Annotated in this window: 57 protein-coding genes (2 of these 57 only partly in view); 23 read left to right on the top strand and 34 right to left on the bottom strand. The window is 59.3% G+C overall.

The features are described 5' to 3' along the window. Both ACR0AG_RS13345 and ACR0AG_RS13350 read right to left on the bottom strand, forming a co-directional pair. On the bottom strand, nt 1–198 hold the 5' portion of the coding sequence (locus tag ACR0AG_RS13345; RefSeq protein ID WP_480839617.1) for a bleomycin resistance protein. Its footprint begins 177 nt before the window's first position; the window shows 198 of its 375 coding nt (coding positions 1–198); its start codon is at nt 196–198; its stop codon lies off the left edge, out of view. A gap of 42 nt (nt 199–240) precedes the next feature. After that, entirely contained in the window at nt 241–1,086 is an 846-nt protein-coding gene (locus tag ACR0AG_RS13350) for a HalD/BesD family halogenase (protein WP_480839619.1), read from the bottom strand. A gap of 422 nt (nt 1,087–1,508) precedes the next feature. On the opposite strand from ACR0AG_RS13350, the gene ACR0AG_RS13355 reads away from it, so the two are divergent. The 4 genes from ACR0AG_RS13355 to ACR0AG_RS13370 all read left to right on the top strand — a co-directional run bounded on the left by ACR0AG_RS13355 (nt 1,509) and on the right by ACR0AG_RS13370 (nt 6,216). Next, nucleotides 1,509–3,260 carry an acetolactate synthase 3 large subunit gene (locus ACR0AG_RS13355; RefSeq protein ID WP_480839621.1) on the top strand — a complete coding sequence of 584 codons (1,752 nt, stop codon included), beginning with the start codon at nt 1,509–1,511 and terminating at the stop codon, nt 3,258–3,260. A 69-nt stretch (nt 3,261–3,329) separates the two neighbouring features. Beyond that, a complete protein-coding gene (locus ACR0AG_RS13360; RefSeq protein ID WP_480839623.1) occupies nt 3,330–4,583 on the top strand; it encodes a glycosyltransferase family 87 protein in 1,254 nt (417 codons plus the stop codon). Further along, nucleotides 4,583–5,143 (top strand): acetolactate synthase small subunit, encoded by a 561-nt coding sequence (gene ilvN / locus ACR0AG_RS13365; RefSeq protein WP_480839625.1) that lies wholly within the window; start codon nt 4,583–4,585, stop codon nt 5,141–5,143. The genes ACR0AG_RS13360 and ilvN overlap by 1 nt, the downstream gene beginning before the upstream one ends. Nucleotides 5,144–5,466: 323 nt before the next feature. Then, nucleotides 5,467–6,216 carry a helix-turn-helix domain-containing protein gene (locus tag ACR0AG_RS13370; RefSeq protein ID WP_480839627.1) on the top strand — a complete coding sequence of 250 codons (750 nt, stop codon included), beginning with the start codon at nt 5,467–5,469 and terminating at the stop codon, nt 6,214–6,216. A 5-nt stretch (nt 6,217–6,221) separates the two neighbouring features. On the opposite strand, the gene ACR0AG_RS13375 is transcribed toward ACR0AG_RS13370, so the two are convergent. Both ACR0AG_RS13375 and prfB read right to left on the bottom strand, forming a co-directional pair. Next, nucleotides 6,222–7,013 carry a DUF2189 domain-containing protein gene (locus ACR0AG_RS13375; protein WP_480839629.1) on the bottom strand — a complete coding sequence of 264 codons (792 nt, stop codon included), beginning with the start codon at nt 7,011–7,013 and terminating at the stop codon, nt 6,222–6,224. Between the two features lie 196 nt (nt 7,014–7,209). Continuing rightward, nucleotides 7,210–8,334: a peptide chain release factor 2 gene (prfB, locus tag ACR0AG_RS13380; RefSeq protein WP_480839631.1), complete on the bottom strand. Its 1,125-nt coding sequence runs from the start codon at nt 8,332–8,334 to the stop codon at nt 7,210–7,212. 77 nt (nt 8,335–8,411) lie between these two features. On the opposite strand from prfB, the gene ACR0AG_RS13385 reads away from it, so the two are divergent. After that, nucleotides 8,412–9,242: an aminoglycoside phosphotransferase family protein gene (locus tag ACR0AG_RS13385; RefSeq protein ID WP_480839633.1), complete on the top strand. Its 831-nt coding sequence runs from the start codon at nt 8,412–8,414 to the stop codon at nt 9,240–9,242. Here the strand turns inward: ACR0AG_RS13385 and ACR0AG_RS13390 are convergent. The 3 genes from ACR0AG_RS13390 to ACR0AG_RS13400 all read right to left on the bottom strand — a co-directional run bounded on the left by ACR0AG_RS13390 (nt 9,236) and on the right by ACR0AG_RS13400 (nt 14,270). After that, a complete protein-coding gene (locus ACR0AG_RS13390; RefSeq protein ID WP_480839635.1) occupies nt 9,236–11,725 on the bottom strand; it encodes a penicillin-binding protein 1A in 2,490 nt (829 codons plus the stop codon). The two genes, ACR0AG_RS13385 and ACR0AG_RS13390, sit on opposite strands and share 7 nt — an antisense overlap. 95 nt (nt 11,726–11,820) lie before the next feature. After that, nucleotides 11,821–13,041, bottom strand: coding sequence for an N-acetylmuramoyl-L-alanine amidase (locus ACR0AG_RS13395; protein WP_480839637.1), 1,221 nt, complete (start codon nt 13,039–13,041; stop codon nt 11,821–11,823). A 65-nt stretch (nt 13,042–13,106) separates the two neighbouring features. Further along, complete coding sequence (locus tag ACR0AG_RS13400; protein WP_480839642.1) at nt 13,107–14,270, bottom strand: pyridoxal phosphate-dependent aminotransferase; 1,164 nt, start codon at nt 14,268–14,270, stop codon at nt 13,107–13,109. On the opposite strand from ACR0AG_RS13400, the gene ACR0AG_RS13405 reads away from it, so the two are divergent. Both ACR0AG_RS13405 and ACR0AG_RS13410 read left to right on the top strand, forming a co-directional pair. Further along, nucleotides 14,269–15,651, top strand: coding sequence for a M48 family metalloprotease (locus ACR0AG_RS13405; RefSeq protein ID WP_480839644.1), 1,383 nt, complete (start codon nt 14,269–14,271; stop codon nt 15,649–15,651). The two genes, ACR0AG_RS13400 and ACR0AG_RS13405, sit on opposite strands and share 2 nt — an antisense overlap. Then, nucleotides 15,648–16,406, top strand: coding sequence for a DsbA family protein (locus tag ACR0AG_RS13410; RefSeq protein WP_480839646.1), 759 nt, complete (start codon nt 15,648–15,650; stop codon nt 16,404–16,406). Before ACR0AG_RS13405 ends, ACR0AG_RS13410 begins: the two co-directional genes overlap by 4 nt. Nucleotides 16,407–16,506: 100 nt before the next feature. Here ACR0AG_RS13410 and ACR0AG_RS13415 read toward each other — a convergent pair whose 3' ends face one another. Then, complete coding sequence (locus ACR0AG_RS13415; RefSeq protein WP_480839648.1) at nt 16,507–17,721, bottom strand: helix-turn-helix domain-containing protein; 1,215 nt, start codon at nt 17,719–17,721, stop codon at nt 16,507–16,509. 128 nt (nt 17,722–17,849) lie between these two features. Then, nucleotides 17,850–19,073 (bottom strand): 5-aminolevulinate synthase, encoded by a 1,224-nt coding sequence (gene hemA, locus ACR0AG_RS13420; RefSeq protein ID WP_480839650.1) that lies wholly within the window; start codon nt 19,071–19,073, stop codon nt 17,850–17,852. Between the two features lie 330 nt (nt 19,074–19,403). Between hemA and ACR0AG_RS13425 the strand changes: the two genes are divergently transcribed. Further along, nucleotides 19,404–20,789 carry a M20/M25/M40 family metallo-hydrolase gene (locus ACR0AG_RS13425; protein ID WP_480839652.1) on the top strand — a complete coding sequence of 462 codons (1,386 nt, stop codon included), beginning with the start codon at nt 19,404–19,406 and terminating at the stop codon, nt 20,787–20,789. A 123-nt stretch (nt 20,790–20,912) separates the two neighbouring features. On the opposite strand, the gene lpdA is transcribed toward ACR0AG_RS13425, so the two are convergent. Further along, nucleotides 20,913–22,307 (bottom strand): dihydrolipoyl dehydrogenase, encoded by a 1,395-nt coding sequence (gene lpdA, locus ACR0AG_RS13430; protein WP_480839654.1) that lies wholly within the window; start codon nt 22,305–22,307, stop codon nt 20,913–20,915. Between the two features lie 202 nt (nt 22,308–22,509). Between lpdA and ACR0AG_RS13435 the strand changes: the two genes are divergently transcribed. Then, a complete protein-coding gene (locus ACR0AG_RS13435) occupies nt 22,510–22,944 on the top strand; it encodes a hypothetical protein (RefSeq protein ID WP_480839656.1) in 435 nt (144 codons plus the stop codon). Here ACR0AG_RS13435 and ACR0AG_RS13440 read toward each other — a convergent pair. The 4 genes from ACR0AG_RS13440 to ACR0AG_RS13455 form a co-directional block, all read right to left on the bottom strand. Beyond that, a complete protein-coding gene (locus ACR0AG_RS13440; protein ID WP_480839658.1) occupies nt 22,941–23,519 on the bottom strand; it encodes a DUF924 family protein in 579 nt (192 codons plus the stop codon). The two genes, ACR0AG_RS13435 and ACR0AG_RS13440, sit on opposite strands and share 4 nt — an antisense overlap. Nucleotides 23,520–23,626: 107 nt before the next feature. Next, nucleotides 23,627–24,898, bottom strand: a complete 1,272-nt coding sequence (locus tag ACR0AG_RS13445) for an MFS transporter (RefSeq protein WP_480839660.1) — start codon at nt 24,896–24,898, stop codon at nt 23,627–23,629. Between the two features lie 105 nt (nt 24,899–25,003). Then, nucleotides 25,004–26,050 (bottom strand): tRNA preQ1(34) S-adenosylmethionine ribosyltransferase-isomerase QueA, encoded by a 1,047-nt coding sequence (gene queA, locus ACR0AG_RS13450; RefSeq protein ID WP_480839662.1) that lies wholly within the window; start codon nt 26,048–26,050, stop codon nt 25,004–25,006. Between the two features lie 44 nt (nt 26,051–26,094). After that, the gene (locus ACR0AG_RS13455) at nt 26,095–29,460 is read right to left on the bottom strand and encodes a YhdP family protein (RefSeq protein WP_480839664.1); all 3,366 of its coding nucleotides are present in this window, start codon (nt 29,458–29,460) and stop codon (nt 26,095–26,097) included. 81 nt (nt 29,461–29,541) lie between these two features. Between ACR0AG_RS13455 and ACR0AG_RS13460 the strand changes: the two genes are divergently transcribed. The 5 genes from ACR0AG_RS13460 to ACR0AG_RS13480 all read left to right on the top strand — a co-directional run bounded on the left by ACR0AG_RS13460 (nt 29,542) and on the right by ACR0AG_RS13480 (nt 33,502). After that, nucleotides 29,542–30,003: a peroxiredoxin gene (locus ACR0AG_RS13460; protein WP_480839666.1), complete on the top strand. Its 462-nt coding sequence runs from the start codon at nt 29,542–29,544 to the stop codon at nt 30,001–30,003. Nucleotides 30,004–30,082: 79 nt separating this feature from the next. Beyond that, nucleotides 30,083–30,907, top strand: coding sequence for a ferritin-like domain-containing protein (locus tag ACR0AG_RS13465; protein ID WP_480839861.1), 825 nt, complete (start codon nt 30,083–30,085; stop codon nt 30,905–30,907). Nucleotides 30,908–31,075: 168 nt separating this feature from the next. Then, nucleotides 31,076–32,401, top strand: coding sequence for a DUF5930 domain-containing protein (locus ACR0AG_RS13470; RefSeq protein WP_480839667.1), 1,326 nt, complete (start codon nt 31,076–31,078; stop codon nt 32,399–32,401). After that, nucleotides 32,391–32,891, top strand: a complete 501-nt coding sequence (locus tag ACR0AG_RS13475; RefSeq protein WP_480839670.1) for a bactofilin family protein — start codon at nt 32,391–32,393, stop codon at nt 32,889–32,891. The genes ACR0AG_RS13470 and ACR0AG_RS13475 overlap by 11 nt, the downstream gene beginning before the upstream one ends. A 149-nt stretch (nt 32,892–33,040) precedes the next feature. Then, nucleotides 33,041–33,502: a hypothetical protein gene (locus ACR0AG_RS13480; RefSeq protein WP_480839672.1), complete on the top strand. Its 462-nt coding sequence runs from the start codon at nt 33,041–33,043 to the stop codon at nt 33,500–33,502. 177 nt (nt 33,503–33,679) lie between these two features. Here ACR0AG_RS13480 and ACR0AG_RS13485 read toward each other — a convergent pair whose 3' ends face one another. Continuing rightward, entirely contained in the window at nt 33,680–34,465 is a 786-nt protein-coding gene (locus tag ACR0AG_RS13485; RefSeq protein WP_480839674.1) for a methyltransferase domain-containing protein, read from the bottom strand. A gap of 125 nt (nt 34,466–34,590) precedes the next feature. Between ACR0AG_RS13485 and aqpZ the strand changes: the two genes are divergently transcribed. Continuing rightward, nucleotides 34,591–35,280 (top strand): aquaporin Z, encoded by a 690-nt coding sequence (aqpZ, locus tag ACR0AG_RS13490; protein ID WP_480839676.1) that lies wholly within the window; start codon nt 34,591–34,593, stop codon nt 35,278–35,280. A gap of 45 nt (nt 35,281–35,325) precedes the next feature. Here aqpZ and ACR0AG_RS13495 read toward each other — a convergent pair whose 3' ends face one another. Further along, complete coding sequence (locus ACR0AG_RS13495; RefSeq protein WP_480839678.1) at nt 35,326–35,874, bottom strand: peptidylprolyl isomerase; 549 nt, start codon at nt 35,872–35,874, stop codon at nt 35,326–35,328. Next, the gene (locus ACR0AG_RS13500; RefSeq protein WP_170329201.1) at nt 35,867–36,373 is read right to left on the bottom strand and encodes a peptidylprolyl isomerase; all 507 of its coding nucleotides are present in this window, start codon (nt 36,371–36,373) and stop codon (nt 35,867–35,869) included. The genes ACR0AG_RS13495 and ACR0AG_RS13500 overlap by 8 nt, the downstream gene beginning before the upstream one ends. 130 nt (nt 36,374–36,503) lie before the next feature. Here ACR0AG_RS13500 and ACR0AG_RS13505 point away from each other — a divergent pair, with 130 nt between their 5' ends. From ACR0AG_RS13505 to ACR0AG_RS13535, 7 genes are all read left to right on the top strand, one after another. Beyond that, complete coding sequence (locus tag ACR0AG_RS13505) at nt 36,504–37,694, top strand: phosphoglycerate kinase (RefSeq protein WP_480839863.1); 1,191 nt, start codon at nt 36,504–36,506, stop codon at nt 37,692–37,694. A 111-nt stretch (nt 37,695–37,805) separates the two neighbouring features. Next, nucleotides 37,806–38,105: an FtsB family cell division protein gene (locus tag ACR0AG_RS13510; protein WP_480839681.1), complete on the top strand. Its 300-nt coding sequence runs from the start codon at nt 37,806–37,808 to the stop codon at nt 38,103–38,105. Between the two features lie 154 nt (nt 38,106–38,259). Beyond that, nucleotides 38,260–39,249: a pyruvate dehydrogenase (acetyl-transferring) E1 component subunit alpha gene (gene pdhA, locus ACR0AG_RS13515; protein WP_480839683.1), complete on the top strand. Its 990-nt coding sequence runs from the start codon at nt 38,260–38,262 to the stop codon at nt 39,247–39,249. A 15-nt stretch (nt 39,250–39,264) separates the two neighbouring features. After that, entirely contained in the window at nt 39,265–40,635 is a 1,371-nt protein-coding gene (locus tag ACR0AG_RS13520; protein WP_480839685.1) for a pyruvate dehydrogenase complex E1 component subunit beta, read from the top strand. After that, nucleotides 40,635–40,895, top strand: coding sequence for a hypothetical protein (locus ACR0AG_RS13525; RefSeq protein WP_480839687.1), 261 nt, complete (start codon nt 40,635–40,637; stop codon nt 40,893–40,895). Before ACR0AG_RS13520 ends, ACR0AG_RS13525 begins: the two co-directional genes overlap by 1 nt. 1 nt (nt 40,896) lies before the next feature. After that, nucleotides 40,897–42,198 carry a pyruvate dehydrogenase complex dihydrolipoamide acetyltransferase gene (locus tag ACR0AG_RS13530; protein ID WP_480839689.1) on the top strand — a complete coding sequence of 434 codons (1,302 nt, stop codon included), beginning with the start codon at nt 40,897–40,899 and terminating at the stop codon, nt 42,196–42,198. A gap of 123 nt (nt 42,199–42,321) precedes the next feature. Next, nucleotides 42,322–42,591 carry a hypothetical protein gene (locus ACR0AG_RS13535; RefSeq protein ID WP_480839691.1) on the top strand — a complete coding sequence of 90 codons (270 nt, stop codon included), beginning with the start codon at nt 42,322–42,324 and terminating at the stop codon, nt 42,589–42,591. A gap of 15 nt (nt 42,592–42,606) precedes the next feature. Here ACR0AG_RS13535 and cysE read toward each other — a convergent pair whose 3' ends face one another. Then, nucleotides 42,607–43,416, bottom strand: a complete 810-nt coding sequence (cysE, locus tag ACR0AG_RS13540) for a serine O-acetyltransferase (protein ID WP_480839693.1) — start codon at nt 43,414–43,416, stop codon at nt 42,607–42,609. 86 nt (nt 43,417–43,502) lie between these two features. Between cysE and ACR0AG_RS13545 the strand changes: the two genes are divergently transcribed. After that, nucleotides 43,503–43,841: a TraR/DksA family transcriptional regulator gene (locus ACR0AG_RS13545; protein ID WP_480839695.1), complete on the top strand. Its 339-nt coding sequence runs from the start codon at nt 43,503–43,505 to the stop codon at nt 43,839–43,841. Here ACR0AG_RS13545 and ACR0AG_RS13550 read toward each other — a convergent pair. The 16 genes from ACR0AG_RS13550 to ACR0AG_RS13625 form a co-directional block, all read right to left on the bottom strand. Then, the gene (locus tag ACR0AG_RS13550; protein ID WP_480839697.1) at nt 43,833–44,117 is read right to left on the bottom strand and encodes a DUF7742 family protein; all 285 of its coding nucleotides are present in this window, start codon (nt 44,115–44,117) and stop codon (nt 43,833–43,835) included. The two genes, ACR0AG_RS13545 and ACR0AG_RS13550, sit on opposite strands and share 9 nt — an antisense overlap. 6 nt (nt 44,118–44,123) lie before the next feature. Continuing rightward, nucleotides 44,124–48,092 (bottom strand): baseplate multidomain protein megatron, encoded by a 3,969-nt coding sequence (locus tag ACR0AG_RS13555; RefSeq protein WP_480839699.1) that lies wholly within the window; start codon nt 48,090–48,092, stop codon nt 44,124–44,126. Beyond that, nucleotides 48,092–48,529, bottom strand: coding sequence for a C40 family peptidase (locus tag ACR0AG_RS13560; RefSeq protein ID WP_480839701.1), 438 nt, complete (start codon nt 48,527–48,529; stop codon nt 48,092–48,094). The genes ACR0AG_RS13555 and ACR0AG_RS13560 overlap by 1 nt, the downstream gene beginning before the upstream one ends. Then, nucleotides 48,526–49,413, bottom strand: coding sequence for a DUF2163 domain-containing protein (locus ACR0AG_RS13565; protein ID WP_480839703.1), 888 nt, complete (start codon nt 49,411–49,413; stop codon nt 48,526–48,528). The genes ACR0AG_RS13560 and ACR0AG_RS13565 overlap by 4 nt, the downstream gene beginning before the upstream one ends. Further along, complete coding sequence (locus ACR0AG_RS13570; protein WP_480839705.1) at nt 49,413–50,045, bottom strand: phage distal tail protein, Rcc01695 family; 633 nt, start codon at nt 50,043–50,045, stop codon at nt 49,413–49,415. Before ACR0AG_RS13570 ends, ACR0AG_RS13565 begins: the two co-directional genes overlap by 1 nt. A gap of 15 nt (nt 50,046–50,060) precedes the next feature. Beyond that, nucleotides 50,061–50,723 carry a phage tail tape measure protein gene (locus ACR0AG_RS13575; RefSeq protein WP_480839707.1) on the bottom strand — a complete coding sequence of 221 codons (663 nt, stop codon included), beginning with the start codon at nt 50,721–50,723 and terminating at the stop codon, nt 50,061–50,063. Beyond that, nucleotides 50,710–50,919 carry a rcc01693 family protein gene (locus ACR0AG_RS13580; RefSeq protein WP_480839709.1) on the bottom strand — a complete coding sequence of 70 codons (210 nt, stop codon included), beginning with the start codon at nt 50,917–50,919 and terminating at the stop codon, nt 50,710–50,712. The genes ACR0AG_RS13575 and ACR0AG_RS13580 overlap by 14 nt, the downstream gene beginning before the upstream one ends. Continuing rightward, nucleotides 50,916–51,236, bottom strand: coding sequence for a gene transfer agent family protein (locus tag ACR0AG_RS13585; protein WP_480839711.1), 321 nt, complete (start codon nt 51,234–51,236; stop codon nt 50,916–50,918). The genes ACR0AG_RS13580 and ACR0AG_RS13585 overlap by 4 nt, the downstream gene beginning before the upstream one ends. Next, nucleotides 51,236–51,649: a phage major tail protein, TP901-1 family gene (locus ACR0AG_RS13590; protein WP_480839713.1), complete on the bottom strand. Its 414-nt coding sequence runs from the start codon at nt 51,647–51,649 to the stop codon at nt 51,236–51,238. The genes ACR0AG_RS13585 and ACR0AG_RS13590 overlap by 1 nt, the downstream gene beginning before the upstream one ends. A gap of 20 nt (nt 51,650–51,669) precedes the next feature. Beyond that, the gene (locus ACR0AG_RS13595; RefSeq protein WP_480839715.1) at nt 51,670–52,083 is read right to left on the bottom strand and encodes a DUF3168 domain-containing protein; all 414 of its coding nucleotides are present in this window, start codon (nt 52,081–52,083) and stop codon (nt 51,670–51,672) included. Continuing rightward, nucleotides 52,080–52,418, bottom strand: a complete 339-nt coding sequence (locus tag ACR0AG_RS13600; protein ID WP_480839717.1) for a phage head closure protein — start codon at nt 52,416–52,418, stop codon at nt 52,080–52,082. Before ACR0AG_RS13600 ends, ACR0AG_RS13595 begins: the two co-directional genes overlap by 4 nt. Continuing rightward, a complete protein-coding gene (locus tag ACR0AG_RS13605) occupies nt 52,415–53,014 on the bottom strand; it encodes a head-tail connector protein (protein ID WP_480839719.1) in 600 nt (199 codons plus the stop codon). Before ACR0AG_RS13605 ends, ACR0AG_RS13600 begins: the two co-directional genes overlap by 4 nt. Before the next feature lie 172 nt (nt 53,015–53,186). Then, nucleotides 53,187–54,365 (bottom strand): phage major capsid protein, encoded by a 1,179-nt coding sequence (locus ACR0AG_RS13610; RefSeq protein WP_480839723.1) that lies wholly within the window; start codon nt 54,363–54,365, stop codon nt 53,187–53,189. 35 nt (nt 54,366–54,400) lie between these two features. Further along, complete coding sequence (locus ACR0AG_RS13615; protein ID WP_480839726.1) at nt 54,401–54,946, bottom strand: HK97 family phage prohead protease; 546 nt, start codon at nt 54,944–54,946, stop codon at nt 54,401–54,403. A 26-nt stretch (nt 54,947–54,972) separates the two neighbouring features. Further along, the gene (locus tag ACR0AG_RS13620; protein WP_480839729.1) at nt 54,973–55,191 is read right to left on the bottom strand and encodes a GTA head formation protein, RCAP_rcc01685 family; all 219 of its coding nucleotides are present in this window, start codon (nt 55,189–55,191) and stop codon (nt 54,973–54,975) included. Then, a protein-coding gene (locus ACR0AG_RS13625) for a phage portal protein (RefSeq protein WP_480839731.1) crosses the window boundary here: on the bottom strand, nt 55,184–56,254 show its 3' portion. Its footprint extends 90 nt past the window's final position; the window shows 1,071 of its 1,161 coding nt (coding positions 91–1,161); its start codon lies beyond the right edge, outside the window; it ends in the stop codon at nt 55,184–55,186. The genes ACR0AG_RS13620 and ACR0AG_RS13625 overlap by 8 nt, the downstream gene beginning before the upstream one ends.

Consider the following 56,254-nt stretch of genomic DNA (forward strand, 5'->3'; position numbering starts at 1 on the left):
CTGTTCTTCCCCCAAAGGTCGCCCATCTTGCCGGGGCGGACATTCCAGCAGACGTATGGCAACCTTGCCAAGGGTCAGGAAAGCGTAATTGTCCTGTCTGAACCCGCAGGCAAAGCCCAAACGGTCACAATAGAAATCAATCTGCTTTTGCAGGGAGCTGCAAAGGACAAACGGGGTTAGATGTAGAATTTGCGCCATAAATCTCTCCTGAAATGCCGCCCCACGTTAACCCGTTTGACCCTAGTCCAACAGAGCGTCCTTTCGATTGCCTTCCCGTTCATAGTGATGAGGCAGAACCCGACCATAGAGCTGCCGCGTGCGCTCGACCCCGCCGCACATGCCCTCGGCCTCGACAAAGGAAAAAATCCCGACATAGCGTTTGCGCGCACCCTCGATCGGTGCAACCCGGTGCAATGAATACCGGCCCTTGAAAATCTGCAGGTCCCCGGGCTGCAAATCCAGTTGGTGTACCGTCTCCATGTTGCCCCCAAGAACCGAGGCTACAGCATCAAAATTCTCTTCCTGCGGGGTACGCAGGTTGGGGACATACTGGAACGCTCCGCCTTGCTCGCCGTTCTGAATGGCCAAGGTGACGGTGAAATTGTTGGTGTCGAAATGCCAGGGAAAGCCCTGCCCTTCTTCGACCACATTCACGATCACATCCGCCAGCGGATCATCGTAGCGAAAGAACTTTTCCGGGCTTTCCCTCAGCGCGTCGCGCACAAAGGGCAAAAACGCAGGATGTTCGTAAATGCGGCGCAACGGGCCAGATTTGGCAAAGTTGTCCGCGGGGACAAACGCATTTGAGCGGTCATAAAACCGCCTGACCGGGTGCCCGACGGCAAAATTGGGGTCATCGCGGGTGAAATACGCGTTGGTCCTGTTGAAGGACCGATAGGCCTTGGGGGCTGCGGCGTCAGCCTCTGCCAGCAAATGTTCAAGCCCCTGTTCATGCACAAAACCGGACAAGACCGCGCAGCCTTCCTGGTCGAGATCGCGATGCAGATCGCTGATCATCTGCGCATAGGCCCGTGAATCCGGGCAATCGATCGGATAACGCCCCAGATCGACAAGATCGTGCAACATGATCTGCCTCCTGTGTTGTTTCGCAACTAGGCCAAGCCTGCCGCAGTGCAAACCCCGCGTCATGCCAATTTCAGACATCGGCCTGACGCTTTCAGACCTGCGATGGCGCCTCGAACCGGGGATCGGCGGCTGATTTTATTAGAAATTTTCGTCATGTGGCATTTTGCGCAACAAAATGTCCAAAAAAACGTGTTTCAGGTTACGAAATTCTTTCAATTGCCTGTTGACGCCCCTTTCCCCCGACCATAATGTCCCCGACAACGCAAAAAGGAGCCTCTGGCGATGAGAACGCTAGTTGTAATCGTAGGAAACACGCGCATGGGCCGGTAACGGTAAACCATAATCGAACCCATGCGCCTCCGAAAATCGGGGGCTTTTTTTATGCGGAATGCAAGACACATGTCGCGAACGGAGCAAAGCAGATGACACGTGAGATGACCGGCGCAAAGATGGTGGTTCAGGCCCTCAAGGATCAGGGCGTGGACACGGTATTCGGATACCCCGGCGGCGCTGTGCTACCGATCTATGATGAGATCTTTCTGCAAAACGACATTCGCCACATTCTGGTGCGCCACGAACAGGGTGCCGTTCACGCCGCCGAAGGATATGCGCGCTCGACCGGGAAACCAGGCGTTGCACTGGTGACATCCGGCCCTGGTGCCACCAACGCGGTGACCGGCCTGACCGATGCGCTGCTGGATTCGATCCCGATCATCGTTCTGACCGGGCAGGTTCCCACCTTCATGATCGGTTCGGATGCGTTTCAAGAGGCCGACACCGTTGGCATCACTCGCCCCTGCACCAAGCATAACTGGCTGGTAAAGGACACGGATTCGCTGTCAACAACCCTGCACGAGGCATTCCATGTCGCCACCTCGGGTCGTCCCGGCCCCGTTCTGGTCGACATTCCGAAGGACGTGCAATTTGCAAGCGGTGAATACCACGTGCCAAAACCTTCGACATCGCATTATCAGCCGGTTCTGAAAGGCGATCTGGAAGAAATAACCGAACTGGTTGCCGCAATCGAGACAGCCAAGAAACCTGTCTTCTACACCGGCGGCGGTGTGATCAATTCGGGCCCTGCCGCCAGCCAGTTGTTGCGCGAACTGGTGGATGCGACTGGATTTCCGATCACTTCGACCCTGATGGGGCTGGGTGCCTACCCCGCCTCTGGCGAGCATTGGCTGGGCATGTTGGGCATGCATGGTCTGTATGAGGCCAATATGGCGATGCATGGCTGCGATCTGATGATCAATATCGGTGCCCGATTTGATGACCGGATCACCGGCCGGATCGATGCGTTTTCGCCAGACTCGGTCAAGGCGCATATCGATATCGACCCGTCCTCGATCAACAAGGTCATTCGTGTCGATATCCCTATCGTGGGTGACGTCGCCCATGTGTTGGAAGACATCCTGAAAATCTGGAAGTCACGCGGGCGTAAAACCGACGCGGCCTCGGTCGCCCAGTGGCGTAACCAGATCGATGAGTGGCGCAAGGTGAACTGTCTGGCCTATACAGCCGGTGAAAAGACCATCAAGCCGCAGCACGCCCTGCAACGGCTTGAAGAACTGACGAAAAATCACGATCGCTACATCGCTACCGAGGTCGGCCAGCACCAGATGTGGGCCGCTCAGTATCTGGGGTTCGAAGATCCCAACCGTTGGATGACATCGGGTGGTCTGGGCACGATGGGGTATGGCTTTCCCGCCTCGATCGGGGTGCAGATGGCTCATCCCGACGCGTTGGTTATCAATGTGGCCGGCGAAGCCTCGTGGCTGATGAACATGCAGGAAATGGGCACGGCAACTCAGTATCGCTTGCCGGTGAAACAGTTCATCCTGAACAACGAACGCCTCGGTATGGTCCGGCAGTGGCAGGAATTGCTGCATGGCGAACGCTATTCGCATTCCTGGTCTGAGGCCCTGCCCGATTTCGTCAAACTCGCCGAAGCGTTTGGCGCCAAGGGCATCATCTGTTCCGATCCTGCCGATCTGGATGACGCGATCATGGAGATGATCAACTATGACGGCCCGGTTATTTTCGACTGCCTGGTTGAGAAGCATGAAAACTGCTTCCCCATGATCCCGTCGGGCAAGGCGCATAACGAGATGCTTCTGGGCGAGGCCGAGACGCAGGGCGTGATCGATTCAAAAGGGTCGGTTCTGGTCTGATCGCCTTAACCACCCCTTAAAATAGCCACAAAGGCAGCCTATCCACCGCTTGCAAAGAAAGGAGAAGTCATGACGCGCGATCTAACGCAACAGGCTACGGCTGATGCGCGCCTGCAGGTCTTCGATTGCAAGCGCGGGTGGCAGGTGGCCGTTTTGGTTCCGGCCTTCTTTCTGGCTCTTATTGTCATCTGGCTGGACCGCAGTTGGATCGCCATCATGGAGAACGGCAAGACGGCGGTCGCCATCGACTTCACCGTGTTCTGGGCTGCGGCAAAGCTGGCCTATATGGGGGATCCGATTTCGGCCTTCGATCCGGATAACCTGGCCGCCATTCACGGCGTGCATGGCGATGTCTGGATGCCGTGGCTCTATCCGCCGGGCTTTATGATCGTCATCCTGCCATTGGGTGCGTTTTCGTTCCACGTGGCTTGGATCATCTTTCTTTCCCTATCCGTGCTGGCCATGCTGGCTGCCATCCGCCCCTTTGCAGGTGGTGTAAAGCCGGTCTGGATCGGCTTTGCCCTTGCTCCGGCGATTTTTCCCGCCCTGACGATTGGGCAAAACAGCCTGCTATGGGTCGCCTGCTTGCTGGCGGCGCTGGCATCCTTACGTGCCGACAGGCCGATCATGGCGGGCGTTCTTATCGGCATCCTGACGCTGAAACCGCAATTGGGCATACTGATCCCCTTTGCGCTTCTGGCTTGTGGCGCTTGGCGGACCATAGCGGCGGCGACAATCACAACAATTCTGCTGATCCTGATTTCGACCCTGATCATGGGCGTCGACTACTGGGTCGCCATGAAAGAGCTGGCCGCACATCATGCCGAACTGATCCGCGCGTCGGTTCCAAAGCATCACCTGATGACAAGCCCCCATTCCCTTCTGGCCGGGCTGGGCACGCCTGAACCTGTTGCACTGACTATTCAATGGTGCCTGACCGCGCTGGCCGCTGGTGTTGTAGCCCTTGCCTGGCGCAGCCCTAACGTCTGCTTCGATCTACGCGCCGCAACTCTGTTTCTGGCCATCACAATCTCAGTCCCGTATTTCTGGCATTACGAAAGCGTTCTGCTGGCGCCTGCGGCCTTGTTCCTGATCCGGGCCGGGGTTTTGACGTCGAACCGCTATGGTTACGTTCTGGCGGCCTTCATGTGGTTGGGCGTTGCACCAATGAATGCGATGCTGCTGCTGACCGACATAGACTTCCTTTCCGTGCGATACATCTATGCGCCGGTATTAATAGCCGCCTGTGCAACTTGTGTTGTCGCCGTTTTTCGCCGGTTGCGAAGCTATGAAACATTCGAACTCAAAAATGAGGTCACCTGATGACTGCTCTAAACATCGTCAAAGGCTCTACCCGCCATTCGGCATATAACCTGCGACCCACATTCTCGGACACGCAAGAGCGGCACACGATCGCGTTACTTGTCGAGAACGAGCCAGGTGTTCTGGCCCGCGTTATCGGGCTGTTTTCGGGCCGTGGCTATAATATCGAGAGCTTGACGGTTGCCGAGGTGGATCATACCGGCCACCTCAGCCGCATTACCATCGTCACCACCGGAACGCCGCAGGTCATCGAGCAGATCAAAGCTCAGCTGGGGCGCATCGTGCCGGTCCATGAAGTGCATGATCTGACGGTCGAAGGCCCCTCGGTCGAGCGTGAGCTGGCCATCATCAAAGTGGTCGGCGAAGGCGAAAAACGTGTCGAGGCCATGCGTCTGGCTGACATCTTCCGCGCCAATGTGGTGGACAGCACGCTGAACTCGTTCATCTTCGAGATCACCGGCACCCCTGAAAAGATCGACGCTTTTGCCGACCTGATGCGCCCGCTGGGCCTAGCCGAGATCGCGCGCACCGGCGTCGCCGCTTTGCTGCGGGGCGACTGACACATTCTGCGTTTCCCGGGCCACAACCGGGAAACGCCCCTCGATCCGGGCAAGCATCTCGATCCGGGCAAGCATCTCGATCCGGGCAAGCATAAAGCCGGATTTAACTATTACAGTTTGGTTTCATCTGCCAATACCACAATAAGATCAGACAAAAGCGCTAAAACCTGTTGATTTTATTGCCAATGACGTTAGCTTTGGCCCCGCAACGTTGCGTCAACTGGCGCTCGATGGGGTCACTATAACGATTTTGGACTGATGTCGGCCTTCGGGCCGCATAGGGCCGTGTATTCCTGAAAATAACTAAGATACCTGGAACTGGCATGACCGATAGGGAACGCGGCTCTGCCGAACCGAGAAATGTGTTCGGCTCAAATCTGCGAAAACTGGCCCGCGACTATCCAAGCGTTTCCGCGTTGTGCCGTCAGCTTGGCATCAACCGCACCCAATTCAACAGATACCTGTCCGGAGAGAGCTATCCACGCCCCGATGTTTTGGACCAGATCTGCCGTTTTTTCGAGGTCGATGCCCGCATCCTGCTGAAACCACTCGAAAAGATCGCAACCGAGAGAAACGCACCTGTTTTTGATACGTTCGGGCATATCAAATGTCCCGATGCCCAGGCCGAACTGCGCGATGGGTTTTACCGTGTCGAAACAGCCAACACTACCGCGCGGGTCGCGCGGTTGATGTTCGTTCGCAGCGTCGGGCCCTGCATTTTGCTAAGGTGCTATACGCCCCCCAATGCCCCCCACGCACCCAAGTTCGCCCGCGAGATCCGGGGCTTTGCGACGCATAACGGCAATAACACTTATGCCTTGCTGGCACGTCGCGGTGGACAGGATCATCAGATGCTTGTTCTGTCGGCTGACGAATATGGGCGCCCAAACTTGTCCGGCCATCTGGTGACGCTGGCAGAGTTCTCGGTGAACGAACGGGTTTCAAACGCCATCAGCCTGCACTTTATTGGCAAAGACTGGCGATCCGCACGGCAAGTTCTACGAAACACCTCCGAACGGCCGGTCACGAGCGATGCAGAGAACACCGCTGACCCCAAGGTCGCGACCCACTAGGCCCTTCAGGCTTTGGCCGCGTCAAACGCCGCCGCATGGCCGGTGATCTGGCGATACAAATGCCAGCTGGCATGGCCGAGCACCGGCAGAACCAAAAGCAGCCCCAGGAAATAGGGCAGCATCGCCAGCAACGTAGTGACGGCTATGAACCCGCCCCATAGGATCATGACGCCCAGGTTGTCGCGCACATAGGAAAAGCTTGCGATCATCGCGGTTACGAAGTCCAGCTCTCGGTCCAGCAGCATCGGGATCGACAGAACCGAAATCATGTAGAGAACCATCGCAAAAACCGCGCCCACCCCGGTGCCGACCGCCAACATGGTCATTCCGTTTACGGTCCACAGAACCTCAAGCGATGAGGAAATGTTCGTCATGGTCGAAAGGCCCATGAACAAGGCAAAAATCATATGGCCCAGAAAGAACCAAAACAGAAACATGACAACGATGATCGCACAGATCGACGGCAATTGCCTACGGCTTTGGTGAACCACCACTCCGGCAATCTCGCCCCAGCTGAGCGGTGTGCCCTCTTCAATTCGGTGCGAAACCTCGTACAGGCCCACGGCGGCAAACGGGCCGATCAAGGGAAACCCGATGGCCGCCAGCACAAGCCAGAATGACGTGCCGGTTTGCAAGGTGACCCAGGCCATGATCCAGCCGGCCAGCACATAGAATCCCGCGAAAAACACCCCATATGCCGGCGCCCGGCGATAGTCCTGCCACGCCAAGGCAAGCGCGGTCTTCAACATGTTCATATCAGCGGGTTTCATATCGGGAACGCCAAACGGCTTTTCCATGATCAAATTCTCCTCGGGATGGGTGGCTTTCGCCACCGTCCTCGCGCCTCCGCCCCGATTGAAGCGCACCCGAACACCTGATTGCAAGCCCGCCGTCTCAAAAAACGGACAGGTCTGATCTGCCACCCAACCTGAACTGGGTTCTCTTCTTCAGGCATCGATTTCTGCAGAGATAAGGAGCCGCCCGCCTCGCGCCCTATTCGCCCTGGGCTTCGGAACGGCTTTTGCCTGCGACGTCCAACGCCAGCGTGGCTGCCATGAATTCGTCCAGATCGCCGTCCAGAACACCTTTGGTGTCCGAGGTTTCATGGTTGGTCCGCAGATCCTTGACCATCTGATAGGGCTGCAACACGTAAGATCGGATTTGGTTGCCCCAACCGGCGTCACCCTTTGCCTCATGCGCGGCGTTGATGTCAGCGTTCCGGCGGTCCAGCTCTTGCTGATAAAGCCGCGATTTCAGGGCCTTCATCGCAATGTCGCGGTTCTGGTGCTGCGATTTCTCGGAACTTGTCACCACGATCCCGGTCGGGATGTGCGTGATCCGCACGGCAGAATCCGTGGTGTTCACATGCTGACCACCCGCCCCCGAGGACCGGTAGGTATCGATGCGGATGTCCGAGGGGTTGACCTCGATCTCGATATTGTCATCGACTACAGGATAAACCCAGACCGAGCTGAACGACGTATGCCGCTTCGCCGCCGAGTCGAACGGAGAGATCCGCACCAAACGGTGAACGCCGCTTTCGGATTTCAGCCACCCATAGGCATTATGACCGGAAATCTTGTAGGCCGCTGACTTGATGCCGGCCTCTTCGCCCGAGGTCTCGGATTGCAGCTCGACGGTGTATCCCTTTTTCTCTGCCCACCGCACATACATCCGCGCCAGCATCGAAGCCCAGTCGCAGCTTTCGGTCCCACCGGCACCCGAGTTGATTTCGAGGAAAGTATCATTCCCGTCCGCCTCGCCATCCAGCAACGCTTCAAGCTCTTTCTTGGCGGCCTTGGCTTGCAGCTTCTTGATCGCGTCCTCGGCGTCGGTGACGACCTCGGTATCCTCTTCCATTTCGCCCAGTTCAATCAGCTCGATATTGTCGCTGAGGTCGGTCTTGATCGACTCATAAGTCTCGATCGCATCAACCAGCATCTGGCGTTCACGCATCAGTTTCTGCGCGTTTTCAGGGCTGTCCCACAGGTTGGGGTCCTCGACGCGCGCGTTGAACTCTTCCAGCCGGTGCGGTGCGGTTTCATAGTCCATGCGCTGCGCCAGCAGCTCCAGCGACTTTTCGATTTCCGCCACGATATTCTGCGTTTCGGCGCGCATGGTCTTGTCCCAACTTGCTCAATCAGGCCTGCGTGATAGCAAGAGGCGCGGGCCACCACAAGACAGGCAAGACGGGAATGCAGGATCAGTTGAGGCAGTACCTGACCAGATGGAACCTGACCTCCCCCACACAGGTCGCCGATACCGGCCATGCGGTGGTCTGGAAGGTTCGACAAGCGAATGACCGCCCGGCAGCTTTGAAACTCTATCGCCGCGCGAACCGTGGCAATGAAGGACCCGGGGTCGCGCTTTTGCAGGCATGGCGCAACCGGGGTGTTGTCGACATTCTGGATCAGGACGCAAACGCCATCCTGATGGAATGGCTGGAGGGGCCCTCATTGGGCCAGATCGCACGCGACGGACGTCCTGAAACAGCCTTGGCGCTGCTCGCCGATACGGCCCGCGCCCTCCACCAGGAACCAAAGGTCGAAGTCATCGGCCTAAAGCCACTGGAGACCGTGTTTGCCCCGCTCAACACGATAACATTCGGCGCCACCTGCGCCGAACCGTTGAAACGCGACCTGGATCAGGCGACCAGTCTGGCCCGGGCGCTGCTGAGCGATCAAAACCGCCGCGCCCCTCTGCATGGCGATCTGCATCCTGACAATGTCATTCTGACCGACAAAGGCCCAAAGGCTATCGACGCAAAGGGATATTTTGGTGATCCGGCCTTTGAGCTGGCCAACGCGTTGCGCCATCCAAAAGGCATGCCCCGGCTTGTCCGCCAACCGGATCACCTGCAATGCGTCACAGCGCAATATGCCGATGCGTTGAGAGTTGAGTCCGTGAGGCTAGCCAAATGGGCCGCCGCAAAATGCGCGTTGTCGATATTCTGGCGCTCCGGCGGTGAGGTCACCGAGGATCCCGAAGCCGACCTGCTGCGCCTGTTTCTTGACGCGGCTCAGTAAAGACCGCCGGTTGCCACGTCGCCCTGATTGGCTTTTGGCCCGACGATGATCGTGTCCCCGGTCGAGGTTGTGACCTGACGTCCGCCGCTGCTGACCTCTTCGAACAGGGGCAGTTCCGAGCCGACGGCAAAGCCGCCGTCGTAAATCCGGTCAATAAACCCGTCGACGCCATCGCGGAAGTATTCGGCCACAACATATTCGCCCGACGCATCCGAAGGCAGGCGCGCGCCGCTGAAACGGTCAATCTTGATGAAATGACCACCCGGAGGCACATCAAAGGGACCTCCGCCATATTTCTCGACGGCTTTTTCCATGAAACTCTGGAACACAGGGCCGCACATGGTGCCGCCATAGGCCCCCCGGCCCATTGGGCGGGGTCGGTCAAAGCCGATATAGCAGCCCGCGACGATGTTCGAAGTGAAGCCGATGAACCACGCGTCTTTCGAGTCGTTGGTGGTTCCGGTTTTACCAGCGGTCGGCACCGGCAGATTGACATAGCGCGACGCGGTTCCGCGATCCACTACGCCCTTCATCATAGAGGTCAGCTGATAGGCGGTGATCGCATCCATGACCTGACTGCGGTTTGTCTCAATCGTCGGTGCCTCATCTGGCTCCAGCCAGGTGGAGTTGCAGTTCAGGCACTGGCGATCGTCGTGGCGATAGATCGTCTTGCCGAACCGGTCCTGAATACGGTCGACCAGCGTGGGTTCCACCCGCTCACCACCATTGGCAAACATCGCATAGGCCGCCACCATCTTATAGAGCGTCGTTTCCTCGGACCCCAGCGAGTTCGCGAGGAAAGCCCCCATGCGGTCATAGACCCCAAAGCGTTCCGCATAGCCTGCGACAACCGGCATTGTGACCTCTTGGGCCAGACGGATTGTCATCAGGTTCCGCGACTGCTCGATCCCGGTGCGCAGCGGGGTTGGTCCGTAAAACTTGTTCGACGAGTTCTTGGGACGCCACAGGCCCTGAGGCGTATCCACCTCGATCGGCGCGTCGACCACGATGGTCGCCGGGCTGTATCCGCTGTCCAGCGCGGCGGCATAGACAAAGGGCTTAAAGCTTGACCCTGGCTGACGCTGTGCCTGGGTGGCACGGTTGAAGACGGTATCCTGATAGGAAAACCCACCCTGCATCGCCAGCACGCGGCCCGAGTTCACGTCCATGGCGACAAAGCCGCCCTGCACTTCGGGCACCTGACGGGCGGACCACTGGCCCTCCTCGCCCTCCATCACAAGGATCACGTCGCCGCGTTTGAAGTTCGCCGCGAAATCGCCCTGCATCCATTGGATATCCGAACGCGGGATGATCCCATCAGAGGGGCCGTTTTCGATGCCAACCGTCAATTGCTGATCGCCAACACCCAACACAACGGCCGGATACCACTGCGTCGGCAGTAGGACGTCGCGCGGGATTTCCATGATCGCAAGCGCCTCGCGCCACTGGGATTCATCCGCCAGCTTTTCTTCTGCGATCACCTCTCCAGTGCCGCGCCAGCGTCCCCGCGAACGGTCGTATTTCTGCAGCGCCTCACGCAAGGCCCGCGCCGCTTCGATCTGCATTTCCTCGTCGACCGATGCGCGCACAGTGAAGCCGCCGGTAAAGAACTCGCCCTCGCCGAAATCCTCGCTCAGCTGACGGCGGATTTCGTCGGTGAAATAGTCACGCGGTGGCAAAGCGGTGCGGAAGCTTTCGAAATCGCCATTCTGGACCGAACGCAGAGGCGCTTCGACCTCGGCCTCATAGGTCGCCTGATCGATATAGCCGTTCTGGTTCATCTCACGCAGCACATAGTTGCGGCGGGCCAGAAGGCGTTCTTTCTCGCGCACGGGATGGTAATCCGATGGCGCCTTGGGCATGGCTGCCAGTGTTGCGGCCTCATGCGGCTCAAGCTCTTGCAGGGTTTTGTTGAAATAGGTCTGCGCGGCAGCGGTCACACCGTAAGAGTTCTGACCCAGAAAGATCTCGTTCATGTAAAGTTCGAGGATTTGTTCTTTGTCCAGCGTATCCTCTAGCCGGGTGGCGAGGATGATCTCTTTGATCTTGCGTTCTGCCCGGCGGTCACCGGACAGAAGGAAGTTTTTCATCACCTGCTGCGTGATCGTCGACGCGCCGCGCACCGTGGCCCCCTTGGTGCGCACTGCCTCGACGCCCGCGGCGATGATACCGCGCGGGTCATAGCCCTGATGGGTGTAGAAATTCTTGTCTTCGGCGGAAATAAAGGCCTGTTTCACCAGGTCGGGGATTTCTTCGGACGGGGTGAACAGGCGGCGTTCCTGCGCGAATTCGTCGATCAATTGACCTTCGCCGGAATAGATCCGGCTGATCGTTGGGGGCTTGTACTGCGCCAGTGACTCGTGGCTGGGCAAATCGCGCCCATACATCCAGAAGATCGCACCGATCACCAGTGCGGTCATGAAGATACCCAAGGTCACGAGGCTGAAAATCGCCCCAAAAATCGAAAGAATGAACCGGATCACGTTGCTGCCTCTTTCCCGCGGTGACGCCTATATAGGGGCGCGACCTTGAAGGGTCAAAACACGAAACCCTACAATAGCTGAATTGCGCCGTTAGGTCACTGTCCGATCAGCGACCGTTTCACCAAGTCATCCTGCCGCCATTTCTCCAACCCGTTGACAATCCCCTGTGCCATGCCCGCACGCCATTGGGGATCGCGCACGTTTTTCAGATCGCGCGGGCTGGACAGGAATCCAAGCTCAATCAGGACCGACGGGATGTCCGCGGCCTTGAGAACCGAAAACGACGCGCTGCGCAGGGGGCGGTTGTTCATCGGCCCGCCCTGTTGTGCCATGCCATCAGCGAGTGCGTGCGCCAATGCGGTGGTGCGTGGTTTGGTCTCCTGCCGCGCCAAATCCAGCAATACATCGGTCACCTGATCATCCGCACCGCTCAGATCAATGCCGGACAGAAGATCGCTCCGGTCGTGGCGTTCAGCAAGTTTCTGGCTGGCCACGTCCGAGGCTTCTTCGGACAGAGTATAGACTGCGGCGCCATGCGCCCGCCCCTCGGACAGGGAATCTGCGTGCAGTGAGACAAACACTTCCGCCCCAAACCGGTGCGCCAACGCGATGCGCCGTTCCAGCGAGACGAATTGATCATCCACCCGCGTCAGAACGACTTCGTAATTCCCTGATCGCAACAGATGCTCGCGCAATTCGCGGGCAAAGGTCAGCATCAGGGTCTTTTCGTTCGTACCATCCGCTTCGGCCCCCGGGTCAATGCCGCCATGGCCCGGGTCCAGCATCACGCGCACAACCTGCGTCCCATCCTGCCGCGGTTTTGCAACCTTGACCGAAGGCTCCGGCAAATCCCACTGCGGCTGGTGCGGTGCCCCGGCGCTGGCGGCGAATGTATCAAAATCCGTACCCGTCAGGTGCAGCGCCAAAGAGGCCGCGCCGGTGCCCGGATCAACCCTCAGATCAGCCGAATCCACTGCAAGCGGCGCCCCAAGCTGCAGCACCATGCGCGACCATCCGGGCACATAGGTGCCATAACGAACATCGCTGATCCGACCGGTTTGAAGAAAGTCGCCCTTGTCCAGACCGGTCCAGTCGACCTCCTGGAAATCAAGAACCATGCGATAAGGATCTTGCAGGGTGAAAATTCGGTACGGCACACCCTGGGTCAATCCGATATCCAGCCGAACACCCGCGCGCCCATCATCCGTGATGCGGCTTTGGTCCGGCAATACGCGTGCTAGCGCGCTGAATTCGCTGGCGAACGCAGCACTGCTGAGCGCCCAGATCAGCGCCAGGGTAAAGAAAATCCTGCTCATGGCCTCAAGTTTTCCCGAGATCGTTTGATCCGAGCCTATAACACGAACGCGATTTTGTGAACGCCTTAGGCTGAGGATGTGATCGGCGCGCGTTTGGCCATGAACGCCTGCAAGCGAGTCAGGCCTTCTTCGATATCCGCAGTCGATCTGGCGTATGAGAACCGCAAGGTCGTGTGGCCGCGTTCGGGATCGAAATCCAGACCCGGCGTGACAGCGACGCTCGCCTCTTGCAGGATTTCGGCGGCGAAAGCGCGGCTGTCTTGGGTTAGGTCCGAGACATCGGCATACACATAGAATGCCCCATCCGGCGGCGCGATATTGGTAAAGCCCGCCTTTGGCAGCCCGTCCAGCATCAGCGCCCGGTTGGCGCGATAGACATCGAGGTTCTGCTGCAGTTCTTCTTCGCAATCCATCGCGGCCAGCGCTGCCACCTGACTGGCGTGGGGGGCGCAGATGAACATGTTCTGGGCAATGCGTTCGACCACGCGCACCTGATCTTGCGGCACAACCATCCAGCCGACGCGCCAGCCGGTCATCGAGAAGTACTTCGAGAACGAATTGATCACATAGCACTCATCCGTCAACTCAAGCGCTGTGACGGCTTTGGCCTCGTATTCGATGCCGTGGTAGATCTCGTCACTGATGAACGCAGCCCCTTGCCCCTGCGTCGCCTCGATCAGCGCCCCCATCGCGGCACGGTCCAGCATCGTTCCGGTCGGATTGGCTGGTGACGCCACCAAAAGACCGCCCAGGTCCAGACCCGCGAAATCCGACGGCACAGGCTGTAACCGGTTTTCGGGCGCAGTGGGCAGATCCACGGGCACCAACCCCAATGCCCTGAGGATCTGGCGATAGGACGGATATCCAGGCGCGCCGATCCCAACTCGGTCACTGCTGTCAAACAGCGCGGTGAAGGTCAGCAAGAATCCACCGGATGACCCGGGCGTAATCACCACGCGCTCGGGATCAAGGTCGACATTGTACCATTCGCCATACATCCGCGCGATCCGCTGCCGCAGCGCGGGCAGGCCCAATGCCACGGTATAGCCTAGCGGGCCTTGTACCATCGCTTTGGCCAAGGCCTCGGTCGCTCCCTTGGGCGCGCCGGTTCCGGGTTGGCCGACTTCCATATGGATGATGCGGCGACCGGCCTCTTCGGCCTTTCGCGCGGCCTCCATCACGTCCATCACAATAAACGGATCGACCCCGGACCGGGTTGAGTTTCTCATGCCCATCTCCCATGTTGCAGCCATGGCTTTTGAACGTTTATCCAGGCTGGCGTCAATCCCGGCCCTGTTGCTGGTGGCAGTGACATGGATGGCAAGCGCGTTGCAGGCCAGCGCCCAAAGCCTGATCCGCGACCCCGATATCGAACATGGCCTGCGTGAACTGGCCTTTCCGATCCTGCGCGCAGCGGGGCTGAGCACCAGCCGTGTGCGCGTTCTGGTGGTCAAAGACGATACCTTCAACGCCTTCGTGATCGACTATAACACCATCTACATCAATCACGGTCTGATCCTGACCGTGGATAGCCCGGAAATGCTGCAGGCCGTCATCGCGCACGAAGCGGCCCATATCGCCAACGGGCACCTGGCACGGCGGTCCGAAAACCTGCGCGCGGCGCAACGGAACGCGCAGCTTGGCACCGCCTTGGCCGTCATCGCAGGGATCGCCGGTGCCGGAGAGGCAGCGGCGGGAATCGCAGCGGGCACATCGGCCTCAGCTCTGCGCAGCTTTTTGGGTCATACCCGGGCCGAAGAGGCCTCGGCCGACCGAAGTGCGGCAAGCTATCTGCGCTGGGCCGAGATCTCGCCCATCGGTATGGTCGAACTGCATCGCAAATTCGCCGGGCAGGAACTGCTGAGCGAAGCCAGACAAGACCCCTATATGCGCTCGCACCCCACCAGCCGCGAGCGGTTGCGAGCCGCCGAGGCGTTTCTGAACGATTTCGAAGACCACGCCAAAAAGAACCCCAACGCCGATTACTGGTTTGCTCGGGTCAAGGGTAAGCTTTCGGCCTTTCTGCGCAGTCCGGGTTGGACCTTGCGCCGCGCCGCGGAAGAGGATCATCGCGATATCCGCCTGATGCGCGAAGCTTCGGCCCATCACCAGAACCGCAACCTGTCCCGCGCCCGCGCCGCAATTGATGAGGCGCTGCAAATCCGGCCCGACGACCCGTTTTACTATGAGTTGAAAGGCCAGATCCTGCTTGAGAACCGCCAGTTCGGTGATGCAATCACGGCCTACAAATCGGCGGTTGAAATGGCGCCTTACGACCCGCTTATTCTGGCCGGGTACGGGCGCGCCCTGCTGGTCAGCGGGCAGACCAAGGAAGCCTTGCAGGCGCTGGAAAAGGCCCGGGCAAGAGACTATCGAAACGCACGGCTGATGCGGGATTTGGGGTCGGCCTACGCAAAGGTTGGAAACAACGGAATGGCGTCCGCTGTCACGGCAGAGCGTTATGCACTGCTGGGGCGGTTGGAGGATGCTGGCATCCACGCAAAACGAGCCGTCGGGCAATTGCCCGAAGGCTCACCGGGTTGGCAAAGGGCACAGGATGTGCTGATTGCCTCTGAACGAGCGAAGAAAAAGAAAAGGAAACGGAAATGATCCTGAGACATGCTGCACCGGCCCTATTGGGTCTTTCCCTTGTAACAGGCCCGGCACAGGCCTTTGACCTGAGCGCGATGACCGAAGACGAACGCGCGGCGTTTGGCGCGCAGGTGCGCGATTACCTTCTGGAAAACCCCGAAGTCATAATCGAGGCGATCAACGTTCTGGAAGAACGCAACGCCGCCGCCGAGGCCATTGCCGACAAAGAGCTGGTCGCTGCAAACATGGATGCGCTGACAAATGATGGTTACAGCTGGGTTGGTGGCAATCCGGACGGCGATATCACTCTGGTCGAGTTCATGGACTACCGCTGCGGATATTGTCGCCGCGCGGTCCCCGAGGTTGCCACACTGCTGGAAGCAGACGGCAATATCCGGTTGGTCATCAAAGAACTGCCAATTCTGGGCGAGGCCTCGGTTCAGTCTTCGCGCTTTGCCGTTGCCACCAAGCAAGTGGCGGGTGACGATGCCTATAAACAGGTGCACGATGCGCTGTTGGCCTTTGGTGGCGACATCTCGGACGTGACACTGCGCCGGATCTCAGACGGTTTGGGCCTAGACAGCGACGCCATCCTTGCCGCAATGGACAGCGATGAGGTCACCAACGAAATCGCCCAAACCCGCGAGCTGGCGCAGCGAATGCAGATCTCGGGCACGCCGTCTTTCGTGCTGGGAACCGAAATGCTGCGCGGCTACCTGACCGCCGATCAGATGCTGCAAATCGCCGAAGGTGTTCGGGCGGAACAGGGCTGATCCTGCGCAACCAGCAGACATTTACCAATATTGTCACCCGCATAGGTCGCAAGGTCTGTGCGGGTTTTTAGTACAATCCTTGGGAAACGACGCGCAGGCGCTATTCGGCAGGCTCTGCTTCGGACTGCGTTTGCAGTTCGGCCACCAGTTGCTTCAGCGCGCTGTTCTGAGCGGCCTCAAGATCAACAACCTCATACCGTTCGGCCACGGCGTCTTTCGACAACACCACGCCTTTGGCGACTGTTCCGGGGGCACCAACTGGCCCGAAATGTTCGCCGTTCATCGAGAAATAGACCGACCCGGACGCGCCTGCCCGCAATTGCGGCGGCTCTTCCGTCAACGGAATCTCATATGTATTACCTTGCTCGACTGTACCCAGGGTGCCTTCGAATACAATGCTGCCGTCAGCGGCCGTCACGCGCATCCAAGCTGGGGCCACAGCCACGATCTTGAGCGTGGTATCAATCTGCTCAACAACTTGCGGCAGGGCCGGACGTTCGACCGTATGCACCTCGGCCACTTCGATCTGAGGCAGTTCCGGTGGGCGGAACGTGCCGACAGTGCGCGGATCAAGCGTTGAGATTGGCGCATCACGCGCCACCAAAACGGGCACATCCAGTGCCTGCGGACGATACAAACGATCCAAAGCCTCGGGGCTTGGCACGTCAACAGACGCAACCTGATCTGTCTGCGGCGTCTGAACCGCAGCATCCAGCGGATCGAGATCCGTCAGCACTACGGGCGCCTGTTCGACCGGGCTGACCTGTACCTGTTGAATGCGGTTCAATACCGACCAACCGCCATAACCGATACCGCCAATCACAGCCAACAACACCAGCGAAGACCCGATGGCGCGCGGTTCGATCTGACTGACCAGCGACTCCTTGCCCGGAATATAGGGCGTATTGGGCGAGATGAACGGGTCCCGCCCCATCGGCCCACGGGCCGGCAAATCACCGGTCGGTTTGCGAACAACCGACGCCTCGGCGGACATGCCATGGGCCACTTCAAACCCGCTTTCCTGACAGAAATCGGCAAAGGTTTCATCGGGGTTCATCCCCAGATAGCGCGCATAAGAACGCACATACCCGGCGATAAAGCCGGGCGTGTCAAATGCATCTGGATCAGCGTTTTCGATGGCAGCGATGTAGTTGGCTTTGATACGCAGCTCTCGCTGAACATCGAGTAGCGACTTGCCCATTGTAGCGCGCTCCCCGCGCATCCTGTCGCCAAGCCGTACCTCGTAATCATCAAACCCCTTGGGTCTGACGTCGGTATCCTCTTCGGAATCGCGCTGTGATCTGCGCCCAATCATTCCTGCTGCCCCATTCTGCCTTTGCGTGTTTCACGCAAACGTCGAATCATCCCCAAAATGATTCGTACGTTTCTTTTATGAGCCTAAGCCTAACACGCGACAAACAAATTGCACACTTTGGCGTGAGGTTATCCGGCAAGTTCGGCGCGATTTAGCGCACAATGTGACCAAAGTTCGTCCATCGCCTGAACCAGACGGTTCATTTCACCCGGCCCATGGACCGGCGATGGCGTGAACCGGAGGCGCTCGGTTCCGCGGGGGACAGTCGGGAAATTGATCGGCTGAACATAAATGCCGTAGTCCTCAAGAAGCCTATCGCTGAGGATTTTGGTGTGCACCGGATCGCCCACGATCACAGGCACAATGTGGCTGCCATGATCAATCAGCGGCAGACCCATGCCCTTCAGCCGCAGCTTGAGGATCTTGGCCTGGGTCTGATGCTGCTCGCGCAGCTCGGGCGCTGTTTTCAGATGCGCGACCGAAGCCGCGGCCCCAGCTGCAACCGCCGGCGGCAGCGATGTTGTGAAGATAAAGCCCGGCGCGTAAGAGCGGATGGCATCACACATTTTCTCGCTTGCAGCGATGTAACCGCCCATTACACCATAGGCTTTGGCCAGCGTGCCGTTGATGATGTCGATCCGATGGGCCAGACGATCCCGCTCGGTCACGCCACCACCACGGGGGCCGTACATGCCAACCGCGTGCACTTCGTCGATATAAGTCAGTGCACCAAACTCATCGGCCAGATCGCAAATCTCTTCGATGGGGCCAAAATCACCATCCATCGAATAGACCGATTCAAAGGCGATCAGCTTGGGCGCCTTGGGATCGTCAGACTCAAGCAGCTCACGCAGATGGGCCAGATCATTGTGCCGGAAAATCCGCTTGGCCCCGCCATTGCGGCGCACCCCTTCGATCATGGACGCATGGTTCAGCGCGTCGGAATAGATGATCAGACCGGGAAACAGCTTTGGCAGAGTCGAAAGGGTCGCATCATTGGCAATATAGGCGCTGGTGAACAGCAACGCGGATTCCTTGCCGTGCAAGTCGGCCAGCTCTGCCTCCAGCCGTTTGTGATAGACCGTGGTCCCCGAGATGTTGCGCGTCCCGCCCGAGCCTGCACCTGCGGCGTCCACCGCCTCGTGCATGGCCTCCAGAACAACCGGGTGCTGGCCCATGCCCAGATAGTCATTGCCGCACCAAACGGTGATATTCTGCTGCGATCCGTCGGGACGGGTCCGAACAGCATGCGGGAACTGACCATTGCGGCGTTCGATATCAATGAAGGTCCGGTAACGTCCTTCGTCATGCAGCCTGGCAATCGCGGTATCGAGCTGAGCAGTATAGTTCACCGGTTTCTCCTTTTGTGCCTGATCGGACGTTTCCCAACCAGACCCCTTTTCGTCGCCAAACCTTTGGACCTTATCCATTGGTGCGGCTTGATCTTTCTCGCGTAACACCTAACGGTCAGTCTAAAGATGTGACTTTGATTTGCATCAATTATATCCGATCCGACGCCGCGACAAGTAAAGTTACGGCCATCAGACGCGAGGAAACGACGCAGGCCAACCGCTGCTGTTCCGCAGGTTTCCAATAATCTACCAAAATCCACCGCGATCCGCATTGGACGACGCGAAGAACGCTGATACTCTCCGCGGCTTCAAGACTTTCAGGAGAATCCCATGTCACTTGACGCTGTTCTGAGCAAGATCGACTCTGACCTGTCAACTTCGATCGATCGGTTGATGGAGTTTCTGCGCATTCCTTCAATCTCGACCGATCCGGCCTATGACGGACAGGTCGATCAGGCAGCGGATTGGCTGGTGTCTGACTTGCAAAGCTTTGGCATCAATGCACAAAAGCGCACCACCTCGGGCCACCCGATGGTGGTGGGTCACGTGGGTGAGGACAGCGACGGCCCGCATTTTCTGTTCTACGGACATTACGATGTGCAACCCGTCGACCCGCTGGAGCTGTGGAACCGCGACCCGTTTGACCCGGCCCTGGAGCAAACGGAACACGGAGAAGTGATCCGCGGGCGCGGCTCGTCTGACGACAAAGGCCAGCTTATGACCTTTGTCGAAGCCTGCCGCGCCTGGAAAGCGGTGAACGGTTCTCTGCCCTGCCGCATCACCTTTTTCTTTGAAGGCGAAGAGGAATCGGGCTCTCCATCGCTGGTGCCGTTTCTTGAGGCCAACAAGGACGAGTTGAAAGCCGATCTTGCGCTTGTTTGTGACACGTCCATGGTCTCGCGCGGTGTGCCCTCCATCGCTTCGCAACTGCGGGGGATGCTCAAGGACGAGTTCACTATAGTCGGGCCAAAGATCGATCTGCACTCGGGCCACTATGGCGGCCCTGGTCTGAACCCGCTGCGCGAACTTTCAAGAATCGTAAGCTCGTTTTATGACGAAGACACTGGGCGCATCGCTGTCGACGGATTTTATGAGGGCGTGCATGATCTGCCCGCAGAACTGTTGCGGCAATGGGAAAACTGTGGTTTCGATGAGGCTGATTACCTCAATTCGGTCGGGTACACACAGCCACATGGCGAAAAAGGCTATTCCACTTTGGAACAGCAATGGGCCCGTCCAACGCTTGAGGTGAACGGTCTGTGGGGAGGCTACAACGGCGCAGGGTCCAAGACCGTGATCCCGTCGCAGGCGCATTGCAAAATCACCTGCCGCCTTGTGGGCGAAATGGACCCCGACGCCCTGCGCATCAAAATCCGCAAACATGTCGAAGATCGCTTGTCGCCAGACGCCAAAGTCATTTGGGACACTGACCTCGAAGGATCGCCCGCGTCGGTCATGAACCTCGATCGCCCGGAGTTTGAAGCCGCGCGCGGCGCCCTCTCGGACGAGTGGGACCGCGAGGCCGTGTTTACCGGCATGGGCGGATCCATTCCGGTTGTTGGTTACTTCGATACGGTGCTTGGACTGGATTCGATGCTTGTTGGCTACGCCAATGACGACGACGCCATCCATTCACCGAACGAAAAATATGACGTCAAAAGCTTCCACAAGGGGATTCGGTCCTGGGCCCGTATCCTCGACGCTTTGAATAAATAGGAACCTTCAGCGAGGCTCTGCCTCGCGCTCCGAGGTATTTGAGAACAGAAAAAGCACGAATTCTCTGCTTCTTTTGTTTGAAAATACCTCGGGGGAGTCGCGGCGGGGGCAGAGCCCCCTTCCTTACATATGAATCACGCGCCCATAGGCATCCAGAACGCTTTCATGCATCATTTCCGACAGCGTTGGGTGCGGGAAGACCGTGTTCATCAGGTCTTCTTCCGTGGTCTCCAACTGGCGACCCACGACATAACCCTGAATCAATTCGGTGACCTCAGCACCGATCATATGTGCGCCCAAAAGCTCGCCGGTTTTGGCGTCAAACACGGTTTTGATCAGCCCCTCCGGCTCACCCAGAGCAATGGCTTTGCCGTTACCGATGAACGGGAAACGCCCGACTTTGATCTCATAACCCAGTTCTTTGGCCTTTGCTTCGGAATACCCGACCGAGGCAACCTGCGGCTGGCAATAGGTGCAGCCTGCAATGCTTTCGGGTTTCACAGGATGGGCGTGTTTGCCCGCAATCAGTTCGGCGACCATGACACCTTCATGGCTTGCCTTGTGGGCCAGCCAAGGCGCGCCTGCGATATCACCGATGGCATAGAGCCCTTCGACACCCGTGCGGCAGAACTCATCTGTGACGACATGCGTGCGGTCGATCTTGACGCCCAAACCTTCGAGCCCGAGGTTTTCAACATTGCCAACGATCCCAACGGCCGAAATGACAGTGTCGAAGTCGTGTTTTTCGACTTTGCCCTTCACTTCGATATGCGCGGTGACTTTGCCTTTGGCGCGGTCCAATTGCTTGACCATCGCCTTTTCCATGATGGTCATGCCCTGCTTGGTAAACGCCTTTTTGGCCAGACCGCTGATCTCGGCATCTTCTACCGGCAGCACTCGGTCCATCACTTCGACAACAGTCGTATCCGCACCCAACGTGTTGTAGAAGCTGGCAAATTCAATGCCAATCGCGCCCGACCCGATGACCAGCAGTTTCTTGGGCATACGCGGCGGCTGTAGGGCGTGCTTGTAGGTCCAGACCAGATCGCCATCGGCCTCAAGCCCCGGCAATTCACGCGCACGGGCGCCCGTGGCCAAAACGATGTTCTTGGCTGTCAGCTCTTCGGTGCCTTTGTCGGTTTTGACACTGACCTTGCCTTTGGATGGCAGCGTCGCCTCACCCATCAGCACGGTGACCTTGTTCTTTTTCAGAAGGTGTCCGATGCCACCGGACAATTGCGCAGCAACCCCGCGCGACCGTTTGACAACCGCGTCCAGATCATATCCGACCTTGTCCGCCGTGAGGCCGAAATCCTTGGCACGCTCCATCAGGTGAAAAACCTCGGATGAGCGCAACAGTGCCTTGGTTGGGATACACCCCCAGTTCAGGCAGATACCGCCAAGATGCTCACGCTCGATCACGGCGGTCTTCAGGCCAAGTTGCGCGCCGCGAATAGCGGCGACATAGCCACCCGGGCCTGCGCCGATTACGATCAGATCAAAGGATTGTGCAGCCATGTATACCTCTCGGCGCGGATCGTTTCAGAAAGTAGTTTACCATTAAACTATTTTTTCAAACGCATCAATAATGGTCTCCGCGACATAAGTGCCGCAGGAAAAAATCGTGACTTTTGCGCTGCATTCAGCCTATACGCAGCCTGTTTCAAAGGCTACGACTTAAATCAAAAATGCTCACGTCATTGGAGACGGGAAAGATAAGATGGCAAAAACACTCAAAGATTTATTGCTGGCCCTGCTGAACGCAACACTGATCCTGTTGGCGCTGTGTCTTTTCCTTGGGTGGAAACTTGCGCAATCCGTCGAGACCGTGCGCGACGGGTTCACCGAGAACCTGCAGGTCGTGGCCCCACTGCGCGAACAAGCACAGGGGATTCGTGATGAGATTTCGGGATTGCGTGGCGATCTGGCCGAGATACGGGACAATGCCGGTGACCTCGATTTTGCATCGAAATCCCGGCTAAGCGCCACTTTGGATCGTCTGAATGACATCGAGTCAAAACTGGAGAATACACAGACGCGTCTGGCCGGGCTGGTCGACAATCCGCAGGACCTCATCAACTATGCTGTGACCACCTCAAGCGAGGCGGCCGCAGAGCAAGTCATGAAAATCCGTGGCTGCGTGCCGGCAGGTTAGGTCGGGGCCTGCAATTCGCGAACGGTCGAGCCATAGCCGCCTGCGCTGACATAGGCTGCCTCGTGCGCGGTGGTGGGCCGTTCCAACGCTTCGTTGCGATAAGGGAAGCGACCGAACTTGCGGATCACTTCGCGATGCGCGCGCGCATGCAGCAGGTTGCTGGATCCAAACTCCGGCATCCGTTCGCACATCAGCCTGACACAGCGTTCCTGATCACACAGGTTTTCCGAGTGCATCATCGGAAGGTAAAAGAACTGCCGGGCGGGTTCGTCAATTTTCAGGTCCCACCCTTTGTCGACCGCACATTTCGCTGCGGCCAGGGCGGCACGATCTGACGAGAACGCTTTCTTGCTACCGCGGAACATGTTGCGCGGGAACTGATCCGTCAGGATGATATAGGCCAACGCACCGCTGGGATAGGTCAGCCACAGCGAAAACCGGCCGTCGCAGGCTGCTTGCCATGTTTCGAGAAAGCGTTCACGGATGGTCGCATCCAGCGCATCATCCTGAATATACCACCCGTCGGGGCCAATCTCATCCAACCAAAAACTCAGTACTTCTTCAGGACCAACCATGCCCTTGACTCCGTTTGTGCCCTCCCCAGGGACGTAAGGTTATTTATGATCAATTTACAGAACTGTTACAGTAACATATTGCAACATTTGCGACATAAATCCGGCGCTCAGGCAGGTTCTTGCCCATCTGCATCCTCTTGCGCTGCTTCGATGGCGACCTCTTGCGCCAGCTCCATCGCGACCGGCGACGATGTCGGGTAAACCGGTGCAATACCAGCGGTTTCATCAACCGGAACATAGGCGCGCCGCGTCATCCGGTAAGCCGCGTAAAGTGCCATGGCGAACAGCAAAGCGGCAATGAACAGGAAAAAGCCCTGTGGCCCAAATACCGCATCTCCCATCAGCCAACCGGTGATCACCGGGCCTGCAATGGCGCCCAGACCGTTGATAAAGACCAACCCGCCCGATGCGGCCGCCATATCCTCGTATTCGAGGTAGTCATTGGTATAGGCGATCAGCAGAGAATAAAGCGGGTTGGACATGCCACCAATCAAGAACGCGGCAGCCAGCAAAACCGGGAAGGTCACGCCGAAGATCATCGCAACCAGCGCGCTCGCCCCGCCCAGCGCGGCGATTGCCAGGATCAACAACCTCCGGTCCATGCGGTCGGAAAGCCACCCAAGCGGATATTGGAGCAGCATGGCGCCCACATAAAATGACGCGACAAAGCCTGAGATCTGGATCAGTGACAGCCCCGCTTTCGCCCCGTAGACCGCCGCCATGCCAAACTGCGCCGAAAAGATACCGCCCAGCAGGAACATGCCCACACAGCCCAGCGGCGATGTGTCCATAATCTTGCGCAACGTCATTGGTTTTGTGGTGTCAAAGGCAGGAGTTGGCGAAATCGACAGCAAAATCGGCGCGAATGACACCGAAACCAGGATCGACGCGATCACAAACGTGTCGAATCCGGCCGGGTCTCCGACCAACATCAGGGCCTGCGCACTGACAATACCGATCATCTGAACGATCATGTAAAGCGACAGGGCCTGGCCACGATTTTCATTGCTGGCGGCATTGTTGAGCCAGCTTTCGGCGGTCACATACACGCCGGAAAAGCAAAACCCGATCGCCATCCGCCCCAGAAACCAGGCGGCAGGTTCAGTCAGCAGAGGATACATGATCATCACGGCTGAAATGAACGACGCCAGCGCGGCAAAGACACGCACATGTCCCACGCGCCGGATCATCTCGGGCGCAAGCCGCGAGCCGCCGAGGAACCCGAGGAAATAGGCGGACATGACAAAGGACATCTGCAGGGTGCTAAAACCCTCGATCTCACCCCGAACGCCCAGCAACGTGCCCTGCAGGCCGTTGCCGACCATCAACAGACCCATGCCCAACAAAAGCGCCCATGCGCTGGAAAGAACCTGAAGCATTTCAGCCCTCTGAATTCATCGACTTGATTGCTCAATGCGATCGAAAATCGCCCTCGTCGCGCTTATCCGCGACATTGTTTCAAAATGATCTGGAAAACGCGCACATCAGGGGATCAAAAGCGACGCATCCCCATAGGAGAAAAAGCGGTATTTTTGTGCGACAGCATGGTCATAGACCACTTTGACGCGATCTTGGCCCATCAGCGCGGAAACCAGCATCAAAAGCGTGGATTTCGGCAGGTGGAAATTGGTCATCAGGGCATCGGTGACCTTAAAGTCGAACCCCGGATAGATGAAGATATCCGTCTCCCCCTCCCACGCGGCGATCTCACCACCACGCGCGGCGCTTTCAATCAGCCTGAGGGCTGTAGTGCCAACGGGAATCACGCGCCCGCCGCTGGCTTTCGTCTGGCGAATTTCGGCAGCGGCGCTGTCGCTGACCTGCCCCCATTCGGCATGCATCTTGTGCGTGGTCACATTCTCGACCTTGACGGGCAAAAATGTCCCCGCACCTACGTGCAGCGTGACATAGGTGAATTCGACACCCCGATCCTTCAGCGCGCGCAGCAAATCCGCATCAAAATGCAGCGAGGCGGTCGGGGCCGCAACCGCGCCCGCATTCTTGGCCCAAACCGTTTGATAGTCGGTCTTGTCCCTTTCATCTGCGGGCCGCTTGGCCGCGATGTAGGGCGGCAAGGGCATGGCGCCCGCGGCTTCGAGGGCGGCATCGAAATCATCGCCCGAAAGATTAAAGCTCAGATACCCCTGCCCGTCTTCAACCCGGTCCAGCCGCGCCCTGAGCGTGTCGGAAAAGATGATCTCTTCGCCCGGTTTGATCTTTTTCAGCGGCTTGAGCAATGCGGCCCAGGTGCCATCGGCCTGCGGGTCCAGCAACGTGGCATCAATCGCTGCGGAAACCGGGCCTTGTGCGCTGTCGCGATGGCGGCGGCCACTCAGGCGCGCCGGGATCACGCGCGTGTCGTTCAGAACCAATCGATCCCCGGGTAACAGCCAGTTGGGCAGGTCGAGAACCTGCTGATCATGGATCCGGTCCCCCTGCGCCACCAACAGACGCGCAGAAGATCGCGGTTGCGCAGGTCGCGTCGCGATCAGGTCTTCGGGCAGGTCAAAATCAAAGTCGCTGAGTTTCATGCGCGCGCATTACACCGGGCCGACAGATTCGGCCACTGTTGACCTCAGCGATCTTCGCCGCGGGTTTGCAGGGCGGGGTTCGGCCCGCTGGGCCGTGCAGGTGAGGCGTTCGGGCCGTTTGAAACCGTGGGCGGGGGTGCCCGCAACAGGTTTCGCAGAAACAACGGCGCAAGCCCTGACAGCGGATTGACCGAGACCTGCGGATCCGTCAGCGGGCCCTTCAAAGTGTAATTGAAAGCAAAGACCCCCTCACCCTTGCGGGTCAGAACACTGCCTACTGCGTTCACCAGGTAGATAGGTGAAATGGCCCCGCGCAGATCCAGAAGACCGGCAACCGTGTCAACTGTTCCGTCAAAGGACAGCCCCATAGAGGGCCCTACCGCGCTACCGCTAAGCACTTTGACCTCGGTGGGCGTGATCCGCATCTTGCTGTCGATGGCCGAGAAAAAGATGCCCTGCCCGGCCATCTCATCCAGCAGCCCCACAAGGCTGATGGCGTTCAGCAATGCGGCCATGGCCGGGGCGTCCTTGATCCGTGTGTTGTCTATCCTCAGATCGACGTCATAGTTTCCGGGGCCATCAATCGGCTCTAGCTGCAAGGTCAACGCACCCTCGCGCGCCTGTGTCAGCACACCGGCCGAGCGCAATACCGCCCCCGCATCCGCCGAGGTCAGGCTAACGGCGCTGCGGCTTGCACGCGGCGTGACCTGACCGTTGATCGGCGCACCGCCATTCACTTTGGCCGTGAAACTTCCCGCTAGCCCTCCGGTGGTCTGGAACGCCCCGTTAAGACCCGTCAGAGCAACGGTGTCCGTCACTTGCAGGCGATCCAGCTTGATATCCAATTTGGGTCCTTGTCCCCCGCCCGAACCACCCCCGTCGCCAAAGGTAGACCGCCCCAGATTCAGCACACCGCCCAGCACACGGATATCCGGTACCGCCGATCCGCGCGCGATCAGTTCGGCGGGGACGGCCAGCCAGTTCCCGATCTCGAAGGTGCTAAAGCGCACCCGATCAAACGCCCCATCGCGGAAGGAAATGGAGGCGCGCGTGCGCAGCCCGGCTGCGTCCAGGTTCAACGCATCAACGCTCAGCTCTGAGCCCAGCGTGGCCTCGGCAGTCAGCGTGCCGGTGCTGCTGGCGGGTTTACGCCATCCCAGTTCGGGTACCGCAAGCGCAACCCCGTTCAAGTTTGACGACGCGGTCAGCTTCGGAGGTTCACCCGCACCGATGCCAAGCGTGAAATCCGCCGTTCCCGCACCCGTCAGCATATTCGCAGGCAGACCTGCATTTATCTGTGTCATTAAACGGGGAGAGAATTCAATCTGACCCGTCATCTGACTGCGAAGCGCGGTATCACCGCCGATGGGCTGAACCCAGCTGGCCTGCGTGGGCACATCGCCGAACAGGCCCTGCCCGGTGATCGCAACCTGATCCTGCGTACCGGTCAGCGACAGCGCATCGGCGCTGACCTCAAATCCTGGGACCAGGCGATCACTCTCAAGATCGGTCAGCTCGCCGTCGAAATGGAACCGGGTATCTGCGAACTTCAACCCTTTGACCAAAGGCAGTGACAGGGTTCCCGCCAGTTTAACCTGCCCATCCGCAAGGGCCACAGGCAGACCGGCCTTTGTCAGCAACTGCAACGGCGGACGATCCAGCAGCGACAACGCCGCCGTCACACTGCCGCTGGCCTGAATTCGAGCTACAGCGGGGGCTGCTTTTTTGATGTTGGTGTCCGGGATGATGAAGGATGTACCCGACGCATCAACCGGCCCGCCCTGATCGGCAAACACCACACCTTTTTGCGCCGTGACCGTGAAACGGCCATTCAGCAAACTGGCCTGACCTTGCGCGTTTTCGACGGTCGGCAAAGTTTTTGCAAAGCGAACCTCGGTCTCGGTAAACTCGAAATCGGCATAGATATCAGGCTTTTGATCGGGCTTCAGGCGCAACGCGAAATCCAGATCAGACATGCGGCCCTGAAAGATATTCTCGGTCACCCATTTGCGGGGTTTCGCAGCCAGCCGTTCGGGCCAGTATTTCAGAACCTGCTCGGCGCTCATCCCGTCGATATGCGCGTCGATACTGGCGGCCCAGCCTTCGGGTTGTGCATCCAGACGGCCATTCAGGCGCAGCCGGTGTTCACCGTCTTCGATCGTCATCTGCCCCAATTGCAGGCGGAACGGCGCCAGCTTCATCTGAAAATCAACCTCGGCCCGCGTCAGGTCCAATGGCTCGGGGAACAGGTCGGCGGGGTTGATTTGAATACCACTCAGACGGAACTGCCCGGCCATGCTGTCCAGCCCACCGGCGCTGACACCCTTGAGGAAGGTTCGGCCCTCGGCCTGAACGGTGCCCCAGGCCGAGTCGATAGAGACCTCGTTAAAATCCAGTTCCTGCAGTTTGGGATCGTATGTGAAATAGGTGCGCGCCGCTTCGAACTTGACCGGAACCGTTTCGGGGTTTGGCTGCACCGCGCCTGCGCCCAGGTTCAGCGTGGCAAAGACCGGGCCCAGAGCCCCTTGGGCATCGACACTGCCCCGCAACGCGCCCGAGATCGGGGCCCGCAGAACCTGCATCCAGGCCAGTGCCGGCGAGTGGCCTGCGATGTCTTCAGTGGGCAAATCCGTGATGTTGACGCCAAAGCGCGCCTCGGCACTGTTCAGGGAACTGCTGTAATTGGCCTCGATCGAGCTGACATAATCCCGCCCTGCCAGAACCGAAAACCCCGTGGCAAGACGCACCTCATCGGCGTTGCGGGTGGCCTGGATATGCCCCCCATCCAACACCCAGGATCGGCCCAGCCGCAAATCCTGATAATCCAAAGTAATGGCATCCAGTTGGACCGATGTCATCGCCGACAGGATCGGCGATTTGAAGACCTCATCGGTGGCCTCGATCATCTGGGCCAGGTTTGGCGCTTCACCGACCGGAGAGCTTCCCGTACCGACCGTCAGCGACAAAGCCCCATCCAGCCCTCGCGTCAACGCCACCTGGGCACCTTGCAAGATCACACGTTTGGGGCGCACGTGACCGCGCAGCAAAGGGCGCATCGCCAGGCTGGCACGCAGGTCCGAGACCTCGGCGATCTGACGGCCATCTGCGTCGCTGATCCGCACATCCGTCAGACGCAGCCTTGGGCGCCATCCTTCGTGGATGATGAAACTGACGTCACCAAAGCGGATCTTTACCCCGCCAAGGGCCTGATCCAGCCGCGCCTCGACCCGGTCGCGCACCCAAACCGGCGCGTGAACCCTTTGGCCCACCACCATAAAAGCCGAAACAGCCGCAAACAGCACCAGAACGAAAACGCCCCGCATGGCCCACAGGCCTGCGGTTCGACGGCGCGACCGGCGACGCGATTTCTTGGTCGCCTTTTCGTCATCCTGCTGATCTGGCTGGACCAATTTGCTTTCTATGCCTTTCAACCTGCTCGGCTCGCCCTATGATCACGGGCAAATGTTAATTTTCTCAACCGGAGATCCCAAATGCCCGACGTCTCAGACCTCGCCCCCGACTTTACCTTGCCGCGCGACGGCGGTGGCGACGTAACGCTGTCAGAACAGCGCGGCCAGTCCGTCGTTCTTTTTTTCTATCCCCGCGATGATACGCCGGGCTGCACCAAGGAATCCATCGGTTTCTCGGAACAACTTCAGGCCTTTGCGGATGCGGGAGCTCACGTTTTTGGGATTTCGCGCGACAGTGTCGCCAAACACGACAAGTTTGTTGCCAAGCATGATCTGACCACGCCGCTGCTTTCAGACGAAGGATCGACCGTGTGCGAAGATTATGGCGTGTGGGTCGAAAAGAACATGTATGGGCGCAAATCAATGGGCATCGAACGGTCCACCTTTTTGATCGATGCCGAGGGCCGCATTGCGCGCGTCTGGCGCAAAGTGAAAGTGCCCGGCCATGTTGAAGAAGTGCTTGAGGCGGTAAAGGAGCTGTAGACCCGGAACGCCACCCAGTCTATGTCGCCCGTGATTTCCAATTTGGCGGAGACGCATTGTGTCAAAGACCCTTGCCCAGATGGCGACCGAAGTTCTGACCACCGCAGACGGTCGGGCAAAGACCACCTTGTCCAAACGTTACGCGGCAGAATGGTTTGCCTCTCGCAAAGGGGACGCGCCTGCGATTGAGGTTGGAACCGCCACGCCTCCGCTGCTGCCTGCACGCCCGGAAAGGCCGGAACTTCTGTCCCCACGCGACGTGCCAAAACGTCGCCCGGGGACCGAGCCCGGTCGCATCGCCTTGCTGCATGCGGTCGCCCATATCGAGCTGAATGCGGTTGATCTGCACTGGGACATCATTGCCCGGTTCGGTCATGTCCCGATGCCCATCGGGTTCTATGACGATTGGGTAAAATGCGCCGAAGAGGAATCCCGGCATTTTGAAATGGTCTGCGACTGTCTTGAAGATATGGGCAGCTTTTATGGCGCCCTTCCTGCGCATGCCGGGATGTGGCGCGCCGCCGAAGAAACGGCAGAGGATCTGATGGGGCGTTTAGCGGTTGTTCCCATGGTACTTGAGGCGCGTGGCCTCGACGTGACACCGGGCATGATCGAGATCTTCCGCAAGGCCAAAGCAGAAAAGGCCATTGCCGCGCTTGAGGTGATTTACGCAGAAGAAGTGGGCCATGTGGCCTATGGGTCGAAATGGTTTCACTTTCTGTGCGGTCGCGAAAACGCCGACCCAAAGGATGTGTTTCACGAACTGGTTCGGCGCTATTTCCACGGTGTCCTCAAGCCACCGTTCAACGAGGAAAAACGCGCCGAAGCTGGTCTGCCGCCTGACTTCTACTGGCCCCTAACCGAAGAGTTACCCCTGGCCGGTGATGACCTGCCCCAGCGTTAACAGGTCCGGATCGGCGAATTCTCGCCGAGTTTTGGCGGGATTTACCCCCTACTGGCCGTGAACTGGTTAACAAACTTGCCCAACGCGGGATCGCCCTCTATGCACTTCGCCCAAGGGATGGCGCGCACTCACAGCCGATCCCGAGATTGGGGATGAGAGGGAAGACGCGTGCGAACACGTCTGGCAATCAAATTTCACACACTGTTCGAGCGGTTTTTTCCCGAGCGCAGGGTGTTTCTAAAATCCGACAGTGACACAAGATATATCCGGCTCAGTTCCGAGACACAGGTTGCAGCCGTTGCAGGTGTCGCGGTGATGGTCGGGTGGACTGCGGTCGCGACAGCGATTCTGCTGATGGACAGCATCGGGTCCGGCAATTTCCGCGAGCAGGCTAAACGGGATCAGGCGACCTATCAGGAACGTTTGAACATCCTGTCTGCAGAACGCGATGCGCGGGCTGCCGAAGCTTTGGCAGCGCATGATCGCTTCAACGCCGCCCTGGCGCAGGTGTCGGCGATGCAATCCGAACTGCTGGAATCCGAGAACCGCCGGCGCGAGCTGGAAACGGGGATCGAGGTGATCCAGACCACTTTGCGTGCCACGATGAAACAGCGCGAAGAGGCGCGGACCGAGTTGGCCGAGATGCAGCAATCCTCGGACGGGGACGCGTCTTTGGTGGCGGCTTCAATCGATCCGGTGCAGATGGAATTCATGTCGGATGCGCTGGCACGCACCGCGCAGCAGCGTGATCAGATTGCCGCCGACGCGCAGGGCGCATTGGATCAGCGCGATGAGCTGGAACTTGAAATCCGCCTGATGCAAGAACGCGGAGACGAGATTTTCCGGCAGTTGGAAGAAGCAATGGTGATCTCGGTCAAACCGCTGGACAAGATGTTCCGCGACGCCGGGATGCCGACCGACCGGATGATCGACGAAGTGCGCCGCGGCTATAGCGGCGTGGGCGGCCCACTGACACCCTTGTCTTTCAGCACCCGCGGAGAAGAGCTGACCCCTGACCAGATCCGCACCAATTCTCTGCTGCAGCAGATGGACAAGCTGAATCTTTATCGGATCGCGGCGGAACAGGCCCCTTTTGCCAGCCCGGTGCGCTCTGCGGTGCGTTACACCAGCGGTTTCGGCACACGGCGTGATCCGAAAACCGGCGGGCGTCGTATGCACAATGGTGCGGATTTCGCGGGCCCTCAGGGCACTGATATCTTTGCAACCGCTGATGGAGTGGTTACCCACGCGGGCTGGCAATCGGGTTTTGGACGTCTGGTCAAAATCAAGCACGCCTTCGGTGTTGAGACACTTTACGCTCATAATACCAAGATACGGGTCAAGGTTGGTCAAAGGGTCTCGCGCGGGGATCATATTGCTGATATGGGTAGCACCGGACGGTCGACCGGCACGCATCTGCACTATGAGGTGCGTGTAAACGGAAAACCTGTTAACCCAATGACTTACATCAAGGCTGCGAGAAATGTTTTCTAAGAGCAAAATCAACGAGCCCGGATCCAAGGCCCCCGAAGCGGACAAACCTGCCGCACCGGCGACCCCGGCAGCACCGACCCCTGCCGAAGCCAAGGCAAGCACACCGCCCAAGGCAAAGCCGCCCGCGTCGGTTCTGTCCTCGGACTTGCACATCACCGGCAATCTGAAAACCTCGGGTGACATCCAGGTTGAGGGCACTGTCGAAGGCGATATCCGTGCGCATCTGCTGACAATCGGCGAAACCGCGACGATCAAAGGCGAAGTCACCGCCGATGATGTGGTCGTCAATGGCCGCGTTGTGGGCCGTGTGCGTGGTCTGAAAGTCCGCCTGACCTCGACCGCGCGCGTCGAAGGCGACATCATTCACAAGACCATTGCCATCGAAAGCGGCGCGCATTTCGAGGGATCGGTTCAGCGTCAGGATGACCCCCTGAACCCGGGCCGCAGCGGCAAATCCGGGGCCAATCCGGCGGCTGAGGTCAAGCAGTAAATCTGTAACCTACTCCGAATTCCGAAACGCCGCAGTTTTCTGCGGCGTTTTCTTTTGCTTCAACGGCGACCGGGCAAAGCCGAGACTTGCCATACATGCAGGCTCAGGTAGCGTTGGCATGCATAGCTTTGCAACTGGAGGTTCAATTTATGTTGAAGTCATTACTTTGCGGCCTAGTCATCTCATTCAGCGTAGCTCTGTCAAATCCCGCGTCTGCAGACGAAGGCAGTGGGTTTCCGCAGATCGTTGGCACCTGGACTGGCACCTATCTGGTTGCCTTTGCCAAATCCAATCCCAACCACGAAAAGGGCCTGCTGCGCACCGAGATGGAATTGGAGATCACCAAGCTCGACGGCAACCTGATTACCGCGACCAACCGCTGGCGTCGCATCGGTGACAAGGAGTGGATCGTGGAAGAGGCGATGGGCACATTCAGCCTGGCCAACCCCACCCATTTCGTCCTGGCCGAGGCAGGTATTTCAGGCGATGACGTGTCGTCCGGGATCTTCAACGGTGTCTATCTGGACGATGTGATCATGGTGACCTATGCGGGGCCCGGCACAGGTGTTTCGTTTGCCGCGCAGCTTGTGAAAAAGAAAGACGCGCAGTAGGCACCCTGCCCCTAGCGCTCCATGTCAGAGTACAACAGCTTGAAGACGCCGGATCACCCGGTGCCAACCCGGCTGCCGGGGTCAAGCGGTAAACCTGCCTCACCGAACACACCCATCAACGCCGCGGGGCAACCTGCGGCGATTGTCTTTTTAAACAGCTTATGACTATTTCTCCGGTCATGCCTCGGGCTTGGACACCATGAAACTGAACCGGCCGGTGGAAAAGAAGTGCTCGCCGCGGGCGTTCAGTTCCTTTTGCTCGTCAGCCCATTCCGCCAACTCTTGTTCGGAAACCGTTCCCTGCGACGCGACGAAAGACGCGACCAAGGGCAACATCATTTCTTCGTAGCACCGTTCGTACCGGTCGATATTGAGGATGGGGAAATAGCTGACCTCGTCAAGCACCAGCCCTGCGGCGCGTAGCTTGGCACCCAGAACGCGTGGAAGCTGATTGTGCGCGCAATGCGGTGCAAAGGCATCCAGAACGCGTTGCATGCGGTCGGGATTCTCGCTGTGCCAGCAAACGGCTCCCCAGTCGGTCGCCAATACCAATCCACGGCCTTGAGGTTTTAGAATGCGTGCGACCTCGCGACAGAAAGCGTCGGTGTCTGGTACATATTCTGCGACCTGAGTGCTTACGACGACGTCGAAACTCGCGTCTTCAAAAGGTAAGTCGGTCGCATCCGCGGTTTGGTAAGACAGCCAGTCGTGGGTCGTTCGCCCCGTTGCACGTCGGACCATCTCTTCCGATATGTCGATGCCGACAACTCGCCCGGTATCTCCGGTTATCTCTGCCATCTCTGCCGCAAGAAATCCGGGGCCACTGCCTATGTCCAGAACGGAATCGCCGGGCTTCAGGGTAAGCCGGGCCAACGTATCGCGGCGTTGGGCAATGACATCGGGCCCCAAATACGCGGCCTCAAGTTGGTTGGCCGCGGACTCGTCAAATTCCAAAACTGCCATTTCCCCCTCCTAAAACTGCAAGTAACCAATGCATCACTATACGTCCAATCTGCGGAATATTAAAAATTTCATAAATTCTGTTTTCTGCATTACACTCGAACCCATTGTTTGCAGGAGGACTTTTTATGTCATCAAAACTACTTGCCGAGTTTTTCGGGACATTCTGGCTGGTCTTGGGCGGCTGCGGCAGCGCAGTTCTGGCGGCAGGAGTAGCCGATGTCGGGATCGGCTGGCTGGGTGTTTCCTTTGCCTTCGGCCTGACGGTTCTGACCATGGCCTTTGCGGTGGGCCATATCTCGGGCGGGCATTTCAACCCGGCGGTGAGCCTTGGGTTGATGATCGGCGGGCGGTTTCCGGCCAAGGACCTGATCCCTTATTGGATCGCACAGGTCGTCGGTGCGATTGTGGCCGCGCTGGTCTTGTACATGATCGTGTCCGGCGCGCCGGATTTTGAAGGCGTCGGAGGGTTCGCCTCAAACGGCTATGGATCGGCCTCGCCCGAGGGGTATTCGATGATGTCCGCGCTGATCATCGAAATTGTCCTGACAGCGTTCTTTCTGATCATCATCCTGGGGGCGACGTCCGAACGGGCTCCAGCGGGATTCGCCCCAATTGCCATTGGTCTGGGCCTCACATTGATCCATCTGATTTCGATCCCGGTTACCAACACGTCGGTGAACCCGGCCCGATCAACAGGTGTGGCCCTGTTCGCGGATGGGCCTGCTCTGGCTCAGCTGTGGTTGTTCTGGGTCGCGCCGCTTGCGGGCGGGGCGTTGGGCGCCATCATCTGGAAACTGTTGGCGGCGGACGACTAAGGTCACTGAAAAAGCCCGGCGCAATCGCTTGCGCCGGGCGCGGCATCAATCGGTCACCGAGACCTTTTTCATCACGTCGGGCTGACCAATAACGGCGCCATTGGGCCCGTCACCGCGCTTGATCGTATCGACGACATCCATGCCCTCGGTCACTTGGCCAACAACGGTGTACTGGCCGTTCAGGAACGGGCCGGGCGCGAACATGATGAAAAACTGCGAATTGGCGCTGTTTGGATCCTGTGCCCGCGCCATTCCGACAACACCCCGGTCAAAATTGTAGTCCGAGAATTCGGCAGGTAAATCGGGCCGGTCCGAGCCGCCCGTGCCTGCGCGACGCAGATCGCTGCCGAGGCGTCCGTTCTCGACATCACCGGTCTGCGCCATGAACCCATCGATCACGCGGTGAAACACGACGCCATCATATTTGCCCTCGGCGGCCAGGGCCGAGATCTGTTCGACATGCTTGGGTGCGAGGTCGTCAAACAGGTCGACCTTGACCACACCGTTCGCACCCTCACCTTCAATCTCAATCTCAAGACCAGTCGCAAACGCAGGGCTGGCCAGCAGAGCAATCGCGGCAGCCAGCTTATACATCTGCGGCCACTTTGACGCTGATCATACGGTCGGGGCTTGCTGGTGGCTCGCCACGGACGATGGCGTCCACATGCTCCATCCCGTCGATCACACGGCCATAGACCGTGTACTGACCGTTAAGGAAGTGGTTGTCCTTGAAGTTGATGAAGAACTGAGAGTTCGCCGAATCCGGGTTTTGCGAGCGTGCAGCACCCAGGGTTCCGCGATCATGCGGCAGCTTCGAAAACTCGGCCGGAACGTTTGGCAGCGACGATCCCCCGGTGCCTGCCATGCGGATGTTGAACCCGTCTTCCATGTCACCATGCTGCACGTCACCGGTCTGGGCCATGAACCCGTCGATCACTCGGTGAAAGGCCACGTTGTCGTATTCGCCACCACGCGCCAGTTCCTTCATCCGCGCACTGTGCTGAGGGGCCACGTCGGGCAGAAGCTCGATGACGACATTGCCGTCCTTCAGCTCGATGATGATCGTGTTTTCGGGGTCTTTGATCTCGGCCATGAGGCCCTCCTGTCGTTTGAACTTGGGCAAATACCTATGACGCAGACGCGCGAATGCCAAGTGACGCATTGACCTGAGGGCAAAATGCAGGAAAAGAACCGCCTAAACCGGTATGACTGAGGATTGCGCAATGGGCTGGAAATCTCTGGACGATATGGACCTGAACGGCAAACGCGTGCTGGTGCGCGTCGATATCAATGTTCCGGTTGCCGATGGCAAAGTCACCGACGACACCCGCATCCAGCGCATCGTGCCCACTGTGCGCGATATCCTTGCCGCCGGGGGCAAACCCATCCTGCTGGCGCATTTCGGGCGCCCCAAGGGCGAACGCATCGCCGAGATGTCGCTGGGCCAGCTTGTTCCGGCCCTTGAGGCGGCCTTTGGCGCGCCGGTCAGGTTTGCCGTGGACTGCGTTGGACCGGATGCGGAACGCGCTGCAGCGGCCTTGACCGAGGGTGAGGTCCTTTTGCTGGAAAACACACGTTTTCATGCTGCTGAGACCAAGAACAGCCTGGAACTGGCCGAAGGTATGGCGAAACTGGGTGACGTCTATTGCAACGACGCGTTTTCAGCTGCGCACCGCGCCCACAGTTCGACCGAGGCTCTGGCGCGCCTGCTGCCAGCCTGTGCTGGCCGGTTGATGCAGCAAGAGCTGAGCGCCCTTGAAAACGCCCTGGGCACGCCCAAACGCCCCGTGACGGCGGTTGTTGGCGGCGCGAAAGTGTCGACCAAGCTGGATTTGCTGGGCAACCTGATCGAGAAGGTGGATTACCTGGTTATCGGCGGTGGCATGGCGAACACGTTCCTTGTTGCCAAGGGGCTGGACGTGGGCAAATCGCTGGCTGAACACGCGATGACCGATACCGCCAATGAAATCATGGCCAAGGCGGGCGCATCCGGCTGCAAGATCGTCTTGCCGGTCGATATCGTTGTCGCAAAGGCCTTTGAGGCCAACGCACCCCACCAGAGACTGCCCGCAGATCAATGCCCGTCGGACAGCATGATCCTGGACGCAGGCCCGGACAGCGTGGCCGCGATCTGCGACATCTTTGATGACAGTGAAACTCTGATCTGGAACGGCCCGCTGGGCGCGTTCGAATTGACACCGTTTGACGCCGCCACCAACGCGGCAGCGTTGAAGGCCGCCGCGCTGACCCGCGCTGGCCAGCTGATCTCAGTCGCGGGCGGCGGCGATACGGTCGCGGCTCTGAACGCCTCGGGCGCGGCACAGGATTTCTCGTATATCTCCACCGCGGGCGGCGCCTTTCTGGAATGGATGGAAGGCAAAACTCTGCCCGGCGTTGCCGCGTTAGAGCAATAAACGAATTTTGTGGAATCAAGGGATTCACAACCCGAATCACCTGTGACATAGTGCGTTGAGATGCCCGCCAAGGGCACGTTTTGAGGCAGTATTCATACGGCGGTAAGCAGAGTGTCCCGTTCCCATCGGCCCGGTTTGGGCGCAGTCTTCTTCTTCATGGTGGCGTTTATGCTGGGTGTCTATTTCACCTTCGCCGCTGTGCAGGGCGACTATGGCCTATTCCGAAGGGTCGAGATCGCAGCGGAACGGGACGCCCTGTCACGCGACCTGGCCCAGCTTGAGGCCGAAATCGCTGAGATGGAAAACCTGACCCGCCGCCTGTCGGACACTTACCTGGACCTCGATCTGCTTGACCAGCAGGCCCGCTCGATCCTCGGCATGATCCGCGCGGATGAGATTGTCATTCGCTGATATCCCTTTGAAAATCGTTCCAAGAATGGTGCGATCCCTCGCGATCGCGGCCTGCTCTGCCCTTGCGTCACATTAGCACTCGCCAGAAGCTGTGAAATGCTTTATGAGATAGTTTAACGCTAAACTATCTTGCCGAGAGGGGGAGATCGCCACTATGGCTGCGCGAAAAACCACAAAGAAACCAAACGTTTCTGCGGATGAACTCAAGACATATTACCGCGAGATGCTGCTGATCCGCCGATTCGAGGAAAAGGCCGGTCAGCTGTATGGCATGGGTCTGATTGGCGGCTTCTGCCACCTCTATATCGGGCAAGAAGCGGTTGTTGTCGGTCTTGAGGCCGCTGCGAAGGACGGGGATAAGCGGATTACCTCCTATCGCGATCACGGTCACATGCTGGCTTGCGGCATGGACCCGGGTGGTGTGATGGCCGAACTGACCGGCCGGATCGGCGGCCTGTCCAAAGGCAAGGGCGGCTCGATGCACATGTTCTCGAAAGAGAAGCATTTCTATGGCGGCCATGGCATCGTTGGTGCGCAGGTGCCGCTGGGCGCAGGCCTGGCCTTTGCCGACAAGTATAAGGAAAACGGCGGCGTGACGTTCACCTATTTCGGCGACGGCGCGGCGAACCAGGGCCAGGTCTATGAGACGTTCAACATGGCGGCGATCTGGGATCTTCCCGTGGTGTTCGTCATCGAGAACAACCAATACGCCATGGGCACCTCGCAGGAACGCTCGACCTCGACCAAGGATATCTATCACAGGGGTGAGGCCTTCGGCATCCCCGGAGAGATCGTGAATGGTATGGATGTACTTGCGGTCAAGGCCGCAGGTGAAAAAGCCGTCGCGCACTGCCGCGCGGGCAAAGGTCCCTACATTCTGGAGATCAAGACCTACCGCTATCGCGGCCATTCGATGTCTGACCCGGCCAAGTACCGGACGCGCGAAGAGGTTCAGAAGGTGCGCGAGCAAAGCGACCCGATCGAACATGTTCGCGAGCTGCTGCTGACCGGCAAACACGCGACCGAGGATGATCTGAAAGCGATCGACAAGGAAATCAAAGAGATCGTGAACCAGGCCGCCGAATTCTCGAAAGAAAGCCCCGAGCCTTCCGTCGAAGAGCTCTGGACAGATATTTACGCCTGAGAGGACGACTAAGACATGGCAACCGAAATTCTCATGCCCGCCCTTTCGCCCACGATGGAAGAGGGCACACTGGCCAAATGGCTGGTCAAGGAAGGCGATACCGTATCCTCGGGCGACATCATGGCCGAGATCGAAACCGACAAGGCGACGATGGAGTTTGAGGCCGTCGATGAAGGCATCGTTGGCAAAATCCTGATCGCCGAAGGTACCGAAGGGGTCAAAGTAAACACCCCCATCGCTGTGCTGGTCGAGGAAGGCGAAGACGCCTCCGCCCTGCCCGCGGCTGCGCCCGCAGCCGCAGCGGTGACCGAAGCCGCCCCAGCGGCGGTTGAGGCCACCGCTCCTGCCGCTGCACCGGCGGCCCCGGTCGTTGATCTGTCGCCTGACTGGCCAGCAGATGCCGAGATGAAATCGGAAACCGTCCGCGAAGCCCTGCGCGACGCGATGGCCGAAGAAATGCGCGGCGACGGAGATGTCTACCTGATGGGCGAAGAAGTCGCCGAGTATCAGGGTGCCTACAAAATCAGCCAGGGCCTGCTGGACGAATTCGGCCCTAAACGCGTGATCGACACGCCGATCACTGAACATGGTTTTGCCGGTATCGCCGTGGGGTCTGCTTTTGGCGGTCTGAAACCCATCGTCGAGTTCATGACCTTCAATTTCGCCATGCAGGCGATTGACCAGATCATCAACTCTGCCGCCAAGACCCTTTATATGTCCGGCGGTCAGATGGGTTGCCCCATCGTGTTCCGTGGCCCTAACGGTGCCGCCGCCCGCGTGGCCGCGCAGCACAGCCAGGACTACGCCGCATGGTACATGCAGATCCCCGGCCTGAAAGTCGTGATGCCCTATTCGGCCGCTGACGCCAAAGGCCTGCTGAAATCGGCGATCCGCGATCCGAACCCCGTGGTCTTTCTTGAAAACGAAATCCTCTACGGACGTTCGTTTGATGTACCGCAAGTGGATGACCTGACCATCCCACTGGGTAAGGCCCGCATCTGGCGCGAAGGCTCGGATGTGACCATCGTCAGCTTTGGCATCGGCATGCAATACGCCCTGGAAGCCGCCGACAAACTGGCCGAAGACGGCATCAGCGCCGAGATTATCGACCTGCGCACCATCCGCCCGATGGACACCGGTGCGATTATCAACTCGGTGATGAAAACCAACCGTCTGGTCACTGTCGAAGAAGGCTGGCCGCAAGGCTCGGTCGGCAGCTACATCAGCTCGGTGGTGATGCAGGAAGCGTTCGACTATCTCGACGCCCCGGTCATCAACTGCACCGGCAAGGATGTCCCGATGCCTTATGCCGCGAACCTGGAAAAGCTGGCCCTGATTACCACCGATGAGGTGATCGCGGCGGTGAAACAGGTGACCTACCGGTAATGGAGATCAGGGGCCGCGATCCAGCAACCGAATGCTACCGCGTCGAGATCGACCTCGACAATCGCACAGTTCGGGCGCTTGTGCCCGAGCGGCTGGCGGCGGATATGCGGTTGATCGGCGCGCGGCCCTCGCATCAGACAGCCTATGTCTGGATGGCTGAAAACAAAGAGAAAATCGAAGCCGCGATTGCGACACTCGCGCGTGGCACCGGGCGCCCCAAGGCGCCTTTTGACCAAATTACTTTGATTGAGGAGCGCTGAGATGCCCACCGAAATCCTGATGCCCGCCCTGTCCCCAACGATGGAGGAAGGCACTCTTGCAAAATGGCTCGTGAAAGAGGGCGACACCGTCTCCTCCGGTGATCTTCTGGCCGAGATCGAAACCGACAAAGCCACGATGGAATTCGAGGCCGTCGACGAAGGTACGATCGGCAAGATCCTGATTGCCGAAGGCACCGAAGGCGTGAAAGTGAACACCGCCATTGCCGTTCTGCTGGAAGATGGCGAAAGCGCCGATGATATCTCGGCAGCGCCTGCCAAGGCCCCTGAGGCGGCACCAGCCGCCGCGGGCAACGAGGCTGCCGCGCCCGCGGCATCCGAGGCGCCCGCCTCCGCCCCTGCGGCCCCGGTCAAAGCGGATGGCGGTCGTATCTTTGCCTCACCTCTAGCCCGCCGCATTGCAGCGCAGAAAGGCCTCGATCTGGCACAAATCGCGGGTTCAGGCCCTCATGGCCGCATCGTCAAAGCGGATGTCGAAGGCGCAACTGCCACAGCACCCGCGCCTGCCCCCGCCACAGCGCCCGCCGCGTCGGCCCCTGCCGCAGCACCAGCCGGCCCGTCCGCCGACATGGTTGCCCGGATGTACGAGGGTCGCGCATACGAAGAGATCCAGCTCGACGGCATGCGCAAAACCATCGCGGCACGTCTCTCCGAGGCAAAACAGACCATCCCGCATTTCTATCTCCGCCGGGATATCAAATTGGACGCGTTGCTCAAATTCCGCAGCCAGTTGAACAAGCAGCTGGAAGACCGGGGCGTCAAGCTCAGCGTCAACGACTTCATCATCAAGGCTGTCGCCAACGCGCTGCAACAGGTTCCGGCCTGCAACGCGGTTTGGGCCGGTGATCGCGTGCTGCAACTGAAACCTTCCGATGTGGCCGTCGCGGTCGCCATCGAAGGCGGGTTGTTCACGCCCGTCCTGCAAGACGCTGATACCAAATCGCTTTCGGCACTGTCGACCGAGATGAAAGACCTTGCGGGCCGTGCGCGCGAGCGCAAGCTGGTCCCGCATGAATACCAGGGCGGCACCTTTGCGGTGTCGAACCTTGGCATGTTCGGCATCGACAATTTCGATGCCATCGTGAACCCGCCCCATGCCGGTATTCTGGCTGTGGGCACCGGTGTGAAGAAACCGGTTGTCGGCGATGACGGAGAGCTGACGGTCGCAACCGTCATGTCCGTCACCATGTCAGTCGATCACCGGGTTATTGACGGCGCACTTGGGGCCGAACTTCTCAAGGCAATTGTCGATAACCTTGAAAACCCGATGGTCATGCTGGCCTGATCCACTGTAAGTCTCAGCCTCGCCACCCCGGAGGGGCTGACAGTATCAGAGGTTTTTGTGAACCGGCGTGACCGGTCCTGCCGTTGTCTTGCCGTCAAGACCACACCACCTTGGATGCACAAGATGCCCTTTGCTGACCGGTGCGCCATGTCCCACAAGAACTCTACAACCCTGCCGATTTTGCTGATCACGGTTCTGGCGATTGCAATCCCAGCCAGCCTTTCCGCCAAACCCAACGGCTATCCGGGTGAACATTCCGCATTCGAACCGATTGACCCCGCCGAAGCCGCCAAACGCAAAGCGGACCGGGAAAAACGCAAAGAATTGCGCAAGCAAAGGCGGGAAGAGCGCAAGAAAAAGCGGCTGAACAAAACGCTCAACCGCTCGAATTAATCTGCCAAGATCGAATTACTGGTCTTTGCCCAGCATGTGATCCATAGAGATCGACGGCTGATCGCAGCCCGCTTCGCCCACGATTTTGGCCGGAATGCCCGCTACGGTCTTGCACGGTGGAACCTCCTGCAACACCACAGACCCGGCAGCGATCCGGCTGCAATGGCCCACTTCGATATTGCCAAGAACCTTGGCCCCAGCCCCGATCAGAACACCGTTGCCGATCGTGGGATGGCGCTGCTCTTCTTCCTTTCCGGTACCGCCCAGCGTAACCGAATGCAGCATCGAGACATTGTCGCCCACCGTCGCTGTTTCACCAATGACGATGGAATGCGCATGGTCGATCATGATACCCTTGCCGATCTTGGCGGCGGGGTGGATATCGATCCCGAAAATCTCTGAGGACCGCATCTGGAAGAAATAGGCCAGATCATGCCGACCCTTGCGCCACAGCCAATGGGCCACGCGATAGGCTTGCATCGCCTGATACCCTTTGAAGTACAGAATTGGCTGCAGCAGACGGTGGCAGGCCGGATCACGCTCGTACACGGCCATCAGATCGGCACGTGCCGCCTCGACCAATGCGCGGTCATCGGCATAAGCCTCATCCACGATCTCGCGCAGAACCATCATCGACATCTCGTTCGAACACAGCTTGGCTGCAATCCGGTAAGACAGGGCACGCTCAAGGCTGCGGTGATGCAGGATACACGCATGCACCAACCCGCCCATCAGAGGCTCGTTTTCAACAGCGGCATGTGCTTCGACGGTGATACGGTCCCAGACCGGATCGACGTTGGTAATCTGGCTGCGCTTTTCGAACATGGCTTTTGATCCTTTGCTTAGCCTAGAATAGCCACTTAGGACCAAAAATGCCAAACGCAAACCCCTGATGTGTAAAACAACAAAAAATGAACAAAGCTGACCTGCTGGATTTCGAGGAACAAATTCGCGCCCGGTTGGACGAACTGGCGCAGATCTCTGACGCAGGGCAAGAGGCGCAGTCCATCGTCACGCTGGACCAGCAGGCGGTTGGCCGCCTCAGCCGAATGGATGCGTTGCAGAACCAGGCGATGGCCAAGGCACAGCAAGCCCGTCGCGATCTTGAAACCCAGCGCCTGAAAGCCGCGTTGCGACGCATCGCCGAGGAGGAATACGGCTATTGCGAAGATTGTGGCGAGCCGATTCCACGCGGACGACTAAAGCTGGATCTGGCCGCCAGTAAATGTGTGTCCTGCGCGTCAGGCTGAATCTCTTCGGATGAGACAGCGCAGGACAAGTTCGAAACACTGGCAGTAGCTCCGGTCATCAAAGCTGGGTTCATCCGCCAACTTACGCCCCCGCGCCACCGCCATGAGCGACCCGTTTCCGTATAAAGGATGCAACCTGCCGGTTTCATTGACATGTTGCTGGGCCGTTTCGGCCTCACCAATCATGCGAATACACAGGGCTTTGCGGCTGCCCCGCGGCGCGGCCAACAAAGCCCGTGCCGCCGAACTGACATCGCCATGTAAAATCGGGCGCATAGCGGCTTAGCCCACGGCCAACCAGGCAGAGGCACCGGGCCCATAGGTCGCCGAAACCTGCGCGACCTCGACAGTGTATGAACCCGACAGGCCATCTGCCGATTGCAACGCAGAGGTATAGACCCACACTGGCGCGCCTATGATCTCTTCCCGCAAAACGCTGCCGCCGGCGTGTACGCGCACCAGATAAGTTTCCGTTTCTTCACCCAAAGGCACTTCGAGCCCGCTCCAATCGTCACCGTCCAGCCGTGTGCGCCGGATCCAGCTGAGCTTGTCCCCACTGGCAGAGCGCGATGATGTCAGATGGACCGGCGCATAGGGGCGCAGGCCGTTACCCTGAAAAGTCTCGACCAGATGGGTATAGGCCGGGTCGTCATACCCCCGGGAAGACGGGCCAATCCGGTAATGTTTGCTGATGCCGCGTTCCCCGCGCAACAGGTCCATCTGCTGAACCCGCTCGTCCAGCAACACAAACACCGACCCTTCGGGCCACGTTTCGGGCATGAGCGCATCTGTCCCCAACTGCCCGCGCAATCGACCTGTAAGGGTGTAGATCCCCTGCTCCGTCAATTCGGCTTGGGCGAATTGGAAAACCTCCCAGGTTCCGGACGTTCCATCCCCTATCGCCGCCAGGTTTGCGCCGTTCAACAGGGCCGATCGCGGGCGCGATTCCAGCGCACCTTCGATCAGGTTCACACGCAGGCCTTCGCCTTCGTCCCACAGACCTACACTCGCCCGCCGCAAGGGTGACTCGGTAAATCCGACGGTCGCCTGATCCGAGAGAATTTGGCTCAGCGCATAATTCTCGTCCTGTGCCGCAGAATAGACTGCAACATTCCCCGGCCATGGATCAGCAGACACCGCGATGTGCGGTGCATGCGGCGCCTCCGCCCCGGTGATCAGTGGCAGGTCAAGAAACATCGGCAGCACAGGTGTTGGTGCCACAAAGGGTTTTTCCGCAACGGGGTCATCCTCGACATCCAGCGGCGCATAAACTCCGGGTTCGATTTTGACCGCATCTGCCAGCTGAAGCTCGGCCTGTTCCAGCCGATCAATGCGAAACAGCGCGGTTTGTTCCTGATCCTCACCGGCCAGCCTGACCACATCCCCAGCACCGATATGAGCCATCGATGGCGGCAGCGCAAATCGGGCCGACTCGCGCGAAACGCGCGCCTCGCTAAGCCACCGTTCGACCGTCTGTCGCCCCTCGGCCCGTGTCATGGACAGCGGCATTTCGTTGACCGCAACGGCATGGGTTTTGTCGTCGGGCAGGATCGCCTCCTCGGCGATCAGATCGTGATCGGCATCCGACTGGACAAAGCGCAGGCGGACCCGACCCGTCATCTCGGCCTCGGCCTCGCGGCGATATTCGACCGAACCCTCCACGTCCGAACTCAGCGCGACCTGCTCAGGGTCAATGTCCTGAACCTGCCGACCGTCGCGGGTGCGAAACACCAGCAGGCCGTCCCGTTCAATCGCGTCAAACCCATAGCGCAGCATCAGCGGCTGCAGGGCCTGCCGGGCCGACATCACGTCCTCGATGGTGTATCCGCGCACAACGCCATAGAGCTCGGAGACATCGATGTCGCTCACACCAGCCGCGCGGCAAATCTCGGTCACCACAGAGGCCAGAGTGCGCGACCCCGACCGGCCATTCAGCCAGTGCCCCCGGGCATAATTGGCACCGTCGCTCCACTGCGAGCGCAGGTTCGGAAAGGTTGGGTACGGGCGTGCATCCCATGCCCAGACATAGGCGTTCGACATGTCCAGCATCCGACCGCCATATACATCCGACCGCGGATTGTTTTCTGGCGCGTTCCAATATCCCAGCATCGCTTTCAGATACTGCACCTGCATGAAATCGTCCCGCTGCCCGTTGGAATATCTGGGCAACCGTGATTCCGAGGATTTCGGATCAAGGAACTTGTTGGGTTGGTTGGTGCCCTTGTCGATGGCGGCACAGCCAAGTTCGGTGAACCAGATCGGTTTCGATCGGGGCACCCAAGCCGTCGCGTTGGCTTGGCGGACACCTCCGATGCGTTCGTGATGACGGTTCGACCACCAACCGCGTATGTCCTTATAGCGCCAGACCCAGGGCTCATTGTGGTCTTCATCGGTGATGGGTGTTCGGATCTGGGCCTCCGCTTCTTCGGGTGAGGCGTAGTACCAGTCAAATCCTTCGCCACCTTCGATATTGCTGCGCAGATAATCGAGGTCATAGATCGAACCGGTGCCAGCTTGCGCATCCACGTGGTCATCCCCGTCGCGCCAATCGGACAGCGGCATATAGTTGTCGATACCAACAAAATCGATATTGCCATCGGCCCAAAGCGGGTCGAGATGGAAATACCGATCGCCGCTGCCATCGTTGGGCTGATACCCGAAATACTCGCTCCAGTCGGCGGCATAACCGATCTTGGTACCCGAACCGACAATTTTGCGCACCTCTGCTGCAAGGGTCCTCAGCCGCGCGACTGCAGGAAAGCCAGACGCGCCACGGATCTGAGTCAACGCCCGCATTTCAGAACTGATACAGAACGAGGCCACGCCCCCCGCCGCTTTGCAAAGGGCCGCGTAATGCAGGATAAAGCGGTTCAATCCCCATTCGTTTGGGCCATCATATGTTACTTTGCCATTCTTGACCCTGAAATCCGACGCGCGCGCCTGACCGAAGAACGCAGCGACCTGCGCATCCGCAGCCGAGGTTCCGTCAACCGACCCCGGGCGCCCGGGCGCCTCGTTCAGCGTGATCCGTCCCCGCCACGGCAAATGAGGCTGGGACCCTGCGTCTGACCACGGATCAGGCAGGGTGTTGCCCTGCATCTGCTCCATCAAAATGAACGGGTAGAACATGACGTCCCGGTCATATTTCTTCAGCTGTTGAATTGCCTCGATGACCGACTCGTCCGCTGGCGTTCCGCCATAAATCGGACGTCCATTCAGACGGCGGACAAGACCTGCGTCTTCACGCTCAAGGTCAGAGACGATCCAGGGCATCTTTTCGCCATCGGCATTCCGGCGTTCGACCTTCGGGCGGATTTGACAGCTTCCACAACGCAGATCATCACCAAACCATGACACAATCAGCGAGGCAGCTTTGCAGACCGGCAATTCGCGCCGCAACGCGCGGTACGAGGTGACAAAGTCGGATTTCCCGAACTTGGAATGCGCATTTGCCGCCCAGGTGCGGCCTCTTCCTTTGGTATAGTTAACCTGCGACTTGGCCAGCGTATATTCGCCCGTTCCCGGCATCAGTGCGACGCCCTTGATGGTCCGCGACAACGCCTCGGCATAATCCGGGGTGCCCGACTGTTCCTGGCGTACGACCTCGAATGAAAACTGCGGCACCCGGTTACCAAACGCGCCCAGCGCAAGGTTTTCGATGACCACATAGGCCGTGCCGCGATAGGCCGGAACCTTGCCTGTCCCCTCAATCGCTTCGATCAACGGGTCCGGCAACTGCGAGCTAGTGCCGTAGTAAACACGCATATCCAACGTGGAATAGTCGATCTCTTGCCCGTCCGCCCAGACCCGGGTGACATCCGAGATACGGCCAGCACCCACAGCGATGGCCAGCGACACCGAATAGCTGTAGGTCTTTGTTTTCGTTGTGACCTCGGTTGAACGTGACGTGCCCTTGCCGCCGCCCGTTGACTGGGTCGACGTGGTTGTCTTTCGCTTTTCCAGAAAGTCGGACGCCCAGATCACCTGCCCGCCAACCCGCATCCGGCCAAAGACCGTGGCCACCGGCGCGCCCTCGCCCGCATCAGTCAGACGGAAGCGGTCCATGCGCCCGGTTTCGACAACTTCGCTGCCTGATCCCATCACCGATTGGCCCATGAGGCGTTGGTCAATCACCCGTCCCAGGGTTGCCCCAACCGCCCGCCCGATCACTGCGGTCGACAAACCGGCAACGGTGCCACCAATGGATCCACCGATCGCGGCCCCGGCTGCGGAGAGTAAGATAGTAGCCATTACAGGTCCTCCCGCGGGAACTCAAAACAGGCGACAATGCGACGCCGCCAGGGATCGCTTAGCGCGTTTTCAACAACGCCATGTCCCGAATAGGCATGGATGAAACGCGGGACCGGTGCTGTTTCGCTGAGGATCCCAAGGTGTTTGGCAACGCCTTCGTCGCGCATTCGAAACAGCAGAACATCCCCGACCGATAGGTCCACCACAGGCTTTTCCCGCAGGTGGCGCCGCGCGGCATTCCACATCCGCTCTTCGCCCTGCGGTTCGGACCAATCCATGCTGTATACCGGAACATCCTCAGGCTCGTGCCCCATGCACGCCCGCCAAACGCCGCGCAACAGTCCCAGACAATCTGCACCCGCGCCGCAGACCGAGGCCTGATGCAAATAGGGCGTGCCCAGCCAGCGGCGGGCTTCTTCAACGATATCAGGTCTCACCGCCTGCTTCCCCCTTTGTTTCGGTTGCTCTTCTTGGGCACAGCCATGACCCAGTCTTCGCCGGGTAAATCGGGGAACCCTTGAAAGTTGATCAGGTTGTTGAACTTCAGACGGCAGGTGGTCATACGCTTGTCGCAACCAGCAGTCAGCCGCACCGTATCGCCGACCGACAATCCGCCGCCGATCCCGGACCAAAGCGTGACATGGCGACCATTCTGGGTGCGTTGATCCTGCTTGACCGCCCCCCACAGCCCGGCAGCCGAGCCGGTCTGCACGTCAAGGCGGCCCCGCTCAAACCAGGCATTGCTGATCGAATTGCCGCCCCGCAGTTGAAGATTGGCCCCGTTCTCAACCCCGGCTATTTCGGCCTCAAGCCAAAACCCCGGCGCGTTCGTGTTGAACCGGCAGGTCTTGTCGCCCAACACAGCGGTGCAAGGCTTCTGATAAACCCGTCCCACAGGTCGGTTCAGCAGATCGGTCAGCCCCCTCAGTTCGGCGTGAAAGGCCCCCCCAGCCCGCCGCAGCTCACCGATTGAGCCGCGAAACTGCAAGGCGCGCTCATCCGGATTGGTCCAATTGACCATCCAGGCCCGCACCTCGGCCCCATCAAACCGGCCCGCTTCGATATCGTCCTCGCGCACCGCAGCATCCGAGATCGCACCCATGGCCTCGGAGTTATCGATCGACAGGCCAGTGGCCTGCTCGATGGCTGCGGCGGTCAGGCCGGTGCTGGCCTTGAACACGATCCCGTCGAAGGAAAGCTCCAGATCGTGATCCGTGAAGCCATAGATCTGCCCATCTGTCCGTGTGATGGCCCAACAGCGGCAAGTTGTGGTCATGCCGCTTTTCAGATGGGTCAACAGCCCCTGTTTGCCACCGCTCATCAGACACGCACCTCGACAATCGGAACATTGGGTGCATCACCTGCCTGAAAGCTGGCCACGCTGGTCTGAACGCTGTCAGTATCAAAGCGAACCGGCACGTCAAACTCGAACCCCGCCGTGATTTCCACCAGTTCTGCGGGTGCGACGGCAAAAGTGATCTTGCCCGAGGTCAGCTCGACCTCGAAATCCACATCTTCGCGCATCTCGTCCTGATCAAGCTCGATCCGGACCGTGCCAAGCACGGGTTTGACGATGGGCCGGACATAGCTGAACCCACCCGAGCTGTAAGTTTTGATCAATTGAAACTCGGTTGTTGTCCCGTCCCCGCGCCCGATCACCTGATCGCGCGCGCCCACTTCTGCTGTGGCGGGCCCCGATTTGAAATCCGACCAATCCTTCCATCGGAAGCCGAACATCTGCCCCTGACGCGCCTCAAAGAACGAAATCAGCGTCTCGATATCATCCAAAGATCGCATCCCCAGCCCGGCATCATAGCGTCTGCGCGAATGCGCCCAGGGTGTGTTGCGTTCCTCGAATCCGTTGGCCAGCGTGACGATATCCGTGCGCCGCTCTGGACCGCCGACCGAGCCAAAGCTCAGGTTGGCGGGAAATCTAACCTCGTGGAAATTCATCACCTGCTCCCTGATTTACCTGTTGCGATTGCCGCGGCCCAAAGCGCGGCTCATCTGTGCTGCTATCTGTCCCTGAGACCGGCGGAACCCCTGCACGTCGGGCGTTGTGATGTTCATCACCACGCTGACACCGCGCCCACCGCCTTGGGTGCGCACACCCAGCTTGCCGTCCGGTCCGCGAGCCAGCGGCATGATCGCCTCGGGGCCCGCTTCGCCCATCAATCCGGTGCCACCGCGCATGGGAAACATGGTTGGGCCACTGACCACACCGCCATTGGCAAAGGGCATCACCCGGCCCTGGCTGAAACTGCCACCATCGGCAAAGGGCAAAACCCCCTGCACCAGATTTCCAACACCGTTTGCCAGCATGCCCCCAAAGTGATCCGTGACCGGTTTGATCGCTGCCGAGTAGGCCGTCTGGATCATCGAGTTCTTCAGCACGTCCAACGCATCCGACAGGTTCATCCCGTCCAGAACCACACCATCAAATGCCTTGCGCAACCCGCTGGACATGCCCCGTTCAAGCGTAGCCACGTCTTTACCCACCTCATCAAAGGCGGCGCTGATCCGTTTCATCTGACCGTCAAAGGCTGCGGCCATGGACGCGGCATCACCCAGGGCATCGCCCAGCGCCTCGCCTCTTTCCTGAAGGTCGTCAAATCCGTCACGATCCGTCATCACGCTCTCCTTGTTCCTTGTCCGGGTAGGCCGCCAAAAGGGCGTCCAACCCCGCCCGGTTCATCGCGGGCAAGCCCGCACCCTGCCCCAACATCAGCCGCAACTCGGCGGGCGTCAGGTGCCAGAACTGGTCCGGTGTCAGACGCAAACCCAGCAATCCGGCGCGTATGAGCACGGGCCAGTCAAAGCCACTCATGTTGCGTCCGGCACCATGAAGGCGCGCGCCAACAGTTCTGCTGCGGCCTTCGCCCCGGCCATGGGACCGCCTGCGATTTCAGCGTGAAGCAGGTCGGCGCGGTCGACATCTGCCCCACCGCCGCGCAACCCCGCCACGATCAACGACAGCACATCACTGCTGGAATAAGCCCCGCCTTCAAAACGCTGCACCAGTTCCACCAAGGACCCCGCGCCCAATTGTTGCTCTAGTTCCGCCAGAGCGCCCAATGTCAGCTTAAGCACTCGCTGCTCTCCATCGATGGTCAGCGCCACCTCGCCCGTCCACGGATTGGCCATCAGAGCGCCGTAAAGCTCAACGCACCGGCGCTTGCCATGCTCATCTCATAAGTCGCCTCGCCATTGTGCGAGCCTGCATATTCGATGCTGCTGACCTGAAACGGGCCTTCAACAATGCCAAAGTCCGGGATGATCACCTGAAAAGCTGGCGTCTCACCGTCAAAGAAAAGCTGACGCGCGCGTTCATCTGTGCCAGCGTCCTTGAATACGCCCGACCCCGAGATCGCCGCTGATTTGACACCCGCGCCGGACAGCAGCTCGCGCCACCCCCCCTGACTTTCCAAACTGGTGACATCCACGCTTTCCGCGTTGAAACTGATCCGCGTGGCGCGCAGCCCTGCGATGGTTTCAAACAGGCCTGTACCGTTCATATCCACTTTGACCAACAGGTCCTTGCCGTTTTGTGCAGCCATCTGCTCTCTCCAATGTTTGATTATTCGTCTTCCACGCGGGCGCGGAATCTCAGGTCGATCTGCCGGATCGCACCACCGGTGCCCGTGCGCCGGGCCCGGGCGCGTTCGAACCACAGCCCCACAAGGTGGCCCCGATCCAGGGCCAGCGCTGCGCCCTCAAGCGCGTCACAAACCGCGCCGGCCAGAGTCTTGGCCGCGCCAAATCCTGCGGCCTCGGATACCACCGAGACCGTGAAACGATGCACGGCCCCGGCGCCGGTCCGGTCAGACGCTTCGCGCACTTCTTCCGGTCCAAGCGTGACGTAGGTTTGCGGAACGGTCCCCGAAGGCACCGCGTCGTAGATCGCGCCACTTGAAAGCGCGCTGACCTGCGCGTCGCCGACCAATTGCTGAAACACCGCCGCCTGCAACGCGGCTGATACGCCGTAACTCATGCCGCCACCTCTTCATCTGCAAAACAGGTCAGGTATTGGCCACGCGGATCCCGTTCGGCCACAGCGCGGATAACAAAGCGGCGCGCGCCTTCGCGAAACCGCTGATCCGGCGCAGGCCGCATGGACGACCCCTCGGGCGCGCCACGGACCACGATGCGGTACCCCACGCGCGAGACGGCTACGCCTGCGATCTGCCGTTCAGACCCGCTGCGCGCGGTCACTTCGGCCCACAGCGTGCCCATGGCGACCCAGGTCTGGGTGTAACCACCCGCCCCGTCTGCACTGCGGACCGGGGCTTCCAGCACCAGCTTTCGGTTCAGCCTCGGGGCACTCATTGCGTCACCCCTGCGCCAAAGCGAACAGTGCGATAGCGTTGGATCAGGCTAGTCACGCCAAAGGGCATACATCCCGCACCCAACGCGGTCTCATCGCGGTATTCGTAGTAATGCGCCGCCAACAACAGCACCGCCTGCCCCAGATCAGCGGGCAACCCGCCCCAATCGGCGGCCATCCCCGCGGTAAAGGTGATCTTCACGGATCCGCCGGTCTTGATCACTGGCAGGTTGCCCCCCACAGGGCGCAACCGGGGGCGCTGGCCGTCACGCTCCAACCGATAGGTGGCTGCGTCAACTGTGGTTTCTACCCCCGCAGTATCCGTTACCGTGACAGCGGCAATTGTCACAACCGGTGCCACGGGCAAAACCTCGCCCGATGTGTTCCGCCAACCGTTCACGCTCCACGAAAACACCCGTTCGATCAGAACCTTACCTGTCCGCGCCTCGATCGCCGCGATGGACGCGCGCAAAAAGCTCTTGAGCACCTCGTCCTGCACATTGTCTTCGGCAAAGCCTGTGCCCAGCCTCAGATGCGCCTTGAACTGATCCACCGGCAGCGCCGCATCCGCGATGGCGGTTTCTTCGATCAACATCATCCATGCACTCCGCAATCTCGGACCCCTCCGGGGCCTCAAATTCAGGAAAATGACGGGCACGCGCCGCCCCACGTTGCTCGGACGGAGGGGAGCAGCTAGACAACGCGGGGGATCTCACCCCGGCCCGTACCCGCCGCCCGAGGGGCCTGAAGCCCCCCGGATCCGTCACCGCTTAGGCGGTGCCGAATTTCACCAGCTTGATCGCAGCAAAATCGCTCACGTCGCCGCCGACACGCTTGGTCGCATAGAACAGAACATGCGGCTTGGCACTGAACGGGTCGCGCAGCACGCGCAGATCGGGACGCTCGGCAATGGTGTAACCGGCCTGGAAATCACCAAACGCAATCGAGTAGCTGTCGGTCGCCGCATCCGGCATGTCCTCGGCAATCAGCACCGGATAACCCATCAGACGCGCAGGCTCACCCGCGGCCAGACCGTCGGACCACAAGAAGCGACCATCGCTGTCCTTCAGCTTGCGGATCAGCCCCGCGGTTTTCGAGTTCATCACAAAGGTGCCGTTGACCCGGTACTGCGCGCCCAGTGCATAGACCACATCAACAATCGCATCCGCGTCGACACCGCCATCAATACCAGAGGCGACATAGCCCAGGCTGTCCCAGCCCCAGCTGCCATTCTCCATCGCCCGGTGCGTCAGGATACCCTTGGGCTTGTCGACACCATCACCATTGATAAACGCCGCCGCCTCGGCGCGCGCGAACTTGTCGGCAATACGACCGGCCAGCCAACCCTCGACATCAAACGCGCTGTCGTCCAGCAGTCGCTGCGATGCCTTGGGCAGCGCGCTCAGCTCGTGCAGCGGGATCGAGATACGGTCAATCGACGGCGTACCGGTTTCCGCCGTGGCCGCGTTTTCATCCGCCCAGCCAGCACCCACATCTGTGTGGTCGATCAACACGTCAAACGAGTTCGCCTCGACATTCACCACCGACGCAATCGAACGGATCGAGGCGGTCGAATTCAGAACCGACTTGATCGTCTCGGCGGTCTGCGGATCGACCAGATAACCGCCGTCGCTGTTCACCGCCGAAGACAGAGATTTCGACTCCATCTCCAGCCCGCGCAGCCCGTCATCTTCGCCCGAACGCACATAAGCGTCAAAGGCCTTCTGATGCGGGGCACCGTCTTCGATTGAGGCCGCAAGATGCGGGCGCGCCGCGATGGTTGATTTACGATCCAGCATGGTCAGTCGCTCTTCTGTCTGTTGCAGTTGGGTTTTAACTTCAGCCTTGAGGCCCTTGAATTCATTCACGAAGCCAGCCATCGCCTGCTTCACCTCCTGAACCAGGGGCGCACCCTCTCCGGTCAAGGCCGGGGTCTCGGTCTTGCTCATCAGCATGTCCTGTTCTGAGTGGGTTTTGAGGCGCGTTAGCTCCGCGCCAGCTCCTGCCGTGCATCGTTGAACGCCTCGGCAATACTGCGCCAGGTGTCTTTGGCATCAGGCTCACAGCCCTTTGCCGCCACCCGCGCACTGGGCAGCATCGGGAAGGTCACCAAAGACACCTCCCACAGCTCCAGTTCCGTCAGGACCCGTTGGCCCTTGTCATTCTTCACGGCCCGCTTGGTGCGATAACCAATCGACAGGCCATCCATTGCACCCGCCCGGATCAGCTCAGCCGCCTCACGGCCCTTTTGTGTGCTCTCAAGAAGACGCCCCTTGACCCACAGGCCCCGGTCGTCCTCGCGCACTTCTTCCCAGACACCAATCGGCTGCGCAGGATCGTGGTGCCACAGCATCTTGACCCGCTGACCAGCGGCGTTCAGCGCCTCAAGCGAGCTTTGATACGCCCCGCGCTGCACAACATCGCTGCCCTGATCGACCTGCCCAAACAGGCTGGCATAACCTTCAATCAGAGCGTCTTCGGACACCGAAAGCCCGTCTCCGAACCGCGCGAACTTGTGTTCCAAATCCATGAACACCTCCTCGTAAACTTCTGAATTTAAGGCGTTACTGTCAGAAACGATTGAAACACCTGGGCCAGGATTACTGCCGCCACGCCATAGACCGTCAGCCACAATCGTTTCTCCAACCGTTCCATCATCTCTTCGATCTGATCCAGCCGCCGACACAGATGTGCATGCTGGATCTCGGCTACCCGCTCATGCGCGGCCAGACGCAGGCCCGGCGCACACTCGAACGGAGGATACCCGTCAGACATCCGCACGCTCCGGCAGCCCCAGCAACGCGCGCTTCTCGGCATCGGTCAGGAAATCGGCCCCATTGACCCGCGCCCACTGCGCATCGCGTTCCGCCGACAGCGCAGGCACCTGATCCAGATCAGGCTTCAGCACCAGGTCCTCGCCGGTAAAGCCCACCAACCATTCGGACACCGCCGCCGCCACCCGCGTCACCAGGGGCAGAACGGTCAGGCGATAAAACGCCCGGTTGGCCTCCTGATAGTTCGAATAGGTCGCGTCGCCTTGGATCCCCAGCAGCATCGGCGGGACTCCAAAGGCCAGCGCGATCTCGCGGGCGGCGGCTTCCTTGGTCTTTTGAAACTCCATATCGGACGGAGAGAACCCCATCGGCTTCCATTCCAGCCCCCCTTCCAGAACCATCGGCCGGCCTGCATTGCGCGCCCCGCGATAGTTCTGCTCGATCTCATCGGACAGGCGCCGGAATTGATCCTCGGCCATTACTCCATGGCCATCGCCCTTCCACACCAGCGCCCCCGAGGGCCGCGCCGCGTTATCCAACAGCGATTTCGACCACCGCGACGCGCTGTTATGCACATCAATCGCCATCGCCGCCGCCTGCATGGGCGAGAACCCATAATGGTCGTCCTGAGGGTGGAAGGACTTGATATGGCAGATACTTTCCGCAGCAAACCGGTGCTTCTTGCCACCCACCGCGTAGTCATACGCCTTGGGCCAGCCATCCGCACCCGGAACAACGCTCATCCGGTCGGATCGCAACACATGCAGCTCAACCGGCAGGCTCTCATCGGCCTGCACCGCCTCAACGTAAGCATTGCCCGATAGCAGCAACTGTCCGAACAGCGCCTCCATCAACTCCGCCCGTCCCTGAGCCGCATTCGGACGGCGCATCAACGACAGGATCGGATGTGTCTCATACCGCTGCGCCTGATCCTGCAACACCAAGGGCAACGCCGCCGCCGCCTCGGCAATCAGCTTGACCGAGCGAAACCCCACCGGGTTCCCCGAAAACCCCGTCCGCGTCAGCGATACCGCATCCCTGGGGCTCCACGCCACGCGCCCGCC

The sequence above is a fragment of the Ruegeria sp. H6 genome (genome assembly GCF_056532975.1).

Coding starts and splice junctions, on each gene's coding strand:
- ACR0AG_RS13545 (WP_480839695.1), top strand. CDS start 43,503: ATGAACAAAGCTGACCTGCTGGATTTCGAGGAACAAATTCGCGCCCGG.
- ACR0AG_RS13535 (WP_480839691.1), top strand. CDS start 42,322: ATGCCCTTTGCTGACCGGTGCGCCATGTCCCACAAGAACTCTACAACC.
- ACR0AG_RS13475 (WP_480839670.1), top strand. CDS start 32,391: ATGTTTTCTAAGAGCAAAATCAACGAGCCCGGATCCAAGGCCCCCGAA.
- ACR0AG_RS13375 (WP_480839629.1), bottom strand. CDS start 7,013: ATGGAAAAGCCGTTTGGCGTTCCCGATATGAAACCCGCTGATATGAAC.
- ACR0AG_RS13600 (WP_480839717.1), bottom strand. CDS start 52,418: ATGAGTGCCCCGAGGCTGAACCGAAAGCTGGTGCTGGAAGCCCCGGTC.
- ACR0AG_RS13565 (WP_480839703.1), bottom strand. CDS start 49,413: ATGAGCGGTGGCAAACAGGGGCTGTTGACCCATCTGAAAAGCGGCATG.
- ACR0AG_RS13370 (WP_480839627.1), top strand. CDS start 5,467: ATGACCGATAGGGAACGCGGCTCTGCCGAACCGAGAAATGTGTTCGGC.
- ACR0AG_RS13355 (WP_480839621.1), top strand. CDS start 1,509: ATGACACGTGAGATGACCGGCGCAAAGATGGTGGTTCAGGCCCTCAAG.
- ACR0AG_RS13385 (WP_480839633.1), top strand. CDS start 8,412: ATGCAGGATCAGTTGAGGCAGTACCTGACCAGATGGAACCTGACCTCC.
- lpdA (WP_480839654.1), bottom strand. CDS start 22,307: ATGGCTGCACAATCCTTTGATCTGATCGTAATCGGCGCAGGCCCGGGT.
- aqpZ (WP_480839676.1), top strand. CDS start 34,591: ATGTCATCAAAACTACTTGCCGAGTTTTTCGGGACATTCTGGCTGGTC.
- ACR0AG_RS13435 (WP_480839656.1), top strand. CDS start 22,510: ATGGCAAAAACACTCAAAGATTTATTGCTGGCCCTGCTGAACGCAACA.
- ACR0AG_RS13505 (WP_480839863.1), top strand. CDS start 36,504: ATGGGCTGGAAATCTCTGGACGATATGGACCTGAACGGCAAACGCGTG.
- ACR0AG_RS13555 (WP_480839699.1), bottom strand. CDS start 48,092: ATGGCTACTATCTTACTCTCCGCAGCCGGGGCCGCGATCGGTGGATCC.
- ACR0AG_RS13610 (WP_480839723.1), bottom strand. CDS start 54,365: ATGAGCAAGACCGAGACCCCGGCCTTGACCGGAGAGGGTGCGCCCCTG.
- ACR0AG_RS13620 (WP_480839729.1), bottom strand. CDS start 55,191: ATGTCTGACGGGTATCCTCCGTTCGAGTGTGCGCCGGGCCTGCGTCTG.
- ACR0AG_RS13400 (WP_480839642.1), bottom strand. CDS start 14,270: ATGAGAAACTCAACCCGGTCCGGGGTCGATCCGTTTATTGTGATGGAC.
- ACR0AG_RS13410 (WP_480839646.1), top strand. CDS start 15,648: ATGATCCTGAGACATGCTGCACCGGCCCTATTGGGTCTTTCCCTTGTA.
- ACR0AG_RS13575 (WP_480839707.1), bottom strand. CDS start 50,723: ATGACGGATCGTGACGGATTTGACGACCTTCAGGAAAGAGGCGAGGCG.
- ACR0AG_RS13415 (WP_480839648.1), bottom strand. CDS start 17,721: ATGATTGGGCGCAGATCACAGCGCGATTCCGAAGAGGATACCGACGTC.
- ACR0AG_RS13525 (WP_480839687.1), top strand. CDS start 40,635: ATGGAGATCAGGGGCCGCGATCCAGCAACCGAATGCTACCGCGTCGAG.
- ACR0AG_RS13360 (WP_480839623.1), top strand. CDS start 3,330: ATGACGCGCGATCTAACGCAACAGGCTACGGCTGATGCGCGCCTGCAG.
- ACR0AG_RS13595 (WP_480839715.1), bottom strand. CDS start 52,083: ATGAGTTACGGCGTATCAGCCGCGTTGCAGGCGGCGGTGTTTCAGCAA.
- ACR0AG_RS13405 (WP_480839644.1), top strand. CDS start 14,269: ATGCCCATCTCCCATGTTGCAGCCATGGCTTTTGAACGTTTATCCAGG.
- pdhA (WP_480839683.1), top strand. CDS start 38,260: ATGGCTGCGCGAAAAACCACAAAGAAACCAAACGTTTCTGCGGATGAA.
- ilvN (WP_480839625.1), top strand. CDS start 4,583: ATGACTGCTCTAAACATCGTCAAAGGCTCTACCCGCCATTCGGCATAT.
- ACR0AG_RS13570 (WP_480839705.1), bottom strand. CDS start 50,045: ATGAATTTCCACGAGGTTAGATTTCCCGCCAACCTGAGCTTTGGCTCG.
- ACR0AG_RS13500 (WP_170329201.1), bottom strand. CDS start 36,373: ATGGCCGAGATCAAAGACCCCGAAAACACGATCATCATCGAGCTGAAG.
- ACR0AG_RS13425 (WP_480839652.1), top strand. CDS start 19,404: ATGTCACTTGACGCTGTTCTGAGCAAGATCGACTCTGACCTGTCAACT.
- ACR0AG_RS13445 (WP_480839660.1), bottom strand. CDS start 24,898: ATGCTTCAGGTTCTTTCCAGCGCATGGGCGCTTTTGTTGGGCATGGGT.
- ACR0AG_RS13350 (WP_480839619.1), bottom strand. CDS start 1,086: ATGTTGCACGATCTTGTCGATCTGGGGCGTTATCCGATCGATTGCCCG.
- ACR0AG_RS13585 (WP_480839711.1), bottom strand. CDS start 51,236: ATGGCCAATCCGTGGACGGGCGAGGTGGCGCTGACCATCGATGGAGAG.
- ACR0AG_RS13460 (WP_480839666.1), top strand. CDS start 29,542: ATGCCCGACGTCTCAGACCTCGCCCCCGACTTTACCTTGCCGCGCGAC.
- cysE (WP_480839693.1), bottom strand. CDS start 43,416: ATGTTCGAAAAGCGCAGCCAGATTACCAACGTCGATCCGGTCTGGGAC.
- ACR0AG_RS13615 (WP_480839726.1), bottom strand. CDS start 54,946: ATGGATTTGGAACACAAGTTCGCGCGGTTCGGAGACGGGCTTTCGGTG.
- prfB (WP_480839631.1), bottom strand. CDS start 8,334: ATGCGCGCCGAAACGCAGAATATCGTGGCGGAAATCGAAAAGTCGCTG.
- ACR0AG_RS13440 (WP_480839658.1), bottom strand. CDS start 23,519: ATGGTTGGTCCTGAAGAAGTACTGAGTTTTTGGTTGGATGAGATTGGC.
- ACR0AG_RS13520 (WP_480839685.1), top strand. CDS start 39,265: ATGGCAACCGAAATTCTCATGCCCGCCCTTTCGCCCACGATGGAAGAG.
- ACR0AG_RS13485 (WP_480839674.1), bottom strand. CDS start 34,465: ATGGCAGTTTTGGAATTTGACGAGTCCGCGGCCAACCAACTTGAGGCC.
- ACR0AG_RS13530 (WP_480839689.1), top strand. CDS start 40,897: ATGCCCACCGAAATCCTGATGCCCGCCCTGTCCCCAACGATGGAGGAA.
- ACR0AG_RS13465 (WP_480839861.1), top strand. CDS start 30,083: ATGGCGACCGAAGTTCTGACCACCGCAGACGGTCGGGCAAAGACCACC.
- queA (WP_480839662.1), bottom strand. CDS start 26,050: ATGAAACTCAGCGACTTTGATTTTGACCTGCCCGAAGACCTGATCGCG.
- ACR0AG_RS13395 (WP_480839637.1), bottom strand. CDS start 13,041: ATGAGCAGGATTTTCTTTACCCTGGCGCTGATCTGGGCGCTCAGCAGT.
- ACR0AG_RS13590 (WP_480839713.1), bottom strand. CDS start 51,649: ATGGCTGCACAAAACGGCAAGGACCTGTTGGTCAAAGTGGATATGAAC.
- ACR0AG_RS13550 (WP_480839697.1), bottom strand. CDS start 44,117: ATGCGCCCGATTTTACATGGCGATGTCAGTTCGGCGGCACGGGCTTTG.
- ACR0AG_RS13580 (WP_480839709.1), bottom strand. CDS start 50,919: ATGAGTGGCTTTGACTGGCCCGTGCTCATACGCGCCGGATTGCTGGGT.
- ACR0AG_RS13480 (WP_480839672.1), top strand. CDS start 33,041: ATGTTGAAGTCATTACTTTGCGGCCTAGTCATCTCATTCAGCGTAGCT.
- ACR0AG_RS13495 (WP_480839678.1), bottom strand. CDS start 35,874: ATGTATAAGCTGGCTGCCGCGATTGCTCTGCTGGCCAGCCCTGCGTTT.
- ACR0AG_RS13605 (WP_480839719.1), bottom strand. CDS start 53,014: ATGATGTTGATCGAAGAAACCGCCATCGCGGATGCGGCGCTGCCGGTG.